The organism is Chromobacterium sp. CCUG 30098 (assembly GCF_059916605.1).
The window spans coordinates 333,680-375,824 of the sequence record NZ_JAUCGS010000004.1 but is presented as its reverse complement, the minus strand read 5'-3'; the positions used below and the strand labels follow the sequence as shown (position 1 = coordinate 375,824).

41 protein-coding genes and 3 tRNA genes (1 of these 44 only partly in view) are annotated in these 42,145 nt (G+C 64.9%); 23 read left to right on the top strand and 21 right to left on the bottom strand.

Annotated elements, in window-relative coordinates:
* Position 1: 1 nt before the first annotated feature.
* From QUG03_RS12190 to QUG03_RS12170, 5 genes are all read left to right on the top strand, one after another.
* Positions 2–78: transfer RNA gene (locus QUG03_RS12190), tRNA-Asp, on the top strand.
* Between the two features lie 26 nt (positions 79–104).
* Positions 105–180 (top strand) — tRNA-Val (locus QUG03_RS12185).
* Between the two features lie 12 nt (positions 181–192).
* Positions 193–269: transfer RNA gene (locus tag QUG03_RS12180), tRNA-Asp, on the top strand.
* A 188-nt stretch (positions 270–457) separates the two neighbouring features.
* Positions 458–2,014, top strand: a complete 1,557-nt coding sequence (locus QUG03_RS12175) for a FecR family protein (RefSeq protein WP_227107692.1) — start codon at positions 458–460, stop codon at positions 2,012–2,014.
* Between the two features lie 9 nt (positions 2,015–2,023).
* The gene (locus QUG03_RS12170) at positions 2,024–3,676 is read left to right on the top strand and encodes a CHASE2 domain-containing protein (protein WP_107799690.1); all 1,653 of its coding nucleotides are present in this window, start codon (positions 2,024–2,026) and stop codon (positions 3,674–3,676) included.
* 49 nt (positions 3,677–3,725) lie between these two features.
* Here QUG03_RS12170 and QUG03_RS12165 read toward each other — a convergent pair whose 3' ends face one another.
* The 7 genes from QUG03_RS12165 to pmbA all read right to left on the bottom strand — a co-directional run bounded on the left by QUG03_RS12165 (position 3,726) and on the right by pmbA (position 11,576).
* A complete protein-coding gene (locus QUG03_RS12165) occupies positions 3,726–4,241 on the bottom strand; it encodes a TonB-dependent receptor (protein ID WP_500820092.1) in 516 nt (171 codons plus the stop codon).
* 32 nt (positions 4,242–4,273) lie between these two features.
* Positions 4,274–6,367, bottom strand: a complete 2,094-nt coding sequence (locus QUG03_RS12160; protein ID WP_500820091.1) for a TonB-dependent receptor plug domain-containing protein — start codon at positions 6,365–6,367, stop codon at positions 4,274–4,276.
* A 300-nt stretch (positions 6,368–6,667) separates the two neighbouring features.
* A complete protein-coding gene (locus tag QUG03_RS12155; protein WP_107799692.1) occupies positions 6,668–7,159 on the bottom strand; it encodes a disulfide bond formation protein B in 492 nt (163 codons plus the stop codon).
* A gap of 82 nt (positions 7,160–7,241) precedes the next feature.
* Positions 7,242–8,381, bottom strand: coding sequence for a patatin-like phospholipase family protein (locus QUG03_RS12150; RefSeq protein ID WP_107799693.1), 1,140 nt, complete (start codon positions 8,379–8,381; stop codon positions 7,242–7,244).
* A gap of 131 nt (positions 8,382–8,512) precedes the next feature.
* Positions 8,513–9,355 (bottom strand): DNA-3-methyladenine glycosylase family protein, encoded by an 843-nt coding sequence (locus QUG03_RS12145; RefSeq protein WP_500820090.1) that lies wholly within the window; start codon positions 9,353–9,355, stop codon positions 8,513–8,515.
* Positions 9,356–9,433: 78 nt separating this feature from the next.
* Positions 9,434–10,078, bottom strand: coding sequence for a DNA oxidative demethylase AlkB (gene alkB / locus QUG03_RS12140; RefSeq protein ID WP_474453884.1), 645 nt, complete (start codon positions 10,076–10,078; stop codon positions 9,434–9,436).
* 154 nt (positions 10,079–10,232) lie between these two features.
* A complete protein-coding gene (pmbA, locus tag QUG03_RS12135) occupies positions 10,233–11,576 on the bottom strand; it encodes a metalloprotease PmbA (protein WP_486635459.1) in 1,344 nt (447 codons plus the stop codon).
* A gap of 85 nt (positions 11,577–11,661) precedes the next feature.
* Between pmbA and yjgA the strand changes: the two genes are divergently transcribed.
* The 5 genes from yjgA to QUG03_RS12110 are packed head-to-tail and all read left to right on the top strand — an operon-like array spanning position 11,662 to position 15,694.
* Positions 11,662–12,213 carry a ribosome biogenesis factor YjgA gene (yjgA, locus tag QUG03_RS12130; protein WP_227107684.1) on the top strand — a complete coding sequence of 184 codons (552 nt, stop codon included), beginning with the start codon at positions 11,662–11,664 and terminating at the stop codon, positions 12,211–12,213.
* Positions 12,213–12,791, top strand: coding sequence for a molybdopterin adenylyltransferase (gene mog / locus QUG03_RS12125; RefSeq protein ID WP_107799697.1), 579 nt, complete (start codon positions 12,213–12,215; stop codon positions 12,789–12,791). Before yjgA ends, mog begins: the two co-directional genes overlap by 1 nt.
* 3 nt (positions 12,792–12,794) lie before the next feature.
* Positions 12,795–13,742, top strand: a complete 948-nt coding sequence (locus QUG03_RS12120) for a YheT family hydrolase (RefSeq protein WP_500820089.1) — start codon at positions 12,795–12,797, stop codon at positions 13,740–13,742.
* 57 nt (positions 13,743–13,799) lie between these two features.
* Positions 13,800–15,116: an MFS transporter gene (locus tag QUG03_RS12115; RefSeq protein WP_500820088.1), complete on the top strand. Its 1,317-nt coding sequence runs from the start codon at positions 13,800–13,802 to the stop codon at positions 15,114–15,116.
* Between the two features lie 8 nt (positions 15,117–15,124).
* Positions 15,125–15,694, top strand: coding sequence for a hypothetical protein (locus tag QUG03_RS12110; protein ID WP_500820087.1), 570 nt, complete (start codon positions 15,125–15,127; stop codon positions 15,692–15,694).
* Positions 15,695–15,845: 151 nt separating this feature from the next.
* Here QUG03_RS12110 and QUG03_RS12105 read toward each other — a convergent pair whose 3' ends face one another.
* The gene (locus tag QUG03_RS12105) at positions 15,846–16,979 is read right to left on the bottom strand and encodes an HD-GYP domain-containing protein (RefSeq protein WP_233246694.1); all 1,134 of its coding nucleotides are present in this window, start codon (positions 16,977–16,979) and stop codon (positions 15,846–15,848) included.
* 185 nt (positions 16,980–17,164) lie between these two features.
* On the opposite strand from QUG03_RS12105, the gene QUG03_RS12100 reads away from it, so the two are divergent.
* Positions 17,165–18,010 (top strand): dienelactone hydrolase family protein, encoded by an 846-nt coding sequence (locus QUG03_RS12100; protein WP_500820085.1) that lies wholly within the window; start codon positions 17,165–17,167, stop codon positions 18,008–18,010.
* A 6-nt stretch (positions 18,011–18,016) separates the two neighbouring features.
* Here the strand turns inward: QUG03_RS12100 and QUG03_RS12095 are convergent, their stop codons facing one another.
* Positions 18,017–19,123, bottom strand: coding sequence for an HD-GYP domain-containing protein (locus tag QUG03_RS12095; protein WP_158274297.1), 1,107 nt, complete (start codon positions 19,121–19,123; stop codon positions 18,017–18,019).
* 143 nt (positions 19,124–19,266) lie between these two features.
* Between QUG03_RS12095 and QUG03_RS12090 the strand changes: the two genes are divergently transcribed.
* The 4 genes from QUG03_RS12090 (at position 19,267) to QUG03_RS12075 (ending at position 21,768) form a co-directional block, all read left to right on the top strand.
* On the top strand, positions 19,267–19,866 hold the full coding sequence (locus tag QUG03_RS12090; RefSeq protein ID WP_500820084.1) for an HD domain-containing protein: 600 nt from the start codon (positions 19,267–19,269) through the stop codon (positions 19,864–19,866).
* 240 nt (positions 19,867–20,106) lie between these two features.
* Positions 20,107–20,310 carry a cold-shock protein gene (locus QUG03_RS12085; protein WP_019101682.1) on the top strand — a complete coding sequence of 68 codons (204 nt, stop codon included), beginning with the start codon at positions 20,107–20,109 and terminating at the stop codon, positions 20,308–20,310.
* Positions 20,311–20,391: 81 nt separating this feature from the next.
* On the top strand, positions 20,392–20,952 hold the full coding sequence (locus QUG03_RS12080; protein WP_227107675.1) for a DUF1415 domain-containing protein: 561 nt from the start codon (positions 20,392–20,394) through the stop codon (positions 20,950–20,952).
* Positions 20,953–21,033: 81 nt separating this feature from the next.
* Complete coding sequence (locus QUG03_RS12075; RefSeq protein WP_486635464.1) at positions 21,034–21,768, top strand: hypothetical protein; 735 nt, start codon at positions 21,034–21,036, stop codon at positions 21,766–21,768.
* A gap of 163 nt (positions 21,769–21,931) precedes the next feature.
* Here the strand turns inward: QUG03_RS12075 and QUG03_RS12070 are convergent, their stop codons facing one another.
* The 3 genes from QUG03_RS12070 to QUG03_RS12060 all read right to left on the bottom strand — a co-directional run bounded on the left by QUG03_RS12070 (position 21,932) and on the right by QUG03_RS12060 (position 24,554).
* Positions 21,932–22,501, bottom strand: coding sequence for a lysophospholipid acyltransferase family protein (locus tag QUG03_RS12070; RefSeq protein WP_107799707.1), 570 nt, complete (start codon positions 22,499–22,501; stop codon positions 21,932–21,934).
* A 194-nt stretch (positions 22,502–22,695) separates the two neighbouring features.
* Positions 22,696–23,322 (bottom strand): helix-turn-helix transcriptional regulator, encoded by a 627-nt coding sequence (locus QUG03_RS12065; RefSeq protein WP_500820083.1) that lies wholly within the window; start codon positions 23,320–23,322, stop codon positions 22,696–22,698.
* An 8-nt stretch (positions 23,323–23,330) separates the two neighbouring features.
* Positions 23,331–24,554, bottom strand: coding sequence for an MFS transporter (locus tag QUG03_RS12060; protein ID WP_158274298.1), 1,224 nt, complete (start codon positions 24,552–24,554; stop codon positions 23,331–23,333).
* A 217-nt stretch (positions 24,555–24,771) separates the two neighbouring features.
* Here QUG03_RS12060 and QUG03_RS12055 point away from each other — a divergent pair, with 217 nt between their 5' ends.
* The 3 genes from QUG03_RS12055 to QUG03_RS12045 all read left to right on the top strand — a co-directional run bounded on the left by QUG03_RS12055 (position 24,772) and on the right by QUG03_RS12045 (position 27,151).
* Complete coding sequence (locus QUG03_RS12055) at positions 24,772–24,999, top strand: YMGG-like glycine zipper-containing protein (RefSeq protein ID WP_081545093.1); 228 nt, start codon at positions 24,772–24,774, stop codon at positions 24,997–24,999.
* Positions 25,000–25,095: 96 nt separating this feature from the next.
* Positions 25,096–26,463 carry a deoxyguanosinetriphosphate triphosphohydrolase gene (locus QUG03_RS12050; RefSeq protein ID WP_500820082.1) on the top strand — a complete coding sequence of 456 codons (1,368 nt, stop codon included), beginning with the start codon at positions 25,096–25,098 and terminating at the stop codon, positions 26,461–26,463.
* A 46-nt stretch (positions 26,464–26,509) separates the two neighbouring features.
* Positions 26,510–27,151 (top strand): histidine phosphatase family protein, encoded by a 642-nt coding sequence (locus QUG03_RS12045; protein WP_107799711.1) that lies wholly within the window; start codon positions 26,510–26,512, stop codon positions 27,149–27,151.
* Positions 27,152–27,193: 42 nt separating this feature from the next.
* Here the strand turns inward: QUG03_RS12045 and QUG03_RS12040 are convergent, their stop codons facing one another.
* The 3 genes from QUG03_RS12040 to QUG03_RS12030 are packed head-to-tail and all read right to left on the bottom strand — an operon-like array spanning position 27,194 to position 30,258.
* A complete protein-coding gene (locus QUG03_RS12040) occupies positions 27,194–27,823 on the bottom strand; it encodes an SCO family protein (RefSeq protein WP_500820081.1) in 630 nt (209 codons plus the stop codon).
* A gap of 1 nt (position 27,824) precedes the next feature.
* On the bottom strand, positions 27,825–28,235 hold the full coding sequence (locus QUG03_RS12035; protein ID WP_500820080.1) for a c-type cytochrome: 411 nt from the start codon (positions 28,233–28,235) through the stop codon (positions 27,825–27,827).
* Positions 28,236–28,242: 7 nt separating this feature from the next.
* Positions 28,243–30,258, bottom strand: a complete 2,016-nt coding sequence (locus QUG03_RS12030; RefSeq protein ID WP_500820079.1) for an RICIN domain-containing protein — start codon at positions 30,256–30,258, stop codon at positions 28,243–28,245.
* A gap of 610 nt (positions 30,259–30,868) precedes the next feature.
* Between QUG03_RS12030 and msrB the strand changes: the two genes are divergently transcribed.
* Entirely contained in the window at positions 30,869–31,261 is a 393-nt protein-coding gene (gene msrB / locus QUG03_RS12025) for a peptide-methionine (R)-S-oxide reductase MsrB (RefSeq protein WP_107799715.1), read from the top strand.
* Between the two features lie 114 nt (positions 31,262–31,375).
* Here the strand turns inward: msrB and QUG03_RS12020 are convergent, their stop codons facing one another.
* Both QUG03_RS12020 and hflX read right to left on the bottom strand, forming a co-directional pair.
* The gene (locus QUG03_RS12020; RefSeq protein ID WP_107799716.1) at positions 31,376–33,043 is read right to left on the bottom strand and encodes an ABC-F family ATP-binding cassette domain-containing protein; all 1,668 of its coding nucleotides are present in this window, start codon (positions 33,041–33,043) and stop codon (positions 31,376–31,378) included.
* A 244-nt stretch (positions 33,044–33,287) separates the two neighbouring features.
* On the bottom strand, positions 33,288–34,676 hold the full coding sequence (gene hflX, locus QUG03_RS12015; RefSeq protein ID WP_107799717.1) for a GTPase HflX: 1,389 nt from the start codon (positions 34,674–34,676) through the stop codon (positions 33,288–33,290).
* 161 nt (positions 34,677–34,837) lie between these two features.
* On the opposite strand from hflX, the gene QUG03_RS12010 reads away from it, so the two are divergent.
* Positions 34,838–36,103: a DEAD/DEAH box helicase gene (locus QUG03_RS12010; RefSeq protein ID WP_500820078.1), complete on the top strand. Its 1,266-nt coding sequence runs from the start codon at positions 34,838–34,840 to the stop codon at positions 36,101–36,103.
* 146 nt (positions 36,104–36,249) lie between these two features.
* On the opposite strand, the gene QUG03_RS12005 is transcribed toward QUG03_RS12010, so the two are convergent.
* Positions 36,250–37,029, bottom strand: a complete 780-nt coding sequence (locus tag QUG03_RS12005) for an HAD-IIA family hydrolase (RefSeq protein ID WP_107799719.1) — start codon at positions 37,027–37,029, stop codon at positions 36,250–36,252.
* A gap of 323 nt (positions 37,030–37,352) precedes the next feature.
* Between QUG03_RS12005 and QUG03_RS12000 the strand changes: the two genes are divergently transcribed.
* The 3 genes from QUG03_RS12000 to QUG03_RS11990 all read left to right on the top strand — a co-directional run bounded on the left by QUG03_RS12000 (position 37,353) and on the right by QUG03_RS11990 (position 40,172).
* Entirely contained in the window at positions 37,353–38,093 is a 741-nt protein-coding gene (locus QUG03_RS12000; protein WP_107799720.1) for an acetoacetate decarboxylase, read from the top strand.
* 112 nt (positions 38,094–38,205) lie between these two features.
* Positions 38,206–38,988 (top strand): 3-hydroxybutyrate dehydrogenase, encoded by a 783-nt coding sequence (locus QUG03_RS11995; protein WP_500820077.1) that lies wholly within the window; start codon positions 38,206–38,208, stop codon positions 38,986–38,988.
* Positions 38,985–40,172 carry a DUF3734 domain-containing protein gene (locus tag QUG03_RS11990; protein ID WP_500820076.1) on the top strand — a complete coding sequence of 396 codons (1,188 nt, stop codon included), beginning with the start codon at positions 38,985–38,987 and terminating at the stop codon, positions 40,170–40,172. Before QUG03_RS11995 ends, QUG03_RS11990 begins: the two co-directional genes overlap by 4 nt.
* 35 nt (positions 40,173–40,207) lie before the next feature.
* Here the strand turns inward: QUG03_RS11990 and yfcF are convergent, their stop codons facing one another.
* The 3 genes from yfcF to QUG03_RS11975 all read right to left on the bottom strand — a co-directional run.
* Positions 40,208–40,831 (bottom strand): glutathione transferase, encoded by a 624-nt coding sequence (yfcF, locus tag QUG03_RS11985; RefSeq protein WP_227103997.1) that lies wholly within the window; start codon positions 40,829–40,831, stop codon positions 40,208–40,210.
* A 155-nt stretch (positions 40,832–40,986) separates the two neighbouring features.
* On the bottom strand, positions 40,987–41,871 hold the full coding sequence (gene cysM / locus QUG03_RS11980; protein ID WP_107799724.1) for a cysteine synthase CysM: 885 nt from the start codon (positions 41,869–41,871) through the stop codon (positions 40,987–40,989).
* Between the two features lie 94 nt (positions 41,872–41,965).
* A protein-coding gene (locus QUG03_RS11975; RefSeq protein ID WP_227103999.1) for an NUDIX hydrolase crosses the window boundary here: on the bottom strand, positions 41,966–42,145 show its final stretch. It continues 264 nt past the right edge of the window; only the last 180 of its 444 coding nucleotides appear in the window; the start codon falls outside the window, past its right edge — the gene reads right to left on this strand; the stop codon is at positions 41,966–41,968.

Sequence of the window (42,145 nt, the reverse complement as noted above, 5' to 3'; positions counted from 1 at the left end):
TGGAGTGGTAGTTCAGTTGGTTAGAATACCGGCCTGTCACGCCGGGGGTCGCGGGTTCGAGTCCCGTCCACTCCGCCAACAGTATAAAAGCAGTACCCGGATTCGGGCGTTTAGCTCAGTTGGTAGAGCGTCTGCCTTACAAGCAGAATGTCGGCGGTTCGACTCCGTCAACGCCCACCAAAGTTTTCGGTTGGAGTGGTAGTTCAGTTGGTTAGAATACCGGCCTGTCACGCCGGGGGTCGCGGGTTCGAGTCCCGTCCACTCCGCCAAGCATTGCAAAAAAGCAGCCTTTAGGCTGCTTTTTTGCATTTTGCGTCGCATATTTCAAGCAAGCATTCGCATATCGCCCAACTTAGGACAAACAACTACCATTCTATTGCTTATCAGCTTGCAATGCGTCTGGGCTGCGGTGATACTTTTGGTTGACTTTCTGCATTCCATATAAAGAGATTCAACTATGCGCAATTTAATCCTGGCGGCTGGCTGCTTCGCCAGCACACTGGCCCTGGCGGGCGATCCCGCCGACAAGGCCATCTGGGAATATACGGTCAAAAACGGCGACAATCTGTGGTCGCTGGCGGCCGAGCATCTGTCGTCTCCCGCTTATGTGCCGAAGCTGCAAGCCAGAAATCGCATCGCCAACCCCTATCGGCTGATCCCCGGCAGCATCCTGCGGGTCCCCTACCCCTGGATCCGACAGGCGCAATCCGACGCCACCCTGGAGGACATGGCCGGCGAATCCGCCGCGGCCGACGCCAAGGGCAAGCCGCTGGATCTGGCGGTGGGCAAGAAATACCCCAAAGGCACCCGCTTCACGACCGGCAACGACGCCATGATCAAATTGCGCTTCGTCGACGGCTCCTCGCTGGTGATCAACGCCAATACCGATCTGAGCCTGCAAACCCAGGTCTATTACCCCAGCACCGGGGCGATCCAGTCCCAGATCAAGCTGAACAACGGCAGCACCGGCAATTCGGTGATTCCCAACATCCTGATGCCCAGCCGCTACGAGATCCGCACCCCGTCGGCGGTCACCACCGTGCGCGGCACGGAATTCCGCGTCAACGCCGCCGGCGGCGAAGACACCTTGGCGGAAGTGCTCAAAGGCAGCGTGGAGGTCAAGGGCCGTCGCAGCAAGGTGGACGTGCCCGCCGGTTTCGGCACCTTGTCCAGCCGTAAAAGCGGGCCAAGCAAGCCGGAAGAACTGCCGCCGCCGCCGGACCTGTCCACCGTGGCGGACAATAGCCAGTTCAACCCGCCGCCGCTGGAGTGGCAGCGTGACGAACGCGCCGCTTCCTACCGCGTGACCTTGAGCGGCAAGAAGCGCCTGGCCGAGCGCCAGTTGCAGGCGCCGCGTTACTATCCGCGCCTGCCGGGCAACGGCGACTACGTGCTGCACGTCCGCGCCAAGAACCGCTCCGGCCTGGAAGGCTACGACAGCACGCGCAGTTTCAAGCTGCAAGCCTACCCGCTGCCGCCGCTGTTGTTCACCCATGCGGACGGCGTCCAGCTGCGCGGCAAATCCCTGACCTTGCGGGTGGACGCCAGCGCGGAACGCCCGCTGCGGCTGCAGATTTCGCGCCAGCCGGATTTCGCCCAGCCGCTGCTGGAACAGAGCGTGGCCGAGGCCGAGTTCAAAACCGAGTTGCCGGAATCCGGCGTCTGGTACTGGAGGCTGGCGCGGCTGGACGCGCAAGGCCGGCCGGGTCCTTTCTCCTCCGCGCAAAAAGTGGAGACCAAGGGCTGGCTCAGCCGCCTGGACAAAACCACCCCGGTGCTGGCGGCCCGCCCCTATCCCGTCGCCCGCGCGCGCTACACCCTGACGCTGACCGCGGCCCAGGCCGCCAACGCGCAGCCGTTCTCGCTGAGCAGCGATAAGCCGCAATGGGAGCTGAAAGCGCTGGAAGCCTTGCCGGCCGGGCAATACAAGGCAAGCGTCAAGATCGAGGGAGAACACGGCTACTTGGCGACGGAAGAGCAAGAAATGCTCACTCTTCCCGGAAAACTTCCCTAGAATGGCAACATGCTAACTTACTATCGCGACAAGATTCTGCGCTTGTTGCCTTTTTTGCTGGCCTTGCTGGCGGCTCTGCTGACCCTCTCCGGCCTGTTGCTGCGGCTGGACTTCTGGCTGTACGACGGGCTGATCCGGATCAAGTCCAACCATAACCAGACCAGCGACATCGTCGTCGTCGCGGTGGACGAGCGCAGCCTGTCGGAGCTGGGCCGCTGGCCCTGGCCGCGCGAATTCCACGCCCAGCTGGTGGACAAGCTGGCGCAAGCCAAGGCCGTGGGCCTGGACATCGTGTTGGCCGAACCCTCGCACAATATGCCGGAGTCGGATCAGGCGCTGGCGGACGCCATCCGCCGCAACGGCAAAGTCATCAGTCCGGTGTTTCCGGAAATGCAGGACAACCGCCTGACCGAGACCCGGCCCCTGCCCGCCATCGCCGCCGCCAGCGCCGGCCTGGGGCACACCGACTACGAATTGGACAGCGACGGCGTGATCCGCCGCGTCTATCTGAAAGCGGGCCTGGGCTCGCCCCACCACCCCAATTTCGCGCAGGCGGTGCTGGATCTGGCCAATGGCCAGCGCCAGTCCGAACAGCAGAAAATGGCGATGCCGCACGGCAAGCCGGGCAGCTGGCTGCGCGAAGACCCGGTGATGGTGCCCTATCTGTCCGGCCCGCCGCCATTCCAGCAAGTGTCCTATATCGACGCGCTCAATCAGCTGCCTCCCGCCTTCTTCGCCGGCAAGATCGTACTGGTGGGCGCCACCGCCACCGGCCTGGGCGATATCCACGCCACGCCGCTGTCGGCCAACAACCGCGGCATGCCCGGCGTGGAAATCAACGCCTTCCTGCTTCATGGGCTGCAACAGGACAACACGCCGGTGCCGCTGCCGCTGGGCTGGAAAGCCGTCATCAACGCGCTGGCCATCTTGCTGCTGGACCTGCTGCTCAGCCGCTACAAGCACCGCCAGGGCATTCTGCCGGCCTATCTGCTGGCCTCCTGTGGCGTGCTGGTGCTCAGCGTCCTGCTGCTGACGCTGGCCTCGGTGTTCTGGAGCGGCGTCACCACCGCCATCCTGCTGTGGCTGGCCGGCAGCGTCCGCTTCGTGTCGCGGCAATCCAAGCTTTTGCTGCAGGCCAATACCGACGGCCTCACCGGGCTCTACAACCGCCGGCACTTCGACGAAATCCTGGCGCCGACGCTGGACAAGCACCGCGCCGCCGGCAAGACGCTGGCGCTGCTGATCCTGGACGTGGACAACTTCAAAGGCTACAACGACCACTACGGCCATTACGCCGGCGATCTGATCCTGCAAAGGCTGGCGCAAGAGCTGAACGCCTACTTCAGCCCCCGTCGCCACATCGTGGCGCGGCTGGGCGGCGAAGAGTTCGGCGTGCTGCTGGAAGAATGCGGGCAGGACCAGGCGGTGGCCGCCGCGGAAGGCTTCCGCGCCCGGCTGGAAGAACTGGAGCTGGCGCATTTGAAAAGCCCCTTGCGCAAAGTCACCTGCAGCATAGGCGTCGCCGCCCGGGTGCCGGAAACGGACGACAACGGCCGCACCTTCTACGAAGACGCCGACAGCGCGCTCTACATCGCCAAGCGCTCGGGCCGCAACGCGGTCAGCCCCGCCCCCGCCACCTTGACGCCTCAACACCAGCGCTGACCCCGCTCCGACGGCCTCGCCCCGCCATGCCCGCGGCCTATGCGCCCTCCTAGAATACGTAACGGCCGGACAGGTACAACATCCTCCCCCATAAATCGGTGGCGGGGCCGGAGTAAGCGGCCGCCCCGCCGCTGAAGCCGGCCCCGGTGGCGTAGCTGGGCATCCGGTTGCCCAGATTGCGTATGCCGCCGCTGACGCTGAAGCCCTTGCTCGGCTTCAGGCCGACACTGAGATCCAGCGCGGTGTAGGACCCCACCCTCTCCTTCACGTCCCCGGCATTGCGGTACAGCTGGGAGTACAGGTTCTTGAAAGACGCGTAGCTGCGCGCCGTCAGCCCCACAGAATAGCCGCCCCGGCTGTAACTCACTTCAAAGACGTTTTTCCAGCGCGGCTGCGCGCCGTAGTCGGCGTACTCCAGCATCGGATCGGTCTCGGTCTGCGATTCCCGGTAGCTGAAGATGCGGCTTTGCGCGTTGCGGAACTTGAGCTTGCCGTAAGCGCCCAGCGACCAGTCGTACTGCACATCGATGTCGATGCCGGAAGTCCGGGTCTTGCCGATATTCATGTACGGCGCGGAAATGTAGTCGATGTCCCCCCTTACGCCGGGAAGATGGCGGGCTTGCGCACCACGAAGCCGGGAAAACGGTCCGGATTGTCCAGCACGTATTGCGGGTCCAGCGACTGCACGGTGTTGGACACCTCGATCCGGTACCAGTCCACGGTGGCCGACAGCGCCGGAGTCGGCTGCAGCACCAGGCCCAGCGCGTAGTTCCGCGACTCCTCCGGATTCAGCCCCGCGTTGCCGCCGCTGCGCAGCTGATTGCTGGCCAGGCCGCAGCGTTCGCGGGCGATGCCGCGGTCGGCGCACTGCGCGTAGTCGTACACCGAAGTGTAGGCCTGGCGCGACGCGTACAGCTGAGGCAGCGTCGGCGCCTTGAAACCGGTGGTGACGGAGCCGCGCAGCATCGCCGGCTCCCAGGGGCGGAAGGAAAAAGCCAGCTTGGGGTTGAAGGTGTCGCCGAAATCGTTGTAGCGGTCGGCGCGCACCGCCAGCTGGACCTCCAGATTCTTCAACACCGGCAAATTGACTTCGCTGAAAGCGGACAGCACCGAGCGGCTGGCCCGCAGACTTTGCTGGACGGCGAAATTCATAATCTTGCCGGTTTGCAGCAGCGGGTCCGGCTGCGCGTCTATCGATTCATGCGACCACTGCAGACCGGCGGCGAAGCCGGCGGGGCCGGCCGGCAGCCTGAACCACTCATCATTGCTGGCCTTGAATTCAAACGCCGACAAACGCGACGAGGACGTGTTGGCGATGGTGGCCAGATACGGCCGCAGCGCGGCGGCGTCGTTCTGCTGCGAAAACGGGTTATAGAGCGGCCCGCCGTCGGCGCCGTTCCGCAACATGGCGAGGAAAGCGTCGTTCAACACCACATTGTTCTGCCTCGCCTCCACCTTGTTCAAACCCAGGTTCAGCGAGCTCTCCAGATCCCAGTCGCGCCACAAGGCGCGTCCGCCCAGCACCGCGCGATACGTGTCGCTGGTGATCTCGTTGAGCCGCCGGCCGTTCTCCGACAGATTGCGGGTGATTTGCAGATTGTCGGTGGGTTTGAAGTCCGGATACACCGACGCCAGGCCGCCGTCCCGCGGATAAATCGCCCAATTGGGCGACACAATGGTCTGCACAAAGGAATAAGCGCCGTCCAGCGGCGTCTCGGTGCGGTTCAGTCCCAGTTCGGCGAAGAACTCCGCGTCGCCGCTCAAACGCCGGGTGTAATGGGCCATCAAGCCGTAACGACTGGTGCGCGGCGCTAACTGAGCGCCCATCTCATCCACGTCGGACACGCACAGCGCGGCTCCGCTGGGCCGGGTGGTCAGCCGCCACGGCGGGCAGCCGGGCAAGGGCTTGGCCAGCGCGTTGCTTCTGTCGGCGTTGGGCGTGCGGTCGTTCCAATAGCCCCATTGCGCGCCGCTGCGCAGATCCGGCCCGCCCTGAAAACGGTAATCGTTGCTGCGGGTGGCGTCGTGGTTGCGGCTAAACACCGGCTCGCGGTGGTAAACGTCGAAAGACAGCAGCAGGTTCTGGCCGTCCTGTTCCAGATCCCCGAAGCCGCCGCTCAGATTCAGCCCCTGCTCGATGCCGTCTCCATCCAGATTGCCGCCGCCGCGCAGCGCCGCCTCGGCGCCCCGGAAGTTGCGCCGGGTCTTGAAGTTGATCACGCCGGCCACCGCGTCGGAACCGTAAATGGCCGATGCGCCGTCCCGCAGAATCTCCACCGATTCAATCACCGACAGCGGCAAGGTGTTCAGATCGACAAAGGCGTCGGTGCCGCTGATGAACATCGCGTAATTGGGCAAGCGACGGCCGTTCAGCAAGACCAGCACGTACTTGGAGCTCATGCCGCGCAGGCCGGCGGTGGCCGCGCCGGCGGCAAAGCTGTTGGAGTTGGTGCCGGCCAGCAGGCTGCCCACCGACGGCAGCCGGTCCAGCAACTGGATCACGGTGGACGCGCCGGTCTTGTCGATATCCTCTTTCTTGATCACCTCCACCGCCAAAGCCTTTTCCTTGCCGATGCGCTTGATATTGGAGCCGGTCACCGTCACCCGCTCCAGCGGGACGGCCTCCTCCGCCCAAGCGCCCATGCCCAAGCCCATGCCCGCCGCGGCAACCGCCAGATAGCTGCGTTTCATCTCCTTACCCCCTTGTAGTGCGCTCGCCGGTCGCGGCGCGCGCCCCTAAGCTGCCGCAGCGGGCGCTACAAAGAGATTGGCGGTAGTCGCCGGCCCCCTTTCCAAGGCCGGAAGACCACACATCCATTTAAAATCAACATCTTAAATAAATTTCAGTTGTGGCGATAAAAGCACAGGCGCGCCTGCCCGCCGCGCGGTTTCCGATGCCGGCATTATTATTTACATCTTAAGCATGCAATAAGATCATGGCCCAAAGAAAAAGGCCGCCCAAGGCGGCCTTCGCTGCGCGGCAATCCGGCGTCAGGCGGACTTGCGCGCCATCAACCAGCCGGCGAAGCCGATCACGCCGACGAAGAAGACCGCCACCCAGAACGGCATCGCCATTCCCAGGAAGGTCCACTCCACGGTGGCGCACTCGCCGCTGCCTTTGAACACCTTGGAAATCACCTCCGTCAACGGCGAGGACTCCATCAGGAACTCCAGGCCGGGACCGCAGGCCGGAACCTGGTCCGCCGGCAGATGTTGCAGCCACAATTGGCGCAGCGACACCGACAGGCCCGCCAAGGCGGCCAGAATCGTCAAACCGCCCCAGGCCCTGGCGCCGCAACGGCCTGGATTGACCAGCGCCGCCAGCAAGGCGATCACGCCCGCGGCGATCACGCCGATGCGCTGGAAAATGCACAGCGGGCACGGCTCCAGGCCCAGCTGGTATTGCGCGAACAATGCAAAACCCATCGCGCCGGCGCAGGCGGCGGCGATCAGCAGAAAACCTTGTCGGTTGCTCAAGCCCATATCTTCCTCAATGTTTGGCGGTATTACGTCATGGCGCATGATTGTGCCATACAACATGGAGGAGTCAGAACCGCCCCGCGGCTTAAAGTTCCAGAAAGCGGCGTATCGCCTCTTTCTGATGCAAGGCGTCCTTATAGCCCAGCGTGATCAGCTCGCGGGTGTAGCCCGGCTCGAACAATAGATAAGTGGCCAGGGCCGTGCCGCGGTGACGGGTGGCGCCGGTACCCTTCAGCAGGAAGCGCAGCAAGGGCGGAAACAGCCGGGTGTGCTTGTAGGCGATGCCCTCCAGCGATTTGCTGGGGTTGAGCATGAAGATGTCCACCTTGCGCAACTGGGTCTGCCGCGCCAGGTCCTCATGGCTTTGCAGCAGCGACACGGTGTGATTGACCCGGGTCAGCCGCTCCATGTCCACCGACATGCTGTCTATGAACACGCTATTGAGCAGATGGCCGAAAATCTGCGCCGGCGACGGATAGAAACCGCTGTGGCGGCGTTCTATGGTGTCCGGCCGCTTGCTGGCCAGGCCGACGACAAACAGCTTTTCCGCGCCCAGGTGCAAGGCCGGCGACAAGGGGGACAGCTGCCGCACCGCGCCGTCGCAGTAAAACTTCTCGCCCAGGCAGACCGAGGGGAAAATCAGCGGAATGGCCGAGGTGGCCATCATGTGTTCGATATTGATGCGTTCGCGCAGCCCCAGCCGCTGATAGCGCTCCCACTCCTCCAGGCTGTCCGCGCCCTGGAAAAAAGTGACCGACATCCCGGTGGTGTAGCAAGAAGCCGTCAGCGCCAGCGCCTTGAGCGCGCCGTGACGCACGGAATGGTCTATGCCCTCGAACACCATCACCTTGGTCAGCAGCTCGCGCAGCGGAGCGTTGTCCAGAAAGCTCTTGGGATTGCGCCACAGACGGCCGCCGGACAGGATGGACAGGCCGAAGTGCAGAAAAGTCTTCAGAAAATAGCCGGAACTGGCGTCGTAGACATCCTGGATGTGCAATTGCTTCCACATCTGCGCCAGCGTGGACACCGCCAGATGGAAATTACCCGCGCCGGAGGCCAGCGCCACCGCATTGATCGCCCCGGCGGACGTGCCGCAAATAATGGGAAAGGGATTGACGCGCGCATCCGGCAGCAGCCGGGCAATTCCCAGCAACACCCCCACCTGGTACGCCGCGCGCGCGCCGCCGCCCGACAAGACCAGCCCGATATCGGATTGCCTCCCCATCCCGCACCTCGCGTGGCTATATTGGCGGCGGATCGGCATGCCCGACGCCGCACGGCTTCTTGTTCTATTTAGACATAGTCAAACGCCGCGGCCAGCGCCAACTTCGCGCGGAGGAAATCGGCCGTACAGGCTCAATAAGCAGCCGCCGTCTGCATGGCCCATAAATGCGCGCCCACCAGCGCGCGCCACGGCGCGAAGCCTTGCAGCCATTGCTCGGTTTCGCGCGGCGACACCGCCTCGGCCCGCTCCAGCAAGCGCTGCAGGCCGCGCCGAACCGCCACGTCCCCGTGCAAGGAGCCGTCCAGCCAGCCATAGCCGCGCAACAGCGCGTAGCTGACCGTCCACGGGCCGATGCCGGGCAAGGCCAGCAAGCGCGCGGCGATCTCCTCCGGCGCGCCGCCGTCCAGCCAGCCCTGCAAGGGCAAGCCGCCGTCGGCCGTCTGCCGGCTCAGTTCCAGCAAGGTCCGGGTCTTGGCGCGGGAGAAGCCGGCCTGGCCCAGTTGGTCCGCCTCCAGCTCCGCCAATTGCTCCGGCGACGGATGGCACAGCAGACCGCCGCTGTGGCGCTTGCCGACCAACTGCATCAGCCGACGCCGCAGCGAGATGGCGGCGTGCACGCTGATCTGCTGACCGGTGACGGCCCAGACCAGCGCCTCGAACGGCGTGGTGGTTTGCGGCACGCGCAAGCCGGGACGCGCGGCGATCAGGCCGGCCAGCTGCGGATGGCCGCGATGCGCGCGCTCGAAATCCGCCACCGGCTGCGCCAAGCCCAGCATGCGGCGCGCCATGGCGGTCAAGGCCGCCGCGTCGCCGGCCTGCGGCGAAACGTCCGCGTCCAGCCCCACCCGTACCGCGTCCGCGGCGAACGTCATGCTCAGACAGGCCGGCTCGCCGCGCCACAGCAAGCCCTTGCTCAGGCTCAGCGCCGTCACCCGCTCGGACAGCTCCTGAGCGTCGCGGCGGTGGAAGGCCATAAAGTCGTCCCGGCGAAAATCCGCGGGCAAAGACAGGGATAAAGACAGCGAAACGAAATCGGCCGGTTTAGCCATGGATCAGCGCGCCTTGCGAAAAGTCAGATTGATGCGGCGCCGCCCCAGCAAAGGATGTTCGCCCTCCGCCACCGGCAACACCCCGTGGAAACGCATGCGGTCCGGCCCGCCCCACACCAGCACGTCGCCATGGCGCAACTCGATGCGGCCGGGACGCTCGGCGCGGCTAAGACCGCCGAACAGAAAGATCGCCGGCAAACCCAGCGACACGGACACGATGGGCGCGCCGAAATCGCGCTCGTCCTTGTCCTGGTGCAAGGACATCTTGGCGCCCGGCGCATAGCAGTTGATCAGGCAGGCATCCGGCGCAAAGCCGGGGAAGCCGGCCTCGGCGGCGGCCTGTTCGGCCAAGACGCGCAACAAGGCCGGCATCGCCGGCCACGGCTGGCCGCTGACGGGATCGCGCTCGGCGTAACGGTAGCCGCGCGCATCGGACACCCAGCCGCAAGCGCCGCAGCTGGAGGTGGCCACCGACATCGCCCGCCCTCCCGGCGTCTGCATGCCGCGCGGCGGCGCTTGCCGCAGCACGGCTTCCACTTCCGCCAGCAGCGCCGCGTCGATATCGCTGGCGCGGCGGTGCAATAAGGCGGCGCCGGGCGACAGGCGCTCCAGCCAGCCGCCCTCTTCCGGCGCGAACAGATCCGCCATCGCCGGCCTCAGAACCTGCTCAAAGTCTCGCGAGCAAGAGCGAGACAAGGCGAAAACCGCTGAGAAAGCGGAATGTACATACGGTACATGAGCATTTCGAAGCGGTACTCACCGTGCCAAGTTTCACGAAGCGCAGCAGACATTGAACAGGTTCTCAGGCCTCGCCGGCCACCATCATGCTACGCAACAGCACCGAGCCCATCTGTCGGCCGCCGCGCTCCAGCACGTCGTTGCCCACCGCGTCGATCTGCATGAACATCTCGCGCAGATTGCCGGCGATGGTGATTTCCTCCACCGGGTGCACGATCACGCCGCGCTCCACCCAGAAGCCGGCCGCGCCGCGCGAATAATCGCCGGTGACGGTGTTGACGCCCTGGCCCAGCAGCTCGGTCACCAGCAGGCCGGTGCCCATGGCCTGCAGCAACTCCTCCAAGCTTTCGCCGGTGGAATGCACGACCAGGTTATGCGCGCCGCCGGCGTTGCCGGTGGTCTGCATGCCCAGCTTGCGCGCCGAATAGCTGCCCAGCATATAACCCTGCAGCACGCCCTTGTCCACCAGACGGCGCGCCACCGTGGCCACGCCCTCGTTGTCGAAGGCGCCGCTGGCCATGCCGCGCAGCAAGAAGGGATCTTCGTCCACGGTGATGTTGGCCGACATCACCGGCTTGCCCAGAGAATCCAGCAGGAAGGACGATTTGCGGTACAGGCTGCCGCCGCTGATGGCAGCCACCAGATGGCTGAGCAGCGAGGCGGCGATCGGCGCTTCGAACACCACCGGATACTGGCCGGTCTTCACCTTGCGCGCGCCCAGCCGCCGCGCCGCGCGCTGGCCGGCCTTGGCGCCGATGGCCTCCGGCGCGTCCAAGTCCTCGCGCCGCCGCGCCGACGAATACCAGTAATCGCGCTGCATCGCGCCGCCGTCCTCGGCCACCACCGCCGCGGAAATGCTGTGGCGGCTGCTAGCGTAGCCGCCGATGAAGCCGTGGCTGTTGGCGTAGGCGAAATGGCTGGACTGCGAGGACGCGGTGCCGCCCTCGGAATTGCGGATGCGCGGATCGGCCGCCAACGCGGCGGCCTCGCAGGATTTGGCCAGCTCGATGGCTTCCTCCACCGGCAGCGCCCACGGGTGGTACAAGCTGAGATCGGGAAACTCGGTGGCCATCAATTGGGAATCGGCCAGGCCGGCGCAAGGGTCCTCGGCGGTGTAGCGCGCGATGTCCCGCGCTGCGCGCACGGTGTCCGCCAAAGCCTCTTCGGAAAAATCGGAGGTGCTGGCGTGGCCTTTTTTCTGCCCCAGGTAGACGGTCACGCCCACGCCCTTGTCCTGGTTGTACTCGATGGTTTCCACCTCGGACAGGCGCACGCTCACCGTCTGGCCCAGGCCTTCGGAAACGTCGGCCTCGGCGGCGCTGGCGCCCTCGGCCTTGGCCAGTTCGATCACGCGGGAGGCGATGTCCTCCAGCGCGGCTTGGCTGAAACTGAATGTTTTGTCTGCCATAGTGTCTTTCGCAATGGTCGAAACGGCCGGAGGCCTTTTCCGGTATCATACCAGCCTTGAGAAAACCGATTGAGAATTGCCAACGATGACCCATTACCAGAACGACAGCCCGGACGACGGCTACGTCAGCAAATCCCAGCGCAAGCGCGATATGGATGCGCTGCAGGACCTGGGCCGCGAACTGGTGGAGCTGTCCAAGGACACGCTGAAAAAAATGCAGCTGCCGGAAGACTTGCTCACCGCTATTCTGGACTATAAACGCTTTACCGCGCACGGCGCGCTTCGCCGCCAGCTGCAATACATCGGCAAGCTGATGCGCGACGTGGACCCGGAACCGATCCAGCAATACCTGCAAATTCTCAAGGGCGAATCGTCCGAGCACATCGCCTGGCAGCACCTGCTGGAGCGCTGGCGCGAACGGCTGATGGACGACGACAAGATGCTGGCCAACTTCGTCACCGACTTCCCGGCCGCCGATCCGCAACAGCTGCGCACGCTGATCCGCAACGCGCGCAAGGAAAAACAGGACAACAAACCGCCCAAGTCCTTCCGCCTGCTCTATCAGGCCGTCAAGGACGTGATCCCGGAACCGGGCAAGCCGCGCCTGCATCAGCAGGACCAAGAGGACGACGAGTGATGCTGAAAGTAGGCCTGGTCTCGATCTCCGACCGCGCCAGCAGCGGCGTGTACGAAGACAAGGGCATCCCGGCGCTGCGGGACTGGCTGGCCGCCGCGCTGGCCAGCCCCTTCGCCGTCGTCTCCCGGCTGATCCCGGACGAGCAGCCGCAAATCGAAGCCGCGCTCAAGGCGCTGGTGGACGAGGAAGGCTGCCAGCTGGTGCTGACCACCGGCGGCACCGGCCCGGCGGCGCGCGACGTCACCCCGGAAGCCACGCTGGCGGTGGCGGACCGCGAGATGCCCGGCTTCGGCGAGCAGATGCGCCAGATCAGCCTGCGCTTCGTGCCCACCGCCATCCTGTCCCGCCAGGTGGGCGCGATCCGCAAGCAGGCGTTGATCCTCAACCTGCCCGGCCAGCCCAAGGCGATCAAGGAAACGCTGGAAGGCCTGCGCGGCGCCGACGGCCAGGTGGAAGTGCCCGGCATTTTCGCCGCCGTGCCCTATTGCATAGACTTGCTGGACGGCCCCTATATCGAAACCCATGAGACGGTGGTCAAGGCCTTCCGCCCCAAATCGGCGCAGAAAAAGCCGGACTGAGCCATGGCTTACCAGTCTCCCGCCTGGCTGCGCGGCGGCCACGCCCAAACCATCTGGCCGGCGCTGGCGATCAAGACCCGCCGCCCCGACTACCGCCGCGAACTGTGGGACACGCCGGACGGCGCGCGCATCGCGCTGGACTTCGTGCCCGGACGGCCCGGCGCGCCGCTGGTGGTGCTGTTTCACGGCCTGGAAGGCAGCAGCGACAGCCACTACGCGCGCGCGCTGATGCAAGCGGTGCAGCGGCGCGGCTGGAACGGCGTGGTGCCGCATTTTCGCGGCTGCGGCGGCGTGGACAATCCCTTGCCGCGCGCCTATCACGCCGGCGACGGCGCCGAGGTGCGCTGGATTCTGAGCCGGCTGGCGCAACGCTTCCCCGTTTTGGCCGCCGCCGCGGTGTCCCTGGGCGGCAGCATGCTGCTCAACTATCTGGCGGACGAAGGCGCGCAGGCGCTGCCGCGCGCGGCGGCGGCGGTGTCCGCGCCGCTGGACCTGGTGGCGGCCAGCACCCGGCTGGACCGCGGCCTGGGCAAACTGCTGTACACCCGCATGTTCATGGACACGCTCAAGCCCAAGGCCTTGGAATCGCTGCAGCGCCATCCCGGCCTGTTCGACGGCGGCAAGCTCAGCCGCGCGCGCACCTTCATCGAGTTCGACGACCTGGTCACCGCGCCCATCCACGGCTTCGGCACCGCGCTCAATTACTGGCGCAGCGCCAGCGCCAAACCGCGGCTGGGCCAGATCGCCCGCCCCACCCTGGTGCTGAACGCGCGCAACGACCCCTTCCTGCCGGAGCAGGCGCTGCCGCGCCAGACCGACGTGGCCGCCAGCGTCACCTTGGAGTTCCCCCGCCACGGCGGCCACGTAGGCTTCGCCTCCGGCGCCTTCCCCGGCACGCTGGACTGGCTGCCGTCACGCTTGTTGGAATTCTTCGAACCGCATCTGGATTGACTGCGCGGCGCTTTCTGCGCATCTTGACGGCATCCCACCCTCAAGCGAAAGCGCCGCATGGCTTCCGACACCGTCAAGACCTCCGTCCTGCGCAAGACTTATCTGCGCATTCTCGCTCCGCTGTTCATCGCCTCGGTTCTGGCCTTTCTTGACCGGGTCAACGTCAGTTACGCCGCCCTGACCATGAACGCCGACCTCGGCTTCAACGCCAAGGTCTACGGCCTGGCCGCCGGCATTTTCTTCGCCGGCTACGTCCTGTTCGAAGTGCCCGGCGCCATCCTGGCCGAGCGTTGGAGCCCCAGCCGCTGGATCGCCCGCATCCTGTTCTCCTGGGGCGCGGTCAGCATGCTGCTGGGCCTGGTGCAGAACGAGTGGCAGTTCTATGTCCTGCGCTTCTTGCTGGGCGTGTGCGAGGCCAGCTTCTACCCGGTGATCTACGCCTCGGTGATCCCGCGCTGGTTCGTCGCGGACACCCGCGCCCGCGCCATTTCCATCACCCTGTGTTCGCTGCTGGTCTCCGCCATCGTCGGCGCGCCGCTGGCCGGCTGGATGGTGGGCCTGCAGCCCTTCGGCCTCAAGGGCTGGCAAAGCCTGTTCCTGCTGGAAGGCGGCGTCACCGTGCTTTACGGCTTCGCCATACTGCTGTGGCTGCGGGACGATCCGGCCCAGGCCGCCTGGCTGAGCGCGGAGGAAAAGCGCTATCTGATCGATACGCTGAAGGCGGAAGCGGCCGCCACGCGTGAACAACAGCCGGCCACGCTGCGCCAGGCGCTGGCGCAGCCGGCGGTGTTGCGGCTGTGCCTGATCTATTTTCTATGGATTACCGGTTTCTGGGGCTTTAGTTTCTGGATGCCCACGGTGATCAAGAACGCCTCCGGCTGGTCGCCGCTGGCCATAGACCTCGCCTCCGCCGTGCCCATGCTGGCGGCGCTGGCCGCCATGCTGTGGCTGGGCCATTCCTCGTCCCGCCGCGGGGAAAAGCGCTGGCATGTGGCGCTGCCGCTCTTGCTCGCCGCCGCCGGCTTCCTGATCGGCGCTTTGAGCGACAGTATCGCCGTGGCGCTGCTCTCGGTCACCGTCGTCGCCATCGGCGTCTACAGCCCGATGGGCGTGTGGTGGTCCATCCCCACCACGTTTCTGACCGGCACGCTGGCGGCGGGCGCCATCGGCCTGATCAACTCCGTGGGCAATGTCGGCGGCTTCATCGGCCCTTACGCGCTGGGCTTGATCGAGGCCGCCACCGGCAGCCACACCCTGGCTTACTTCTGGCTCAGCGGCTCGCTGCTGCTCAGCGCGCTCTTGGTGCTGGGCTTGAAGCCGCAAGCGCAAACAGCGGACAATTCCAGCCAAGCCGCCGCTTCCGGCGGACGATAGGAAGAACCATGCCGACACGAATCTTCGTCCTCGCTCTCTGCACTTTTCTGCTCTCCGCTTGCGCCGGCATGGCCGAACGCCTGCGCGGCTCCCTGGAACCGCCGGCCGAGCGCGGCTACGCCATTCTGTCGCTGACCGGCAAATCCGCCAATCCGGACAGTGCGACGCTGGGGCTGAACATCGCCAACGCCGCCGGCCGCGTCGTGGCGGCCGACAGCGCCAGCCTGCTGACCGACACCGTGTTCGGCGAGCAGGGCACATCCATGGCGGAGGGCAAACTGATGCTGTTCACGCTGGAGCCGGGCCAGTATCGGGTGGAGCAAGTCTGGGCCAACTGGCTGGAGGACGGGGCCTGGGGCGTCAGCCGCAAGATGCGCAGCTTCCGCCTGGCCGCGCCGTTTGAGCTGAAACGCGGCGAGACGGTTTATCTGGGCAATGTGGACGTGGAAATGAGCTTCTTGCCGGAAGCGCGGTTGCGCGACGAATCCGAGCGTGATCTCGCCCACATTCGCCGCATCTGGAAGATCAAGGACGTATCCGGCATCCAGTTGCAACCGCTGGGGCAAGCACGGCTCTGAGCTTCCGTTCAAACCCTCGAAGCCAGCTCAAAGCCCGGCATGGCCGCCGAGAAAGCGAAAGGCTCATACTATGTATGAGCCTTTCTTAAGCCACACTCACCGTATTATGCCCGTCCGCACACGGTAGATCGCGAGCCGGTTCCGAACCCGCTCACTTCTGCCACAGCTTGGCCAGATAGGCCGGCTTCACCGTCGCCGCCGCGAGCGGTACGGCTTCCAGCACCCGGTAGGCGTTCTGTCGGGTGTCGCGCAGCAGCGCGTCCGCGTACGGCGCGCCGTCCAGCTTGCGCAAGGCCGCCACGCGCGGCGCATTGGCCTTGTCGCTGCGATGGGTGACCACGCCTATCTCGTTGCTGGCCAGTTTGACGAAGCTGCCGGGCGGATACACGCCCAGCTCCTTGATCAGCAAGGCCGCGTGCTGCGGATCGAAGTCGCCCAGCTCGCCGCGGTACAAACTGCCTATCACCAGCGCCGGCAAGGCCGGCTGAGGCTGATGGATGCAGGAACACAACACGTCCACCATGTGCAGCAGGGCCGCGTCCGGGTGGATGTCCTCGCCGCGCAGCCCCTGCGGGTAACCGTCGCCGCCGCGCTGCTCCTGATGAGTCTGCACCAAAAGATGCCAGTGCTCGTCCACCACCCCGGCCTCGCGCAAAATGGCGGAGCCTACGATGGGATGGGCATAGAGATCGTCGCGCTGCGCGGCGTCCGGCGGGGTCGGCTGCCGCGACAATTGATTGAGCAGGCCGGTGATCGCCAGATTCATGCTCAGCGCCGCGCCCACCACCGCCTGCAAGCGCGCCTCCTCCATGCCCAGCCGCCGGCCCAGCACCGCCATGATGGCCGCCACGTGCACGCTGTGGGCGCTGCCGATGTCACGGTAGGGCGTCAGCAACACGCTGGCCAGCACCCCGTCCGGCTGTTTGCTGGCCAGCCGGATCAACGCGTCCGCCATGTCCGCCAGCCGCCCGGCCAGGCCCGGCACCGCCAAGCCGTGCAATAGCAGGCCCTCGGCGCGGCGGGTCTGGAAGCCCAGTTCCATGATGGGATTGGGCTGCACCTGGGCCGCGGCCTCTTTTTCGCGCTGCGCCGCGCGCTCCAGCTGTTCGCGCTCCAAGCGCGCCGCCACCTCCTCGCTGTCGCCGTGCGCCAGCGTCACCAGCCGCTCGCGCTGCTCCGGCGTCAGCACGTAATGGCCTTTTTTCAGCAGCAGCAGGCCGTTCTTGGCGTACACGTCGACCGGCAATTGCTGGCCGATGCGCAAGAAGCTGGTGGGCAACTTCACTTTGGAGGAGTCCGGCATAATCTATTTACGTTTCGTTAAGTCATGCTTCAATGGCTGTAAATAATGCCGCATTCCATCGGCCTAAGGAAGCCCCCGCGGTCCCGCTCTCGCGCCGGCTTGCCATGCAATGCCGATGACATTAATCTAGCTGCTTCAATCCTCTTGCCTCGTTGGAGAATACCGTTATGACAAGCAATCGACGCGTCGACGCTTCGCGCAGGGACTTCTTGAACAGCGCGGTGGGCGTGGGCTTCGCGCTGGCGGTGCAGCCCATCGCCGCCAGCGCCATTCTCACCGACGGCGACGGCCTCAGCGCCGGCGCAGTGGAAATCCCGACCGGCCCGGCCGTCATGCCGGGCTACATGGCCAAGCCCGCCACGGCCGGCGGACCCTTGCCGGTGGTGCTGGTGGTGCAGGAAATCTTCGGCGTGCACGAGCATATCCGCGATCTGTGCCGGCGGCTGGCCAAGGCCGGCTATCTGGCGGTGGCGCCGGAGCTCTATTTCCGCCAGGGCGACCCAAGCAAGGTCGCCAGCATCGGCGAACTGCTCAGCGGCCTGGTCAGCAAGGTGCCCGACAGCCAGGTGCTGGCCGATCTGGACGCCACTCTGGCCTGGGCCGGCGGCCACGGCGGCGACGTCAAGCGCGCGGCCGTCACCGGCTTTTGCTGGGGCGGACGCCAGGCGTGGCTGTACGCGGCGCACAATCCGGCGCTCAAGGCAGTCGCCGCCTGGTACGGCCGGCTGCAAGGCGAGGCCGGCGCCAACACCCCGCGTCAGCCGCTGGACGTCGTCGCCCAGCTGCATGCGCCGGTGCTCGGGCTTTACGGCGGCCTGGACAAGGGCATTCCGCTGGAATCGGTGGGCAAGATGAAGGCCGCGCTGCGCGCCGCCGGCAAGCCCTCCGAAATCGTGGTCTACCCGGAGGCCGACCACGGCTTCAACGCCGACTACCGCCCGACTTACAACGCCGCCGCCGCCGCCGACGCCTGGCGGCGCATGCTGCAATGGTTCAAACAACACGGCGTCTGACACCGGCTACTCTCCCGGCGGCCGTCTGGCGCAGGCCGCCAGCCGCATGCGGATCACCTGATTGAAGCGCGCCAGCCAGTAGGGATCGAACTGACGCTCCGAGGCGTTGATCTCGGCGATGGCGCGCATCATCGAATGCCGCAAGCCCCGATGCGCGTGCTTCAAGGTCACCGCCTCGAACGCGTCCACCAGGGCCAGGATGCGCGCGCCGCTGCAAATTTCGTCGCCGCGCAAGCCCTGCGGATAACCGCGGCCGTCCGGCATCTCGTGATGCTGGGCCACCATGCGCGCCGCGTCGGCCCAGGCCGGCATCCTCTCCAAGAGGCCCGCAGCCCAACCCGGATGCTCCGCCATCTGGAGGCGCTCGGCCTCGCTCATCCGCCCCACTTTCAACCAGAACGACTCCGGCAACAGCATCATGCCGATATCGTGCATATACACCGCCGCTTCCAGCTGCCTGTCGTCCACCATCCCCGGCGCCTGACGGCTGGCCTCCAGCGCCAATTCCAGATTGCGCTCGGTGCGGCCCTGGAACTGCGGCAGACGCTGCTCGAACTGCAGCGCCAATAGCCGGAAAAACGCCAGATCGCCCTGGCTCAGCTGCGCGGCGGCGTCCGCCGGCGCATCCGACTCGATCACGTGCAAGGGAATGCCGGTGATCTGCTCCACCAATTGCTGACAACGCTGCAGCAGCTCGCCTACCGGGCACTCCGCCACCTGGTTCAAGGCCCGCATCAGCAAAGGCAGCTGCAGATCGTCCAGCAGTTCGTGGTTATCCAGCGCCTCCAGCGCCAGACCCAAGCGGTCCATCACCAACAGCATCACATCGCCTATCGAGTCCTCGTAGACCACCTCGCCGCTGCGCAGCCGCTCCAGCAGGCTTTCCAAGGCGTGGACGAAAGGCACCACGAAGCGCACCTGGCACATGCTGGCGTCGCCCTTGATGCTGTGCAGCAAGCGAAACAGCTGATCGATCTGAGCGGCGTCGGTGTCGCCGAAACCCAGCTGGCAAACCAAGTGCTCCACCTGCGGCGCGTAATCGCTCATCACCTCCATGAAATCGTGAAACGCCTCCGGCTCCACAATCTCCAGCGTCAGCTCCTGCTTACCCATGCCCCCTCCCATTTTCAATCGCCCTTCATTCCAGTATATGCAGCATGCGGCAAAGCGTGCGACAGCGGCCTTTCCAAACCGCCACGCGCCGCGCATAATTTGCGCCCCCGGCGCATCGTCCGCTCTTTATGTCCGATATTCCCATGCAAAACCCACTGCAAACGCTGCAACAACACATCGCCTTCATTATTGAAGTGGATAAACTCAAAACGGTGTTGCGCAAAACCAAAGCCGCCCATGTCGACCGCTACGAGAATTCGGCGGAACACAGCTGGCAGATCGCCCTGTTCGCGCTCAATCTGCGCGACTTCGCCGCCGAGCCGGTGGACATCGACAAGGTGGTGCGCATGTTGCTGATTCACGACCTGGGCGAAATCGACACCGGCGACACCATCGTCTACGCCGCGGACGGCGCCGCCGAGCGCGAAGCCGAAGAACTGGCCGCGATGCGCCGCATCCTGGGCCTGCTGCCCCAGCCCATGGCCACGGAGCTGCTGGCCTTGTGGCAGGAGTTCGAGGCCCGCCAAAGCGCGGAAGCGCGTTTCGCCCGCGCGATAGACCGATTGATGCCCATCTTGCTCAATCTGCAATCCGGCGGCCAAAGCTGGCGCGAAAACGGCGTCGGCAAGCAACAAGTGCTGAGCATGGCGGTGGGCAAAGTGGAGGACGGCTGTCCGCTGGCGGCGGACTGGTTGCGCGTGGAATTGGACCGCGCGGAGCGGGACGGTTACTTCGGCGCCTGAGCCCAAATGGAGAAAACCCGGTAGAAATGCCAGGGGATACTGAAAAAACAGGATAAAAACCCTTTCGGCCATGCAGAAAACGCTTGCCATGTCCCGGAACTATAGGCACTATTCCTGCCGCAGGATGCTCAAGTTGTGGATGTGTTGTTGTCGTAGTGGCATTAAGTCCGTACCTCAGTCGCCATTTCCCTTGAACTTCGTGCCTTTTATTTCAACTGCTCGTTTTGAGGAATTAACAAAATGGCAACCGGTACCGTTAAGTGGTTCAACGACTCCAAAGGTTTTGGCTTTATCACCCCGGATGAAGGCGGCGACGACGTGTTCGCTCACTTCTCCCAGATCAATGCCAAAGGCTTCCGCACCCTGGCTGAAAACCAGCGCGTTAGCTTTGACGTCGTAGACGGCCCGAAAGGCAAACAAGCCTCCAACATCCAGCCCATCTAATCATCGCGATTAGTACAGCTTGATGAAAACCCGGCCTCGCGCCGGGTTTTTTGCATTTACGCTTCAACGCAAGGAATTCCCATGTCCGTCTCCGACGATCACGAACACATCATCGCCGCCACCCGCGACTGGCTGGAAAAAGCGGTGATAGGGCTCAATCTCTGTCCGTTCGCCAAGAGCGTCTACGTGAAGAACCAGGTGCGCTACGTGGTCAGCGACGCCGCCCAGCCGGATCAGTTGGCGCAAGAGCTCGCCTCCGAACTGCGCCTGCTGGCCGACAGCAGCCCGGACGAGATCGACACCACCTTGCTGATCCACCCTCGCGCGCTGCAACGCTTCCTGGATTTCAACGACTTCCTCGACATCGCCGACGCCATCGTCGAAGACATGGGACTGGACGGCGAGCTGCAAGTGGCCAGCTTCCACCCCAAGTTCCAGTTCGATGGCACCGGCATCAACGATATCGAGAACTACACCAATCGCGCGCCCTACCCCACGCTGCACCTGCTGCGCGAAGCCAGCATCGGCCGCGCGGTGGAAGCCTTCCCGCAGGCGGAAGCCATCTATGAAAAGAATATCGAAACGCTGAAACAGCTGGGCCTGGACGGCTGGAAAGCGCTGTTCGCCGGCAAAACGCCGTAAGCGCGGGCTCGCCGCGCATTGCCAAGCCCGTCGCGGGCGTGGTACACCACGGGCATTCCACCTTCTTGGAGTTCAGCCCCCATGTCGCTCAGGCCCTTGCTGCCGCTCGTCGCGCTATTGTTGAGCGCTTGCGCTTTCACCCCGGTGCAGAAGCCCGTCGCCGGCGACGACTTTCGCGGCAACGAGCTGGGGCAGAGCAGCGCCAATCGCATGGCCAACCTGGCCATGCGCGACAATCTCGCCAGCTTGCAAACCCTGCTGGAAAAACTGTACAAGCGCAATCCCAGAGAATGGCGCAAGACCGGCGCGGCCGACTACCCGGCCGCGATGCGCCAGGTCATGAGTTCCATCCGCAACAACGTCCCGCTGCCGGCCTTGAGCGGCCAGCGCTCGATCGCGGCGATGAGCGCGGCCTTCGACCCCGGCTTTGGCGGCGACCGGGCCGGCGCCTTGATTTACGGCATGGGCTCCATGCTGGTGGATGCCTACGGCGGACGCACCGAGCTGTTCCTGGTGCATGGGCTGGACGCGCAGCAACTGGCCAACGCCTCGCACAATCTGGAAGTGGCGGCCTGGATGCTGAACAACCGCCAGATCAGCGGCGCGCCGGTCTTGCTATCCAATGAAATCGGCAGCGTGCGCAATCTGTCCTTCGAGCGGGAGTTCGGCAAAATGATGGCCAGGCTGGATTTGCTGGCGGAATTGTCGGACGAGAAACTGCGCCGCAGCGCCATAGACTTCGGTCAATCGCTGATCGCCGGCCCCTTCCTGCAGTTTCTGCCGGTCAGCGCCGTCGCCCAGGCCGCTGCGCCCTGAGAGCCCGTTCAAAGTCTCGCGAGCAAAAGCGAGACAAGGCGAAAGCCACTGAGAAAGCGGAATGGACTCATGGCGCATGAGCCTTTCGAAACGGTTTTCAAGGCCCCGTTCCATCCATCCCGCTGCAGCGCGGCAGACATTGAAGCGGTTCCGGGAGTCGGGCTCAGCTCCGACGCTTACCCACCTTGTCGCGGTAAAAGGCGCGAATGCGCGGCATATCGGCGTCGATATCGCCGCTGGGCGTGAATATGGGGCCGAAGCCGGCCTCCTTGCGGCTGTAATCCAGGTACGCCAAGGCCACCGGCACCTCCGCGCCGCAGGCGATGTGATAAAAGCCGGTCTTCCATTCGGACACCGCCTTGCGCGTGCCCTCGGGCGGAATCGCCACCACCAGCCGGTCCGAACGCCGGTAAACTTCCACCATCTGCTGCACCAGGGAATTATTCTGATGCCGCTTGACCGGAATGCCGCCCAGCCAGCGCATCACCGGCCCCATCGGTCCGGCGAACAGCGTGTGCTTGCCCATCCAGTAGATCTTGGCCCGCGCGGCGAAACACACGGCCAGCGTCAGCGGAAAGTCCCAATTGCTGGTATGCGGCGCGCCGATCAGCACGTATTTGTCCAGCTTGGGAAACTCTCCTCGCAGCTTCCATCCGCTCAGCTTGAGCATGGCGATGGACAAGCAGCGGAACAGCGGCCGGATCACGGGCGTGTCGAAAATGGTGAAATGCATGACGGTCCTGAGCAAGGGCCTCGCCCAGGACGGGGAGCGACAACCGAACAGGCGCCGCCCAGCGTCGGGGCAAGCGCCAACCACGTGGAAAAACGCCGGAATGTACCTGATAAAACTATCCCGGTAAATCCGCATTGCGAAATACAATCAGATCTCGCAAGTCCATGAATTCAAAAAGCAAGCGCCGCGCCGCCTCACTCCGCCAAGGGATGGATGCGGTACACGCAGCGCCGCCCGCCGTCTTCCAGCGCGTGCTCCAGCCGCCGCACTTCCGCGCCCGGCCCCAACACCCGGGCGAACAGCGCCAGCTCGGAGCGGCACAGGCCCTGACATTGGCGCGCCGCCGCGCAGATCGGGCAATGGTTTTCCAGCAACAACCAGCCGTCGCCGTCCAGGCGCGCCTCCGCCATATAGCCCTCCTGGCTGCGTATCCGCGCCAACGCGGCCACCCGCTCCCCCAGCCCGTCCGCGCCGGACATCGCCAGCCGATATTCCTCCTCCGACTGCGCCTCTCGCCGTTGAATCAAACTCTCCAGGCCGGACTCGCCAAACAGCTCCCTCACCTGCTCCAGCAACTGCAAGGTCAAATCCGCGTGCCGGTCCGGAAAACGGCCATGGCCGCTCTCGGTCAAGCGCCAGAGCTGGGCCGGCCGGCCCACGCCCTGAGCCTGGGCCTCCATCCGCGCCAGCCCCTTCTCCTCCAGCGCGAGCAAATGCTTGCGCGCGCCCATGCTGGTCAGTCCCAATTCCGCCGCCAGCGCCTGCGCCGTCTGAGGCCCCCGCGTTTTCAGCAGATACAGCAGCCGATCCGCGCTATTCATCGCCGCGGTCACCGGACCTCCTCCGCCTCGCGGATCACGCCTTGCAGCCAGGCGGCGGCCAGGCCGCACGTCAAAGCGCCCAGAACCAGCACCAGACGGGTGTCCAGAATGGTCAGCACGCTGCCCAGCAAGGCCACCAGCACATTGGCCACGCAGAAGATCGTGGTCAGCAGGCCCATCACGCTGCCCTGCCCCAGGCTGGCGAAGCGCTCCGAACACCAGCTGGGCAGGATGGCGTTGTAAATCGCCAGCGGCACGCCCAACAACACAATCAAGCCTATGCCCGGCCAAGGCAGATCCGCCAGCAAGCTCAAACCCAGCAGGCCGAGGGCCACCCAGGCCGCATTGATGCGCGCCAGCTCCAGCGGCGCCCGTTTATGCCCAAGTTTGCCCAGCAAGGCGCTGGCCGAGGTCATCAGCACGCACATCAGCGCCGTCACCACCGCGATGCCGCGGCTGTCCAGCTGCGCGTACTCCACCAGCCACAAGGGGTAGAACTCGTAAAAAGCGTTGACCCCGACGGCGAAGGCCAGCTGCATCCAGAACAGCCGCGCCAGCAAAGGGTCCGCCGACAGCAGACGAAAAGAGTGCTGGCCGCGCATCACCTGCAGCAAGGACTGCTCCTGGTGCATGCGCTCGCCGGTTTCCGGCAGGAAGGCCAGCAGCACCCCCAGGCACAGCAGGATGGCGCCGGCCGCCAGCAGGAAAGGCACCGCCTCGCCCAGCGGCAAGGTCAAACCGCCGATCAGCGGCCCCACCAGCCAGCCGGTGTACAGCACCGCGTTGAGAATGGCGAAGGAACGCGCGCGGTCCAACTGCGGATGCAGATCCGCCACGATGGCGCGCGCCACCGCCACATTGCCCTCGGTCAGGCCGGTAACGAAACGCGCCAGCACGAACAACAGATACCAGCGGCTCCACAAAGCGTACGCCGTCAGCAAATAGCCCAGAAAGGTCAGCAACAAGGTTCCGGTCAGCACCCGCCGCCGTCCCAGCCGGTCCGACAACGCTCCAATCAAGGTGCTGCCCAGTAAAATGCCCAGCGGATTGGCGGCCAGGGCCACGCCCAACAGCAGCTTGGGCGGCAGCCCCAGGAAGTGGTTGAACGCATCCGGCGCGGAGTTCACGAAGATGGGCGCCAGGATGGGATAAGGCATGGCCACGCCGGCCGTGCTCATCAGCGCCACCAGACAGACAGTCAGCAAAATCAGTTTGGGATGGGAAACATTCATGACGCATACCAATGAGACGATGGCCCATGCTAATCTCGCCATCGTAATAAGTAAACAAATTAGTTTACTTAATATCGCACCGCGTACTGGAAATCATCAATACAGCATATAGAATGCTGTACGTATGGTTACGAAAAGGCGCGCAGAAACAGGAACCAGATGGCATTCCAAGCGTCTCAAACTACACAAGACCTACTTTATGTTTTTGGAGACTTCCATGACTTCGATGACCAGCAAATCCGCCGTTAAAGCCATTGCCGCCAGCCTGATCGCCGTCAGCCTGCTGTCCGGTTGCGCCAATATGTCCAAGCGTCAGCAAAACACCGCCATCGGCGCGGCCGCCGGCGCCGTGCTCGGCTCCGTGCTCACCGGCGGCGACGCCATCGGCACCGTGGGCGGCGCCGCGGTGGGCGGCGTGGTCGGCAATCAGACCGGCAAACGCTAAACCCGCGCCCCCATTCCAAGAGCCAGCCCCGCGCTGGCTCTTTTGTTTTGCCCGCCGCGCCCATATCATCAATACAACAGCACCACGGGCCACGCCATGATCTCCTCCGCACGCATGAATTGGGAACGACTCCTCTCCACCAAACGCTTCAAAGTCATTCAGGGCCACGTCAAGGAAACCCGCACCCCGGCCACCGAAGAAGGCAGCCCGGGCTTGCGCACCGACTTCCACATAGACCACGACCGCGTGGTGTTCTCCAGCGCCTTCCGCCGGCTGGGCCGCAAAACCCAGGTGCACCCGCTGGCGCGCCACGACCACACCCACAACCGCTTAACCCACAGCGTGGAGGTGGCCAGCGTCGGCCGCAGCCTGGGCAACCGCGTCGGCATGATGATGCAGCACGCCCATCTGCTGCCGGACAACTACACGCCGCACGATATCGGCGCCGTGGTGCAAGTGGCCTGCCTGGCTCACGACATCGGCAATCCGCCCTTCGGCCACACCGGCGAATACGCGTTGCGCGACTGGTTCCGCGCCGAACGCAACGCCCACTGGCTGCACGGCCTGGCGCCGGAGGAAATCCGCGACGTGCAGACCTACGAAGGCAACGCCCACGGCCTGCGCATGCTGGCCACGCTGGAAATGTACACCGGCGAAGGCGGCATGCGCCTGACCGCCGCCGCCCTGGGCGCGCTGATCAAATACCCGTGGACATCGGACGCCGAAGCCGCCCAGGCGCGCGACAAATTCAACATCTACCGCACCGAGCTGCCCTATTTCCAGCGCGTGGCCTCGGAGCTGGGCCTGCTGCCCAAGGGCGTGATGCAATGGAGCCGCCACCCGCTGTCCTACCTGATGGAGGCCGCCGACGACATCTGCTACGCCATTCTGGACCTGGAAGACGCGGTGGAGATCGGCATCCTGGACTTCAAGGAATTCGAAACCCTGTTCTCCGGCTTCACCGAATACGAACGCATCTGGGACATGCAGGACGTGCGTCAGAAATGCGGCACCCTGCGCGGCATCGCCATCGGCCGCTGCGTCAGCGAAGTGGCCGAGAAATTCATGCTGCACCACGACAGCCTGCTGCGCGGCGAATTCCCGGCCAAGGACTTGATCAACCTATGCGGCGCCCAAGTGCAGGACGCGCTGATCCACGCCAAGGAACTGGCCAGCACCCGGGTTTACCGCCACCGCACCAAGCTGGTGACCGAACTCGCCTCCTACCCGTGCATGGCCGGCATCCTGGACGCGCTGATCCCCGCCGCCCACGCCTACGTCAGCAAGGGCGCCGAGCGCCTGAGCCCGCGCGAGCACCTGGCCATGGGCTTGCTGGAACAGCACATCCGCAGTGACGACAGCCTGTATCAGGCCTATATGAAAGTATTGGACTTCGTCGGCGGCATGACCGACAACTACGCCGCCAACCTGGCGCGCGACATTTCCGGCGTGGGCATTCTATAACTCCGCCCCGCCGCAATTCGGCAGTTAAAAAATCAGAAAGACAGGAATGCAGCACACCACCCGTTTTTGCATCGTCCGCCATGGCGAAACCGACTGGAACCGCGAATATCGACTGCAAGGCCACACCGACATCCCCCTCAACCCCACCGGCCAGGAACAGGCGACAAGCCTCAGCCGCGCGCTATGGCCGGGACGCTACCCCTTCGACGCCCTCTACGTCAGCGACCTGACCCGCACCCGCCAGACCGCCGCGCCGCTGCAGGCGCGATTGAATCTGACGCCCACCTTCAGCGCCGAATTGCGCGAGCGCCATATGGGCGTGTTTCAGGGCCTGACCTACGCCGAGGCGGAACACAGCATCCGCGACGACTATCTGCAACTCAAATCCCGCGACCCGGACTACGATCTCAAGGGCGGGGAAAGCCTCAACGCCTTCATGGGCCGCATCCGCGACGGCTTCACCGGCATCGCCCGCCGCCATCTGGGCCAGACCCTGCTGGTGGTCACCCACGGCGGCGTGCTGGAAATGATGTACCGGCTGGCCACCGGCAAGCCGATGTCCGAAGCCCGCGACTTCCCCATCCCCAACGCGGCCTTGAACTGGCTGAGCTATAGCGACGGGCAATGGCGGCTTGAACAATGGGCCGACGAATCCCACCTGGCCGCCGCGCTGGACGAAATTCAATAGCAAGACGGCCGCGCCCCCAAGCGGGGCTCGGCCGGCCGCCAACTACGCCAAGGCCAGCAGAGTGCGCGCGATGGTTTCCGCCGACGGCAACTCCGTTGAGCGCCACACCAAGCGGCTCTTCGAATCCACCAGCAAGACCTCCGTGTGGTGCGCGCTCAAATCCGTCCGACGCTGATTGAACGTGGCCAGCATCAGATCCAGGTCGGCCAGCTCGGGGCGGGCCGCCCGCCAGCCTGGTTTAGGCCGAAACCGGGCCAGCCACCGCCGCAACTGTTCCGGCGAATCGTTCAATGGGTCAAGACTCAACGACAATAACTGTATCCGCGCCCGCTTTGATTCCGGCAGCAAATCCTGCACTTGCCGAAACGTCGCGCCCTGGATCGGGCAGACATTGGAGCAGGCGGTGAAAATCAGCTGAACCGCCGTCACGCGTCGCTGCGACAAGGCGTGAAAGCTGCGCCGTTGACCATCGCTGTCATTCAGCATGAAGTCCGGCAGCGGCAGCGGCGGAGAAATCTCTCCGTGCGCCAGAGCCAGATTTCCGGCCCACGCGGTTTTGGCCAATGCGGCCGGCCCCGCCAGCCATAAAGGCGCCAGGCCCGCCAAGCCCGCCAAGCCCATCGCAAACCTCCGCCGTCCCGGATTCAACGGCGCGCCGCCCTTGCCTTGCATGCTAATGCCCCTGTAGAAAAAGCCATAAAGCCCGGCATTCCGCCGCGCTCAGCCGGTAGCGCGGCATATCCGTGCCGATCAGGATATCGGTCGGGTCTTTCCCGCTACGCAACATCTCGCAAAAGCTCTGTTCGGTATACGCCCGCTCCGGCCCCCCGCGCCTGGCGCTGGCCTCCGTCAAGAAGCGCGCGCCCAAATCCGGTGCAAACCGGCCATCCGCCCGCGCCTGATCCTGCAGGCGATGACAGTTGGCGCAACGCGCGTACTCGCTGTCCAAGGGGCGGTTATGGACATACAGCTGGCCGACCAAGGCGGTCTGGCCGTAGAACAGCCGGCCGCCGTCCACAGCCTCCTCGCCGCCGGCCGCGCACGGCGTCCCCCACAGGGCAAGCCCGCAGGCGAGCGCGCCCAAGCCGCGTTTAATTGATGGCGATGATGCGAGCGACACTGGGCACCCCTTGCGGACTCATCGCGAACAACATGTAGTAGCCCGGCAAAACCGCGCCGCTATCCGCGGGAATCTGCAGGGAATAACGCATTTCCCCCGCCATCGGCGCGAGTTGCGACACCGACAAAGCGATCCGACGCTGATCGTTGTTGACCGAATGCGTCACCGCGGACAGCCTCATCAAGGCGAACTGGCTCGCCGCCTGCTGCGTTTTGACTTCGATCACGCTCCCCGGCCGCGCCTGCGCCGGCGCGGCGCTAATCACCGGCCGAGCCGCCGGGCTGCCGTCCGCGTTCAACAAATAAGGAGGGGTCAGGATCTCCGCGTTCAAGTGATTTTGCGGGCAGCCGGCGCCGCACAAGCCGCCGCCGCCGACAAACACCCGCCCATCCTGCAACAGGATCGCCGTGCTATGGTAGGTCCGCGGCACCTGCATGGGCTTCAAGGGCTGGAACACCTGTTTCGCCGAACTCCACAGCTCCGGCGTCAGCACCGCATAGGAGTCCGTGAACGGCTGCGGTATCGTCTGTCCGCCCACCACCACCACGTCGCCGTCGGGCAAGGCCACCGCATTGGCGAATGCGCGGCGATAGCTCATTCCAGGCAGCGACTTCACCTTCACCTGGGCCTTGGGTCCGCCGCGGATATCGATCAGATGGGCCGAGTTGCTCGCATAAGTGGTGCCCGTGTTCTGCTGATAAGCCGGCGCGCCGCCCAGCTTCAGAATCAGGCCGGCGTCAAACATCACCGCATTGCCGTTGATGCTGTAAGGATCATTGCCGCGCGTCCCCGCCGAAACGATGCTGCCGGCTCCGCTGGTGCCTATCCAGTTCATCTGAGCGCTGGGGCCGGCATGGAACACCGTCCCGCCGCTGCCGGCGAACAGCCACAAATGGTTGTCGCCGCGGTACACGCTGCCGTTGGCGTCTTGCGGATCGGGGCCGATCACATTGTTTTCCGGCACGCCGGAAAGCACGGTCCAATGACCGTTGCCCCACACCTCCCCGCTGCGGTTGGGCCGGCTCTTGCTGTTGTAGCCGCCGCTCCAGGAACCGCCCAAAGTCAGCACCCGGCCGTCCGACAACACGGTATTGGCCTCATAGCCCCGCGGAATGTTCATATTGCCGCTGGCGCTCCAGCGCTTGGCCGCCCAATCGTATATTTGCGTTTTAGGGCTGCTGGAGCCGCCGTTGATCAGCAGATTGCCATTGGGCAACATCGACGTGCCGGGGCAGAACAGATTCGCGCCGGTGGTCACCACCGTCAACGGCAGCGGCGCGTTCTTCGCCGCGTCGAACAGCGCGGTATAGGTCTTGCTATTGCCGTTGCCGCTGTCCCCGCTGAAGGCGTCGGGAAAATCCGCGGACCACATCATCAACTTGTTGTCCGGCAGATTGGCGACGCCCACCGGGGTGACCGGCAGAGGAATCACACCGCTCCAGGCGGAGGGAAGCGCCGCGCTTTTGGCGCCGGGATAATCGAACATGAACTGGTCGTTCACCTGCGCCTTGCCCTGGCACGGCCATTGCACCACCTTGGTTCCCTGCGTCGAAACGCCGGAAAAGATGTTCACGCACTGGCCGCTGGAGGCCGACACGATATGGTAAGTGCCAACATCCACCGGCTGGATTTTCCACTGATCATTGGCCACCGCCACGCTTTGGCATGGCCATTGAATCAGCTGAACGCCCTGGTTTCGGCTTGAAGCCGGCACATTCAAGCACATCTGCGATTTCTGCGAGACGATGTGGTAGAAGCCGTTTGCCAGCGGCACGAAAGTCCATTGCTCATTGCTCCCCGCCGAGCAAGGCCATTGAATGATGCCGGCTCCGGAGCTGGTCGAACCGCCGCCGACATTCAAGCACTGCCCGCTATTCACCGCCACGATGCCGGTGGCGGCCGCCGCGCTCACTTCAGGACACAGCAGCCATGACACGCCGAGAACACCGCTCGCCAGCGTCATCAATCCGTTTCCAAGCTTCAACATGAAGTCCCCTTAATAGCCTGTTCAAAGTCCGCTGCGCCCCCTGGGCGCAACACGGCGAATCCATCTTCAGAGTACCCCTCCAGCGCCTGTTTATTCCTCGTCTTCAGCCGCAAGACCTTGCCTCGTCTTGCTCGCAGGGCTTTGGACAGGCGCTTATAAATCGCTTGATCCACACACGTCACGGCATGCCAAGATGCCTTCCCGGCCCTTTCTCACGGCCGGATCGGCCGGCGCCGGACACTGCCGCCACTCTGATGGCTCGCCTCAACAAAAACAATAAAAATTTACAACAGATAATGATTTTTGTATCAAATACAGTACACCGTCCTGGAGGAAAGACCCAAAATCGCCGAACGCTTGAAAACAGAGACGCTATTCAGAAGTACTTTCCAATTAAATTAATATCTTAATAATAAGATAGGACATGTTCTCCCGCCCTCCCCATGCGGTTGCTGTCATCCGCGGGGCGCCGGCACGACTAAAGGGCAGGACAGGAGCCCGTCACCGCCCTCGCCACCCGCGCCGCAGGCAAGCAAAACCTCAAGGCCGGATGTACCGCAGCCGCGCCCGGCCCTAAAATAGACTTAAACCATCCGCAAAGGAGCACACCATGACCCTGCAAAAAACTGATCAGGAATGGCAAAGACAGCTGACGCCGGAACAATACCGCGTCACCCGCCAGGCCGGCACCGAACACCCGTTCAGCGGCGAACACTATACCCGCACCGAAAACGGCGATTACCACTGCGTCTGCTGCGGCACCCTGCTATTCCACAGCGACGCCAAATACGACCCCGGCTGTGGCTGGCCCAGCTTCTGGGCCGAAGCCGCCGGTGCGCGCATCGCCCGCATCGTCGACACCTCGCACGGCATGGTTCGCACCGAGGTGCGCTGCTCCGAATGCGACGCCCACCTGGGCCATGTGTTTCCGGACGGCCCCGAGCCCAGCGGCGAGCGTTATTGCATCAACTCGGTGGCGCTGGGCTTCACGCCCAAGCCTTGAGGCCGCCCAGGTCTGCCGCTGAACTGAACCGCAAACCAAAAAGGCAGCGCCGCCACGATCCATGGCGACACTGCCTTTTATGACTTTTCCGACTGCGAGCGGGCCTGCCGCCGTTTAACGCTTGCCGGCCGCCTCTTCGCGTCGGCGCTTGGCTTCTTCCAACAGATAGACCTGATAGTCGTCCAGATCGCCGTCAAAATCGCTGACGCCGCCGCGCGACACCATCCAGAACTCGTCGCAGACCGCGCGCAGCAGCGCGCGGTCGTGGCTGACCAGCATCACCGAACCCTCGAACTCGTTCAGCGCCACGCTCAAGGCCTCGCGCGTGGCCAGGTCCAGATGGTTGGTCGGCTCGTCCAGCAGCAATAGATTGGGGCGCAGCCAGACTATCATGCACAGCACCAGCCGCGCCTTTTCGCCGCCGCTCATGCTGCCCACCGCCTGCTTGACCATGTCGCCGCTGAAATTGAAGGTGCCGAGGAAATTGCGCAGACCCTGCTCGCGGCAGTCGTTGGATGGCGGTCGCAGCTGTGCCGGCGTTTCTCGCGCCAAGCGCAGCATATGCTGCAGCGGATCGTCTTCCGGCCGCAACACGTCCAGCTCTTGCTGCGAGAAGTAGCCGATGTTCAAGCCTTTGCCGCGTATGATCTCGCCGCCGGTGGCCGTCAGCGCTTCGGCCACCGTCTTCACCAGCGTGGACTTGCCCTGGCCGTTGGCGCCCAGAATGCCGATGCGCTGCCCGGCCAGCACCGAGCGGTTCACCCCGTTGACGATCACGACGGGCGGCGCGCCTTCCTCCGCTCCCTCCGCCGCCGGATAACCGAACGAGGCCTGAGACATGGTCAGCATCGGGTTGGGCAGGCTGCTCGGCTCCTTGAACTCGAACTGGAAGTCGGCCTCGGTCAGCACCGGCGCAATCTTCTCCATCCGTTCCAGCGCCTTGACGCGACTTTGCGCCTGCTTGGCCTTGCTGGCCTTGGCCTTGAAGCGGTCGATGAACTTCTGCAGATGCGCCATCTTCTCCTGCTGCTTGGCCAGCACGGCCTGCTGCAAAATCATCTGCTCCGCGCGCATGTCCTCGAACTTGCTATAGTTGCCGCCGTAGCGCACCAGCTTGCCGTGGTCGATGTGCAGGGTGACATTGGTCACCGCGTCCAGGAATTCGCGGTCATGGCTAATCACCACCATGGTGCCGGCGTACTGTTTCAGCCAGGCCTCCAGCCAGACCAAGGCGTCCAGGTCGAGGTGGTTGGTCGGTTCGTCCAAGAGCAATAGATCGGACGGGCACATCAGCGCGCGCGCCAGCTGCAAACGCATGCGCCAGCCGCCGGAAAAACTGTTCACCGGCCGCTGCAATTCGGCCACGCTAAAGCCCAGGCCCAGGATCAGCGCCTGCGCCCGCGCGGGAGCGTCATGCTCGCCGGCGTCGTTCAGCGCGGTGTAGGCATGCGCCATGCGCATATAGTCCTCGCCCGCCTCGGCTTCGGCCACTTCGCGCCGCGCCGCCAGCAAGGCGGTATCGCCTTCCACCACGAACTCGGTGGCGGTCTGCGAGGTTTCCGGCATGTCCTGCGCCACCTGCGCCATCCGCCACTGGCTGGGGATGGAGAAATCGCCGCTGTCTTCGTGCAGGCTGCCGTTCAAGACCGCAAACAGCGAAGACTTGCCCGCGCCGTTGCGCCCTACCAGGCCGACCTTTTCACCGGGGTTGATATTGACTGTCGCGCCGTCCAGCAAGACTTTGGTTCCGCGACGCAAAGCCACGTTTTTCAGAATAATCATTGGGAATAGCAGTGTTGCAGAATTTTAGGAAGCAAGAAAACAGCAGCCCGGCGACCACTTGCGTCCCGGCGGAATGCCATGAATAAGCATGCCCGCGGACAAAAGCCGGGGCATGAGGGAGGGATTATACGCAGATGCGCGCTCACGGAGGATAAGCCTCTGCGCCATCTCGGCGAAACGCGGGGCGGCGGGCGCGTTCCAGGAACGGCCCGGCTCCGCCACGCCCGAGCCGTAGGCTCAGGCCTCAGACTTCCCAATACTCCTTCTGACGCCCCTGCGAGCCGGGGTTCAACTGCTCGCGCAGGCTGCGCAGCTTGTCCGGCTCGCCGCGCACGCGGAACCAGCTGCCCTCTTCCTCCGCACGTTCTTCCAGCACCTGGCAGTGGCTGTAGATTTCGCCGCGCAGTTGCTGGGCGGACCACGGCAGCAGCAGTTCGCCTTCCTCCAGATCGCGCTGGAAGAAGGCCACGATCAGCGCGCGCAGCGCCGCCACTTCCTCGGGGCGGCGCGCGCTCATCACCACGCAGTCCGGATAGCGTTGCCGCAGCTCGGCGGCCCAGGCCGCCTGCTCGGCCGCGTCGCCGACATGGTCTATCTTGTTGAACACCCGGATGCGCGGCACTTCGTCGGCGCCGATTTCCTTCAAGACCTCATCGGTCACTTCCAGCTGACGCTGGAAGCCCGGGTCGCTGGCGTCGATCACATGCAGCAGCAGGGCCGCGTCCAGCGCTTCTTCCAGCGTGGACTTGAACGAGGCCACCAGGCCGTGAGGCAGGTTCTTGATGAAGCCCACGGTATCGCTGACCAGCACCCGCGGCACGCTTTCCGGGTAGATGGCGCGCACCGTGGTGTCCAGGGTGGCGAACAGCTTATTGGCCACCAGCACTTCGCTGCCGGTCAAGGCGCGCATCAGCGTGGACTTGCCGGCATTGGTGTAACCCACCAGCGACACCCCGCCCAGACCCTGGCCCTGGCGCTCCAGCCGGCGCGCGCGCTGGGTCTTGCGCTCCAGCTCCATCGCGACGATTTCGCGCTGCAGCTCGGCGATGCGGTCGCGCACCTTGCGACGATCCAGCTCGGTATGCGATTCGCCGGCGCCGCGCCCGCCCATGCCGCTGCGCTGCCGGCCTTGCGGCCCGGCCAGCTTGGCCGCCTCGCGCAAGCGCGGCGCCATATAACCGAGACGGGCGATTTCCACCTGGGCGCGCGCCGCGCGCGAGCGGGCGTTGCGGTGGAAGATCTCCAGAATCACCATGGTGCGGTCCATCACCTCGCAGCCGACGGCCAGCTCCAGATTGCGCGCCTGCGACGGCGAGATTTCGTGGTCCACCAGCAAGGCGTCGATCTCCACCGTACCGGCGTCCAAGACCGGCGGCGCGTCCTCCAGTTCGTCGTTGCGAAGACCGCGATTGACGAACTGGCTGATTTCCTCCAGCTTGCCCACGCCCATATAGGCGGTGCGGTCGAAGCTGTTACGCTTTTGCACAAAGGTCCGCACCACTTGGAAGCCCAGGGTCTTGGCCAGTTCGCTCAGCTCGGTGAGCGAGGCCTCGAACTCGACATCGCTGACATCGGGCAACTGGACCGAGGCCACCAGGGCGTAGCGGGGTTTCTCTTTGACTTCTGTTTGCATGTGCGTATGACTTTAACTTGATAGCGAGCCCAGATAGTACTCGCAAACGGAACTTCCCGCTGCGCAACGCGCGTTGCGGCGACGCCACGCCCCGCTTGACCCGGCCGCGGGCAGCGTCGATACTCCTGCCGCTTCAAGTACATCGCCGTCAACGCCAATCCATGTCATTCACCTCACTGGGCCTGTCGCCCGCCCTGGCCCAGGCCGCCAGCGATCAGGGCTATCCGGCCCCCACCGCGGTTCAGCTCGCCGCCGTCCCCGCCGTTTTGCAAGGCCACGACGTGCTGGCCACCGCGCAAACCGGTTCCGGCAAAACCGCGGCCTACTGCCTGCCGCTGTTGCAGCAATGGCTGGCTGGCCGTCAGGCCTCGCCTCGCCAGACGCAAACGCTGATCCTGCTCCCCACCAGGGAACTGGCGGCGCAAGTGGGCGACGCCCTGCGCCAGCTGGCCCAGGGCCTGCCGCGCCGGCCCAAGATCGCCGTGGTCTTCGGCGGCGTCTCCATCAATCCTCAGATGATGGCCTTGCGCGGCGGCGCCGACATCGTGGCGGCCACGCCCGGCCGGCTGCTGGACCTGCTGGCGCACAATGCGCTGCGGCTCGCCGCCGTCGACACCCTGGTGCTGGACGAGGCCGACCGCCTGCTCGACCTCGGCTTCGCCGACGAACTGGCCAGCGTGCTGGCGCAGCTGCCGCCCTACCGGCAAAACCTGATGTTTTCCGCCACCTTCCCCCCCGCCGTGCGCGCGCTGGCGGAGCAATTGCTGAACCAGCCGCGGCATATCGACATCGCGCCCGGCGACGTCGCCGCGCCGGACATCCGCCAGCGCGTCATCGAGGTGGACACCGGCCGGCGCACCATGTTGTTGCGCCATCTGCTGCACACCCATGGCTGGGAGCGGGCTCTGGTCTTCGTGGCCAGCCGCCACACCGCAGACCGAGTGGCCGGCAAGCTGCAGGCCGCCGGCGTCCGCGCCGCCGCGCTGCACGGCGATTGCAGCCAGGGACAACGCGGCCAGGTGCTGGCCGACCTCAAGTCCGGCCGCCTGCAAGTTCTGGTGGCCACCGATGTGGCCGCGCGCGGCATCGACATCGCCCGCCTGCCGGTGGTGGTGAACTACGATCTGCCGCGCTCGCCGGTGGACTACACCCACCGCATCGGTCGCACCGGCCGCGCCGGCGCCAGCGGCGAGGCCATCAGCTTCGTCAGCGCCGATTGCGCCGCGCATTTCCAATTGATAGAGAAACGCCAGCGACTGCGGCTGCCGCGCGAACGGATCGCCGGTTTCGAACCCGTCGCCGCCAGCCCGGCCGCGGCCGCGAGCGCCGCCACGAACCCGGCGGCCGACAACGGCGGCGTCAAGGGAAAACGCAAGAGCAAGAAGGACAAATTGCGGGAAGCCGCGGCCCAAGCCGAGCAGCGCTGAGCGCCTCGCCGGGCCGAGCGGGATCTAGACGGCAAACAAACAGGGCCGCCCCCAAACGGGAGCGGCCCTGTTTTCGTCCGACGCCGGCCTGACCGGCCATGGCTTGTTCAAAGCCTCGCGACGCGCAACAGAACGTAGCCAGGCTCTTACAAGGCCCCCGGATCAATCTCCGCCACGCTCTCGAACACATAGTCCGGCTGGTAGGGAAACTGCTCCATGGATTCGCGCGACGACACGCCGGACAACACCAGCGCGGTGCCCATGCCGGCTTCTATGCCGCCGACGATGTCGGTGTCCATCCGGTCGCCTATCATCACCGCCTCCTCCGGATGCACGCCCAGCTTGCGGGTGGCCAACATCATCATCAGCGAGTTCGGCTTGCCCACGATGTAGGGCTTCTTGCCGGTGGCGGCCTCGATGGCGGCCAGCAGCGTGCCGGCGGCCGGCTCGTAGCCGCCGCCCTCTATCGGATCGATCATATCCGGGTTGGTGCCGATGAATTTGGCGCCCTGGTCGATAAAACGCACCGCCTTCTTGATCTGCTCGAAACTGAAGGTCTGGGACTTGGCCACCACCACGTAATCCGGATGGGATTCGGAAATGGAAAACCCCACCTTGTACAGCTCGTTGATCAGGCCCGCGCCGCCCACCACGTAGGCGGTGGGCATGGCCTTGCGCGTCTGGCTGCGCAGAAACATCGCCGTGGCCATCGCGCTGGTGATGAAGTTGTCTTCCGTCACGCCGTTGATGCCCAGGCTCTCCAGCTTCAGCCTCAGGTCCAGCGGCGTCTGCTCCGCGTTATTGGTCAGAAACAGGAAGGGCGTGCCGCCCTGCGTCAGGCGGTTGACGAAATCGCGCGCGCCCGGAATCAGTTGCTTGCCCCGATAAATCACTCCGTCCATGTCGGAAATGATGCTTTTGCTCATACGGTCCATCCAAAACTGCAAGTGCCGACTCCGCCGGCACGGTGGCGGGCCGCGGCTCATTCGCCGCAACGGCGACAGCATAGCACGGCGGCGCGGTGGCCGACGCCCCCCTTGCCGCCGAGCGGAAAGACAGCAGCCGGGCGCGCGGCGTCGTCCCAATGGACAGGCGACGCCGCGCCAAGCTATCTGTATGGGATCTTTGCCTGTACCATCGGAGCCAGATGCACGCACGCCCGTCGGGCCGTTCCGCCGGCGGGCTCCTTTCGCAGCAGCGGCCGCGCCGTCCCGGCGCGACCTTTTGCCATCCAGGGAGCGCAGCACGTATGAACATCGACGCCATCCGCGAGCAGGCCTTCGCCATGCCGCTGACCAACCCCGCCTTCCCCCGCGGCCCCTACCGCTTCACCAACCGCGAATTCTTCATCATCACTTATCGCACCGATCCGGCCAAGCTGCGCGAGGCGGTGCCGGAACCGCTGCAGCCGGCCTCGGATCTGGTGAACTTCGAGTTCATCCGCATGCCGGACTCCACCGGCTTTGGCGACTACACCGAAAGCGGCCAGGTGATCCCGGTTCTGCTGGGTGGCGTGGCCGGCAATTACACCCACGCGATGTATCTGAACGACCACCCGCCCATCGCCGGCGGCCGCGAACTGTGGGGCTTTCCCAAGAAGCTGGCCTGCCCGCGGCTGCAAGTGCGCACCGACACCCTAGTGGGCGAACTGGACTACGGCCCGGTGCGGGTGGCCACCGCCACCATGGGCTACAAACATCACGCCCAGGACGCCAGCGCGCTGCAGCGCTCCATGGTCAACACGCCCAACTTCCTCTTGAAGATCATCCCGCATGTGGACGGCAGCGTTCGCATCTGCGAGCTGGTGCGCTTTCACCTCAAGGACGTCACCGTGCACGGTGCCTGGAGCGGGCCGGCGGCGCTGGCGCTGTTCCCCCACGCGCTGGCCCCGGTGGCGGAACTGCCGGTGCTGGAAGTGGTGGAGGCGCGCCACATCGTCGCCGACCTGACCCTGGGCCTGGGCGAAGTGGAATTCGATTACCTGAACTAAGCGCCTGTACTTACAGAACCTGTTCAAAGTCTCGCGAGCAAGGACGAGACGAGGCGGAAACCGGCGCCAAGCCGCTATGCGGCGCACCCCACCCGACGACAAGGAGAGCAGCATGCAATTGAACGGCAAAGTGGCATTGATCACCGGCGCGGCCAGCGGCATAGGCAAAGCCATTGCGGAAACCTACGCCCGCGCCGGCGCGGCGGTGGCCATCGCCGACATCAACCTGACGGCGGCGCAGGCCGCGGCGGAAGAGATCAAGGCCGCCGGCGGCAAGGCGGTGGGCGTGGCGATGGACGTGACCCATGAGGAATCCGTCAACGCCGGCACCCAGGCAGCGGTGGACGCGCTGGGCGGGCTGGACATCCTGATCTCCAACGCCGGCATCCAGATCGTCAACCCGCTGGTGGACTACTCGTTTTCCGACTGGAAGAAGATGCAGGCCATCCACGTGGACGGCGCCTTTCTCACCACCAAGGCCGCGCTGCGCCATATGTATCAGGACAAGCGCGGCGGCACCGTGATCTATATGGGATCGGTGCACTCCCACGAGGCGTCCAAGCTCAAATCCGCCTACGTCACCGCCAAACACGCGCTGCTAGGCCTGTGCCGGGTGCTGGCCAAGGAAGGCGCGGAATACAATGTGCGCACCCACGTGATCTGCCCCGGCTTCGTGCGCACGCCGCTGGTGGAGAAGCAGATTCCGGAGCAGGCCAAGGAATTGGGCATCAGCGAGGAGGAAGTGGTCAAGCACGTGATGCTGGGCAATACCGTGGACGGGGTGTTCACCACGGTGGAAGACGTGGCCCAAACCGCGCTGTTCCTGGCCGCCTTCCCCAGCGCCGCGCTCACCGGACAATCGGTGATTGTCAGCCACGGCTGGTATATGCAATGACGCCGCCGCACAACCCCGCCTGCCCGCAGAGCGGCGGCCTGTACCAGAGCCGCAGCCTGCCGCCCGGCCACCGCTACCAGGTGCTGGCGCTGGTGCTGCAGGGCGGCGGCGCGCTGGGCTCCTACCAGCCAGGCGTCTACCAGGGCCTGGCCGAGGCCGACCTGCACCCCAACTGGGTGGCCGGCATTTCCATCGGCGCGCTCAACGCCGCCATCATCGCCGGCAACCCGCCGGAGCGGCGGGTGGAGCAGTTGCGCGCCTTCTGGGACACCATCTGCCGGCCGCCGTTTCTGCCGGCCAGCCCCTTCAGCCAACTGGACACCCACCATTGGCCGGCGGGGCTGAACGGACTGATGGCGAGCTGGGAGGCCTGGCGCGCGCTGACCGAGGGCCAGAACGGCTTCTTCCTGCCGCGCTCGCCCTGGCCAAGCGGCGCGCCCTCGCCCGCCAATTGCAGCCTTTACGACACCGCTCCGCTGAAGGGCACGCTGGAACGTTTCGCCGATTTCGACCGCATCAACGACAGCGATCAGATGCGGGTGTCGGTGGGCGCGGTCAATCTGCGCAGCGGCAACTTCGTCTACTTCGACAATACCCGCCAAAAACTGCGCGCCGAGCATTTCATGGCTTCCGGCGCGCTGCCGCCGGGCTTTCCGGCGGTGGAGATAGACGGCGAGTACTACTGGGACGGCGGCCTGGTGTCCAATACGCCGCTGAAGCAGATACTGAGCACCGAGCCGCGCAAGAACTCGCTGGTGTTCCAGGTGGACCTGTGGAGCGCCAAGGGCGAACCGCCCACGGACATGAAGGCGATCGCGATGCGGCAGAAGGACATCCAGTACTCCAGCCGCACCCGGCAGATCACCGACACGATGAAACGGGAACAGAACTACCGCGGCTTGCTGCGGCAGCTGATGGAACTGGTGCCGGAGGCGCAACGCGAACACCCGGCCTACCGCCACGCCCACGAACTGGCCTGCGGCCGGCTGTTGAAGGTGATACACCTGATCTACCAGGACAAGGAGTACGAAGACCACCACAAGGATTATCAATTCGGCGCCCAGACCATGCGCGCGCACTGGGCCAGCGGCTATCAGGACATCCGCCGCACACTACGCCATCCGGACTGGCTGGAGATGCCGTCGCCGGACCGGCCCTTCGTCACCCACGACGTGCATCGCTGAAACGGCAGTCCAGACGCGGGCGCGCGCTCAGCCTTTCAAGCCGAGGCCGCCCGCCGTCCCAGCGCCAGCCAGTCCTGCACCGCCGGCCGCCGCCATTGGCGCTCGGCGTAGGCGGCCAAGCGCGGCGGCAGCACATCGTCGTATTGCAGCCGTTTCAGCATTAGCGCGAGATCGGTATCGGCCAGACACCAGGCGCCGAACAGCTCGCCGCCGTCGGCCGGCAGCAATTGCTCCGCGGCCGCGATCAGCTTGCCGGCCGCCTGGCGCGCTTCCGGCGCCAGCGTGCCCGCCGCCGGACGCAGAAACACCACCTCGGTGTTGCGGTCTTCCCGCAGCGCCATCAGATCGCTGCGCAGCCAGGCTTGCAACTGGCGCGCGCGAGCGCGCTGGCGCAAGTCCTGCGGGTATAGCCGCGCGCGTTCGGGATAAGCGTCTTCCAGATATTCGGCAATGGCCGAGGATTCGCTGAGACGGAACTCGCCGTCTTCCAGCATGGGCACGCGGGCGGTCAGCGACTGACGCCGATAGTCGGCCGCCAGATTGGCCTGCGCCTCCAGGCTGACGGTCGATAGTTCGAAAGTCAGCCCCTTTTCTTTCAGGGCGACAAAGGCGGACAGCGCGTAAGGGCTGAGAAAACGGGAATCGACATGCAGCAGCATCGGAGCCTCCGGGACGGGGACAATGGACTCCCGATGCTAGCGACATGAGGCGCCGGACGCCAGCGCCAAAACGCGAACACTGCGTTCCGCCGCGCCGTCCGTCTTGTGACGCGGTTCACAAGCGCCTTGGCCGGAAGGGGCGTGAACCCTCGCTCTCAGCCGAACAGTCCGGTGGACAGGTAACGGTCGCCGCGGTCGCAGATGATGGAGACGATGACCGCGTTCTCCAGCTGACGCGACAGGCGCAGCGCCACCGCCAAGGCGCCGCCGGACGAAGGCCCGGCCAGGATGCCCTCCTCGCGCGCCAGTTGCCGCGCCATATCCTCGGCCTCCTGCTGGCCGACGTGCTGCAAATCGTCCAGTTGCGAGAAGTCGCAAATCTTGGGCACGTAGGGGTCTTCCCATTTACGGATGCCGGCGATCTGGCTGCCCGGCTCCGGATGCACGCCCACGATCTGGATCGCCGGATTTTGCTGCTTCAGATAGCGGCTGGTGCCCATGACGGTGCCGGTGGTGCCCATGCTGGATACGAAGTGGGTGACGCCGCCCCGGGTGTCATGCCAGATTTCCGGCCCGGTGCTTTCATAGTGGGCCAGCGGATTGTCCGGATTGGAGAATTGATCGAGGATGCGGCCCTGGCCGGCGGCTTCCATCTTGCGAGCCAGGTCGATGGAACCCGGCATGGAGGCTTCCTTGGGGGTCAGGACCACTTCCGCGCCGTAGGCGCGCATCGCCTGCACCCGCTCGGCGCTGGAGTTCTCCGGCATGATGAGGATCATCTTATAGCCCATCATCGCCGCCGCCATCGCCAACGCGATGCCAGTGTTGCCGCTGGTGGGTTCGATCAGCGTATCGCCCGGCTGAATCTCGCCGCGCTCTTCCGCGCGACGGATCATGGACAGCGCCGGCCGGTCTTTGACCGAGCCCGCCGGGTTATTGCCTTCCAGCTTGACCAGCACGATGTTGCTGGTGACGCCGGGCAGGCGCTTGAGTCTGACCAAGGGGGTGTGGCCGACGAAATCTTCCAGATGCTTGTACACGACGCGTTCTCCAACGGGGAACGGCCATTATACCGATTGGCTATCAGCAAAGACGGAATCCTTATGTCTAAGCAAATAACCGTTGCTGCAACTATCAGCCCGCGGACGCTTCCGCCAGCATCACCAGCAAGTCCTCAGGGAAATAGCGCGCGCCGGACGCGGCCAGTTCCTCCGGCGGCCACCAACGGCCCCGCCCCATCACCCGCCGCTCAAGCTCGGTCCAGCCGCCGTCGTCCAGCCTCGCGTGTTCGACGCGGATCAGGAAGAAATGCTC

Excerpts from the sequence above, each read along its gene's own strand:
- QUG03_RS12160 (WP_500820091.1), bottom strand. The coding sequence starts at position 6,367 with ATGAAACGCAGCTATCTGGCGGTTGCCGCGGCGGGCATGGGCTTGGGC.
- pmbA (WP_486635459.1), bottom strand. The coding sequence starts at position 11,576 with ATGGCAGACAAAACATTCAGTTTCAGCCAAGCCGCGCTGGAGGACATC.
- QUG03_RS12010 (WP_500820078.1), top strand. The coding sequence starts at position 34,838 with ATGTCATTCACCTCACTGGGCCTGTCGCCCGCCCTGGCCCAGGCCGCC.
- QUG03_RS12055 (WP_081545093.1), top strand. The coding sequence starts at position 24,772 with ATGACTTCGATGACCAGCAAATCCGCCGTTAAAGCCATTGCCGCCAGC.
- alkB (WP_474453884.1), bottom strand. The coding sequence starts at position 10,078 with ATGGCGGATCTGTTCGCGCCGGAAGAGGGCGGCTGGCTGGAGCGCCTG.
- QUG03_RS12145 (WP_500820090.1), bottom strand. The coding sequence starts at position 9,355 with ATGGCCTTCCACCGCCGCGACGCTCAGGAGCTGTCCGAGCGGGTGACG.
- hflX (WP_107799717.1), bottom strand. The coding sequence starts at position 34,676 with ATGCAAACAGAAGTCAAAGAGAAACCCCGCTACGCCCTGGTGGCCTCG.
- QUG03_RS12115 (WP_500820088.1), top strand. The coding sequence starts at position 13,800 with ATGGCTTCCGACACCGTCAAGACCTCCGTCCTGCGCAAGACTTATCTG.
- QUG03_RS12155 (WP_107799692.1), bottom strand. The coding sequence starts at position 7,159 with ATGGGCTTGAGCAACCGACAAGGTTTTCTGCTGATCGCCGCCGCCTGC.
- QUG03_RS11990 (WP_500820076.1), top strand. The coding sequence starts at position 38,985 with ATGACGCCGCCGCACAACCCCGCCTGCCCGCAGAGCGGCGGCCTGTAC.
- yfcF (WP_227103997.1), bottom strand. The coding sequence starts at position 40,831 with ATGCTGCTGCATGTCGATTCCCGTTTTCTCAGCCCTTACGCGCTGTCC.
- QUG03_RS12100 (WP_500820085.1), top strand. The coding sequence starts at position 17,165 with ATGACAAGCAATCGACGCGTCGACGCTTCGCGCAGGGACTTCTTGAAC.
- QUG03_RS12000 (WP_107799720.1), top strand. The coding sequence starts at position 37,353 with ATGAACATCGACGCCATCCGCGAGCAGGCCTTCGCCATGCCGCTGACC.
- yjgA (WP_227107684.1), top strand. The coding sequence starts at position 11,662 with ATGACCCATTACCAGAACGACAGCCCGGACGACGGCTACGTCAGCAAA.
- QUG03_RS12090 (WP_500820084.1), top strand. The coding sequence starts at position 19,267 with ATGCAAAACCCACTGCAAACGCTGCAACAACACATCGCCTTCATTATT.
- QUG03_RS12085 (WP_019101682.1), top strand. The coding sequence starts at position 20,107 with ATGGCAACCGGTACCGTTAAGTGGTTCAACGACTCCAAAGGTTTTGGC.
- QUG03_RS12020 (WP_107799716.1), bottom strand. The coding sequence starts at position 33,043 with ATGATTATTCTGAAAAACGTGGCTTTGCGTCGCGGAACCAAAGTCTTG.
- QUG03_RS12045 (WP_107799711.1), top strand. The coding sequence starts at position 26,510 with ATGCAGCACACCACCCGTTTTTGCATCGTCCGCCATGGCGAAACCGAC.
- QUG03_RS12005 (WP_107799719.1), bottom strand. The coding sequence starts at position 37,029 with ATGAGCAAAAGCATCATTTCCGACATGGACGGAGTGATTTATCGGGGC.
- QUG03_RS12110 (WP_500820087.1), top strand. The coding sequence starts at position 15,125 with ATGCCGACACGAATCTTCGTCCTCGCTCTCTGCACTTTTCTGCTCTCC.
- QUG03_RS12095 (WP_158274297.1), bottom strand. The coding sequence starts at position 19,123 with ATGGGTAAGCAGGAGCTGACGCTGGAGATTGTGGAGCCGGAGGCGTTT.
- QUG03_RS11995 (WP_500820077.1), top strand. The coding sequence starts at position 38,206 with ATGCAATTGAACGGCAAAGTGGCATTGATCACCGGCGCGGCCAGCGGC.
- msrB (WP_107799715.1), top strand. The coding sequence starts at position 30,869 with ATGACCCTGCAAAAAACTGATCAGGAATGGCAAAGACAGCTGACGCCG.
- QUG03_RS12150 (WP_107799693.1), bottom strand. The coding sequence starts at position 8,381 with ATGGGGAGGCAATCCGATATCGGGCTGGTCTTGTCGGGCGGCGGCGCG.
- mog (WP_107799697.1), top strand. The coding sequence starts at position 12,213 with ATGCTGAAAGTAGGCCTGGTCTCGATCTCCGACCGCGCCAGCAGCGGC.
- QUG03_RS12070 (WP_107799707.1), bottom strand. The coding sequence starts at position 22,501 with ATGCATTTCACCATTTTCGACACGCCCGTGATCCGGCCGCTGTTCCGC.
- QUG03_RS12120 (WP_500820089.1), top strand. The coding sequence starts at position 12,795 with ATGGCTTACCAGTCTCCCGCCTGGCTGCGCGGCGGCCACGCCCAAACC.
- QUG03_RS12165 (WP_500820092.1), bottom strand. The coding sequence starts at position 4,241 with ATGAATATCGGCAAGACCCGGACTTCCGGCATCGACATCGATGTGCAG.
- QUG03_RS12065 (WP_500820083.1), bottom strand. The coding sequence starts at position 23,322 with ATGAATAGCGCGGATCGGCTGCTGTATCTGCTGAAAACGCGGGGGCCT.
- QUG03_RS12080 (WP_227107675.1), top strand. The coding sequence starts at position 20,392 with ATGTCCGTCTCCGACGATCACGAACACATCATCGCCGCCACCCGCGAC.
- QUG03_RS12040 (WP_500820081.1), bottom strand. The coding sequence starts at position 27,823 with ATGCAAGGCAAGGGCGGCGCGCCGTTGAATCCGGGACGGCGGAGGTTT.
- QUG03_RS12030 (WP_500820079.1), bottom strand. The coding sequence starts at position 30,258 with ATGTTGAAGCTTGGAAACGGATTGATGACGCTGGCGAGCGGTGTTCTC.
- QUG03_RS12050 (WP_500820082.1), top strand. The coding sequence starts at position 25,096 with ATGATCTCCTCCGCACGCATGAATTGGGAACGACTCCTCTCCACCAAA.
- QUG03_RS12175 (WP_227107692.1), top strand. The coding sequence starts at position 458 with ATGCGCAATTTAATCCTGGCGGCTGGCTGCTTCGCCAGCACACTGGCC.
- QUG03_RS12170 (WP_107799690.1), top strand. The coding sequence starts at position 2,024 with ATGCTAACTTACTATCGCGACAAGATTCTGCGCTTGTTGCCTTTTTTG.
- QUG03_RS12075 (WP_486635464.1), top strand. The coding sequence starts at position 21,034 with ATGTCGCTCAGGCCCTTGCTGCCGCTCGTCGCGCTATTGTTGAGCGCT.
- QUG03_RS12060 (WP_158274298.1), bottom strand. The coding sequence starts at position 24,554 with ATGAATGTTTCCCATCCCAAACTGATTTTGCTGACTGTCTGTCTGGTG.